This is a genomic window from Mesorhizobium sp. M0217 (genome assembly GCF_040321955.1).
Taxonomy (GTDB): Bacteria; Pseudomonadota; Alphaproteobacteria; order Rhizobiales; family Rhizobiaceae; genus Mesorhizobium.
Map to the genome: position 1 here is coordinate 115344 of NZ_JAMYSN010000011.1, position 56592 is coordinate 171935.

52 protein-coding genes, 1 tRNA gene and 2 pseudogenes (2 of these 55 running past the window's edge) are annotated in these 56592 nt (G+C 63.2%); 41 read left to right on the forward strand and 14 right to left on the reverse strand.

The annotated features are described in order from the left end of the window. The 8 genes from NKJ18_RS18765 to NKJ18_RS18800 form a co-directional block, all read left to right on the forward strand. Positions 1-331: the 3' portion of a TRAP transporter small permease gene (locus tag NKJ18_RS18765; protein WP_023668678.1), read on the forward strand. It extends 233 nt beyond the left edge of the window; the window shows 331 of its 564 coding nt (coding positions 234-564); its start codon lies off the left edge, out of view; the stop codon is at positions 329-331. Further along, the gene (locus NKJ18_RS18770) at positions 332-1612 is read left to right on the forward strand and encodes a TRAP transporter large permease (RefSeq protein WP_023684106.1); all 1281 of its coding nucleotides are present in this window, start codon (positions 332-334) and stop codon (positions 1610-1612) included. It begins immediately after the preceding gene. Between the two features lie 23 nt (positions 1613-1635). Beyond that, on the forward strand, positions 1636-2412 hold the full coding sequence (locus tag NKJ18_RS18775) for a FadR/GntR family transcriptional regulator (RefSeq protein WP_023684107.1): 777 nt from the start codon (positions 1636-1638) through the stop codon (positions 2410-2412). Positions 2413-2432: 20 nt separating this feature from the next. After that, complete coding sequence (gene kduI / locus NKJ18_RS18780) at positions 2433-3290, forward strand: 5-dehydro-4-deoxy-D-glucuronate isomerase (RefSeq protein WP_023704937.1); 858 nt, start codon at positions 2433-2435, stop codon at positions 3288-3290. Then, positions 3287-4054: a 2-dehydro-3-deoxy-D-gluconate 5-dehydrogenase KduD gene (kduD, locus tag NKJ18_RS18785; RefSeq protein WP_352666449.1), complete on the forward strand. Its 768-nt coding sequence runs from the start codon at positions 3287-3289 to the stop codon at positions 4052-4054. The genes kduI and kduD overlap by 4 nt, the downstream gene beginning before the upstream one ends. A gap of 10 nt (positions 4055-4064) precedes the next feature. After that, positions 4065-4403, forward strand: a complete 339-nt coding sequence (locus NKJ18_RS18790; protein WP_023684110.1) for a cupin domain-containing protein — start codon at positions 4065-4067, stop codon at positions 4401-4403. Positions 4404-4667: 264 nt separating this feature from the next. Then, a complete protein-coding gene (gene recQ, locus NKJ18_RS18795) occupies positions 4668-6506 on the forward strand; it encodes a DNA helicase RecQ (protein WP_352759240.1) in 1839 nt (612 codons plus the stop codon). Positions 6507-6902: 396 nt separating this feature from the next. Continuing rightward, positions 6903-7055, forward strand: a complete 153-nt coding sequence (locus NKJ18_RS18800; protein ID WP_023684112.1) for a hypothetical protein — start codon at positions 6903-6905, stop codon at positions 7053-7055. A 769-nt stretch (positions 7056-7824) separates the two neighbouring features. Here NKJ18_RS18800 and NKJ18_RS18805 read toward each other — a convergent pair. Continuing rightward, positions 7825-8763 carry an AraC family transcriptional regulator gene (locus NKJ18_RS18805; protein WP_352759184.1) on the reverse strand — a complete coding sequence of 313 codons (939 nt, stop codon included), beginning with the start codon at positions 8761-8763 and terminating at the stop codon, positions 7825-7827. A gap of 127 nt (positions 8764-8890) precedes the next feature. Between NKJ18_RS18805 and NKJ18_RS18810 the strand changes: the two genes are divergently transcribed. Next, positions 8891-9784 carry an SDR family oxidoreductase gene (locus NKJ18_RS18810; RefSeq protein ID WP_352759187.1) on the forward strand — a complete coding sequence of 298 codons (894 nt, stop codon included), beginning with the start codon at positions 8891-8893 and terminating at the stop codon, positions 9782-9784. Here the strand turns inward: NKJ18_RS18810 and NKJ18_RS18815 are convergent, their stop codons facing one another. Both NKJ18_RS18815 and NKJ18_RS18820 read right to left on the reverse strand, forming a co-directional pair. After that, positions 9785-10003, reverse strand: a complete 219-nt coding sequence (locus NKJ18_RS18815) for a hypothetical protein (RefSeq protein WP_352759188.1) — start codon at positions 10001-10003, stop codon at positions 9785-9787. A gap of 59 nt (positions 10004-10062) precedes the next feature. After that, positions 10063-11109, reverse strand: a complete 1047-nt coding sequence (locus tag NKJ18_RS18820) for a class I SAM-dependent methyltransferase (protein ID WP_023693167.1) — start codon at positions 11107-11109, stop codon at positions 10063-10065. 267 nt (positions 11110-11376) lie between these two features. On the opposite strand from NKJ18_RS18820, the gene NKJ18_RS18825 reads away from it, so the two are divergent. Further along, entirely contained in the window at positions 11377-13356 is a 1980-nt protein-coding gene (locus NKJ18_RS18825) for a putative bifunctional diguanylate cyclase/phosphodiesterase (RefSeq protein ID WP_352759190.1), read from the forward strand. A 141-nt stretch (positions 13357-13497) separates the two neighbouring features. Here NKJ18_RS18825 and NKJ18_RS18830 read toward each other — a convergent pair. Then, positions 13498-13587 (reverse strand) — tRNA-Ser (locus tag NKJ18_RS18830). 369 nt (positions 13588-13956) lie between these two features. Between NKJ18_RS18830 and NKJ18_RS18835 the strand changes: the two genes are divergently transcribed. The 3 genes from NKJ18_RS18835 (at position 13957) to NKJ18_RS18845 (ending at position 15753) form a co-directional block, all read left to right on the forward strand. After that, positions 13957-14664, forward strand: coding sequence for a 50S ribosomal protein L21 (locus tag NKJ18_RS18835; protein ID WP_023693165.1), 708 nt, complete (start codon positions 13957-13959; stop codon positions 14662-14664). Positions 14665-14763: 99 nt separating this feature from the next. After that, positions 14764-15033 carry a 50S ribosomal protein L27 gene (gene rpmA / locus NKJ18_RS18840; protein WP_015315190.1) on the forward strand — a complete coding sequence of 90 codons (270 nt, stop codon included), beginning with the start codon at positions 14764-14766 and terminating at the stop codon, positions 15031-15033. 132 nt (positions 15034-15165) lie between these two features. Continuing rightward, positions 15166-15753, forward strand: coding sequence for a GNAT family N-acetyltransferase (locus tag NKJ18_RS18845; protein ID WP_023688901.1), 588 nt, complete (start codon positions 15166-15168; stop codon positions 15751-15753). A 193-nt stretch (positions 15754-15946) separates the two neighbouring features. Here NKJ18_RS18845 and NKJ18_RS18850 read toward each other — a convergent pair whose 3' ends face one another. Then, a complete protein-coding gene (locus tag NKJ18_RS18850; protein WP_023700238.1) occupies positions 15947-16810 on the reverse strand; it encodes an endonuclease/exonuclease/phosphatase family protein in 864 nt (287 codons plus the stop codon). A gap of 167 nt (positions 16811-16977) precedes the next feature. On the opposite strand from NKJ18_RS18850, the pseudogene obgE reads away from it, so the two are divergent. The 5 genes and pseudogenes from obgE to NKJ18_RS18875 form a co-directional block, all read left to right on the forward strand. Continuing rightward, positions 16978-17997: pseudogene (obgE, locus tag NKJ18_RS18855) on the forward strand (GTPase ObgE); the annotation flags it as partial. Positions 17998-18012: 15 nt separating this feature from the next. Continuing rightward, positions 18013-19191: a glutamate 5-kinase gene (proB, locus tag NKJ18_RS18860; RefSeq protein ID WP_023744952.1), complete on the forward strand. Its 1179-nt coding sequence runs from the start codon at positions 18013-18015 to the stop codon at positions 19189-19191. 3 nt (positions 19192-19194) lie between these two features. Then, a complete protein-coding gene (locus tag NKJ18_RS18865) occupies positions 19195-20481 on the forward strand; it encodes a glutamate-5-semialdehyde dehydrogenase (protein WP_023818238.1) in 1287 nt (428 codons plus the stop codon). Positions 20482-20644: 163 nt separating this feature from the next. Then, entirely contained in the window at positions 20645-21232 is a 588-nt protein-coding gene (locus NKJ18_RS18870; RefSeq protein WP_023693161.1) for a nicotinate-nucleotide adenylyltransferase, read from the forward strand. Positions 21233-21306: 74 nt separating this feature from the next. Continuing rightward, the gene (locus NKJ18_RS18875) at positions 21307-22587 is read left to right on the forward strand and encodes an MFS transporter (RefSeq protein ID WP_023818237.1); all 1281 of its coding nucleotides are present in this window, start codon (positions 21307-21309) and stop codon (positions 22585-22587) included. 15 nt (positions 22588-22602) lie between these two features. Here NKJ18_RS18875 and NKJ18_RS18880 read toward each other — a convergent pair whose 3' ends face one another. After that, the gene (locus NKJ18_RS18880) at positions 22603-23457 is read right to left on the reverse strand and encodes a mechanosensitive ion channel family protein (RefSeq protein WP_023736854.1); all 855 of its coding nucleotides are present in this window, start codon (positions 23455-23457) and stop codon (positions 22603-22605) included. A 241-nt stretch (positions 23458-23698) separates the two neighbouring features. Between NKJ18_RS18880 and rsfS the strand changes: the two genes are divergently transcribed. The 8 genes from rsfS (at position 23699) to NKJ18_RS18920 (ending at position 32043) form a co-directional block, all read left to right on the forward strand. After that, positions 23699-24076: a ribosome silencing factor gene (gene rsfS / locus NKJ18_RS18885; protein ID WP_023668698.1), complete on the forward strand. Its 378-nt coding sequence runs from the start codon at positions 23699-23701 to the stop codon at positions 24074-24076. Positions 24077-24138: 62 nt separating this feature from the next. Then, positions 24139-24621: a 23S rRNA (pseudouridine(1915)-N(3))-methyltransferase RlmH gene (gene rlmH, locus NKJ18_RS18890; RefSeq protein WP_023684125.1), complete on the forward strand. Its 483-nt coding sequence runs from the start codon at positions 24139-24141 to the stop codon at positions 24619-24621. Between the two features lie 122 nt (positions 24622-24743). Continuing rightward, on the forward strand, positions 24744-26102 hold the full coding sequence (locus tag NKJ18_RS18895; protein WP_352759195.1) for a murein hydrolase activator EnvC family protein: 1359 nt from the start codon (positions 24744-24746) through the stop codon (positions 26100-26102). Position 26103: 1 nt separating this feature from the next. Further along, positions 26104-27429 carry a S41 family peptidase gene (locus NKJ18_RS18900; RefSeq protein WP_023668701.1) on the forward strand — a complete coding sequence of 442 codons (1326 nt, stop codon included), beginning with the start codon at positions 26104-26106 and terminating at the stop codon, positions 27427-27429. Positions 27430-27612: 183 nt separating this feature from the next. Then, positions 27613-28794 (forward strand): divergent polysaccharide deacetylase family protein, encoded by a 1182-nt coding sequence (locus tag NKJ18_RS18905; RefSeq protein WP_023755536.1) that lies wholly within the window; start codon positions 27613-27615, stop codon positions 28792-28794. A 2-nt stretch (positions 28795-28796) separates the two neighbouring features. Then, complete coding sequence (locus NKJ18_RS18910; RefSeq protein ID WP_023755537.1) at positions 28797-29312, forward strand: RNA pyrophosphohydrolase; 516 nt, start codon at positions 28797-28799, stop codon at positions 29310-29312. Between the two features lie 271 nt (positions 29313-29583). Then, positions 29584-30693 (forward strand): alanine racemase, encoded by a 1110-nt coding sequence (gene alr / locus NKJ18_RS18915; protein WP_352759198.1) that lies wholly within the window; start codon positions 29584-29586, stop codon positions 30691-30693. Between the two features lie 93 nt (positions 30694-30786). Beyond that, entirely contained in the window at positions 30787-32043 is a 1257-nt protein-coding gene (locus tag NKJ18_RS18920) for a D-amino acid dehydrogenase (protein WP_023668705.1), read from the forward strand. A gap of 101 nt (positions 32044-32144) precedes the next feature. Here the strand turns inward: NKJ18_RS18920 and NKJ18_RS18925 are convergent, their stop codons facing one another. The 3 genes from NKJ18_RS18925 to NKJ18_RS18935 all read right to left on the reverse strand — a co-directional run bounded on the left by NKJ18_RS18925 (position 32145) and on the right by NKJ18_RS18935 (position 35737). Then, on the reverse strand, positions 32145-34295 hold the full coding sequence (locus tag NKJ18_RS18925) for a phospholipase D-like domain-containing protein (RefSeq protein ID WP_352759200.1): 2151 nt from the start codon (positions 34293-34295) through the stop codon (positions 32145-32147). Beyond that, positions 34292-34732 carry a phospholipase A2 family protein gene (locus tag NKJ18_RS18930; protein WP_023737897.1) on the reverse strand — a complete coding sequence of 147 codons (441 nt, stop codon included), beginning with the start codon at positions 34730-34732 and terminating at the stop codon, positions 34292-34294. The genes NKJ18_RS18925 and NKJ18_RS18930 overlap by 4 nt, the downstream gene beginning before the upstream one ends. A gap of 123 nt (positions 34733-34855) precedes the next feature. Then, positions 34856-35737 (reverse strand): LysR family transcriptional regulator, encoded by an 882-nt coding sequence (locus tag NKJ18_RS18935; protein ID WP_023834626.1) that lies wholly within the window; start codon positions 35735-35737, stop codon positions 34856-34858. A gap of 365 nt (positions 35738-36102) precedes the next feature. Between NKJ18_RS18935 and NKJ18_RS18940 the strand changes: the two genes are divergently transcribed. Together NKJ18_RS18940 and NKJ18_RS18945 are read left to right on the forward strand one after the other, a co-directional pair. Further along, the gene (locus NKJ18_RS18940; protein WP_023684131.1) at positions 36103-37599 is read left to right on the forward strand and encodes a CoA-acylating methylmalonate-semialdehyde dehydrogenase; all 1497 of its coding nucleotides are present in this window, start codon (positions 36103-36105) and stop codon (positions 37597-37599) included. Between the two features lie 203 nt (positions 37600-37802). Beyond that, on the forward strand, positions 37803-38102 hold the full coding sequence (locus NKJ18_RS18945; RefSeq protein WP_023728657.1) for a hypothetical protein: 300 nt from the start codon (positions 37803-37805) through the stop codon (positions 38100-38102). A gap of 36 nt (positions 38103-38138) precedes the next feature. On the opposite strand, the gene NKJ18_RS18950 is transcribed toward NKJ18_RS18945, so the two are convergent. Then, positions 38139-38828 (reverse strand): GntR family transcriptional regulator, encoded by a 690-nt coding sequence (locus tag NKJ18_RS18950; RefSeq protein WP_373420159.1) that lies wholly within the window; start codon positions 38826-38828, stop codon positions 38139-38141. Positions 38829-38897: 69 nt separating this feature from the next. On the opposite strand from NKJ18_RS18950, the gene NKJ18_RS18955 reads away from it, so the two are divergent. The 13 genes and pseudogenes from NKJ18_RS18955 (at position 38898) to NKJ18_RS19015 (ending at position 53817) form a co-directional block, all read left to right on the forward strand. Further along, a complete protein-coding gene (locus tag NKJ18_RS18955; RefSeq protein ID WP_023693150.1) occupies positions 38898-39791 on the forward strand; it encodes a dihydrodipicolinate synthase family protein in 894 nt (297 codons plus the stop codon). A 51-nt stretch (positions 39792-39842) separates the two neighbouring features. Then, entirely contained in the window at positions 39843-41261 is a 1419-nt protein-coding gene (locus tag NKJ18_RS18960; RefSeq protein WP_280800232.1) for an NAD(P)/FAD-dependent oxidoreductase, read from the forward strand. Between the two features lie 13 nt (positions 41262-41274). Further along, positions 41275-42276 (forward strand): 4-hydroxyproline epimerase, encoded by a 1002-nt coding sequence (locus NKJ18_RS18965; protein ID WP_023693148.1) that lies wholly within the window; start codon positions 41275-41277, stop codon positions 42274-42276. 461 nt (positions 42277-42737) lie between these two features. Next, complete coding sequence (locus NKJ18_RS18970; RefSeq protein ID WP_023668715.1) at positions 42738-43640, forward strand: branched-chain amino acid ABC transporter permease; 903 nt, start codon at positions 42738-42740, stop codon at positions 43638-43640. 4 nt (positions 43641-43644) lie between these two features. Continuing rightward, on the forward strand, positions 43645-45240 hold the full coding sequence (gene livM, locus NKJ18_RS18975; protein ID WP_023668716.1) for a high-affinity branched-chain amino acid ABC transporter permease LivM: 1596 nt from the start codon (positions 43645-43647) through the stop codon (positions 45238-45240). Then, a pseudogene (locus tag NKJ18_RS18980) lies at positions 45240-46346 on the forward strand (ABC transporter ATP-binding protein); the annotation flags it as partial. The gene livM and the pseudogene NKJ18_RS18980, both read left to right, overlap by 1 nt. A 20-nt stretch (positions 46347-46366) precedes the next feature. Continuing rightward, entirely contained in the window at positions 46367-47095 is a 729-nt protein-coding gene (locus tag NKJ18_RS18985; protein ID WP_023668718.1) for an ABC transporter ATP-binding protein, read from the forward strand. A gap of 112 nt (positions 47096-47207) precedes the next feature. Then, the gene (locus NKJ18_RS18990) at positions 47208-47555 is read left to right on the forward strand and encodes a DUF6867 family protein (RefSeq protein WP_023668719.1); all 348 of its coding nucleotides are present in this window, start codon (positions 47208-47210) and stop codon (positions 47553-47555) included. 137 nt (positions 47556-47692) lie between these two features. Continuing rightward, entirely contained in the window at positions 47693-48814 is a 1122-nt protein-coding gene (locus NKJ18_RS18995) for a branched-chain amino acid ABC transporter substrate-binding protein (RefSeq protein ID WP_023668720.1), read from the forward strand. Positions 48815-49096: 282 nt separating this feature from the next. Next, positions 49097-52555, forward strand: coding sequence for a pyruvate carboxylase (pyc, locus tag NKJ18_RS19000; RefSeq protein WP_352652226.1), 3459 nt, complete (start codon positions 49097-49099; stop codon positions 52553-52555). Between the two features lie 148 nt (positions 52556-52703). Continuing rightward, positions 52704-52964, forward strand: a complete 261-nt coding sequence (locus NKJ18_RS19005; protein WP_023668722.1) for a DUF2312 domain-containing protein — start codon at positions 52704-52706, stop codon at positions 52962-52964. A 93-nt stretch (positions 52965-53057) separates the two neighbouring features. Beyond that, entirely contained in the window at positions 53058-53498 is a 441-nt protein-coding gene (locus NKJ18_RS19010; protein WP_352674335.1) for a hypothetical protein, read from the forward strand. Between the two features lie 7 nt (positions 53499-53505). Beyond that, positions 53506-53817, forward strand: coding sequence for a hypothetical protein (locus NKJ18_RS19015; RefSeq protein WP_031196451.1), 312 nt, complete (start codon positions 53506-53508; stop codon positions 53815-53817). A gap of 62 nt (positions 53818-53879) precedes the next feature. On the opposite strand, the gene msrB is transcribed toward NKJ18_RS19015, so the two are convergent. From msrB to NKJ18_RS19035, 4 genes are all read right to left on the reverse strand, one after another. Beyond that, complete coding sequence (gene msrB / locus NKJ18_RS19020) at positions 53880-54284, reverse strand: peptide-methionine (R)-S-oxide reductase MsrB (RefSeq protein WP_013529102.1); 405 nt, start codon at positions 54282-54284, stop codon at positions 53880-53882. 100 nt (positions 54285-54384) lie between these two features. Next, positions 54385-55182 (reverse strand): MBL fold metallo-hydrolase, encoded by a 798-nt coding sequence (locus tag NKJ18_RS19025; RefSeq protein ID WP_023668726.1) that lies wholly within the window; start codon positions 55180-55182, stop codon positions 54385-54387. 16 nt (positions 55183-55198) lie between these two features. Further along, a complete protein-coding gene (locus NKJ18_RS19030) occupies positions 55199-56389 on the reverse strand; it encodes a vWA domain-containing protein (RefSeq protein WP_352759205.1) in 1191 nt (396 codons plus the stop codon). Positions 56390-56402: 13 nt separating this feature from the next. After that, positions 56403-56592 carry the 3' portion of a type II toxin-antitoxin system HicB family antitoxin gene (locus NKJ18_RS19035; protein ID WP_352759206.1) on the reverse strand. 53 nt of this gene lie beyond the right edge of the window, so 190 of the gene's 243 nt are visible here — the last part of the coding sequence; its start codon lies beyond the right edge, outside the window — the gene reads right to left on this strand; its stop codon occupies positions 56403-56405.

The following is a 56592-nucleotide window of genomic DNA, read 5'->3' on the forward strand; positions in this document are numbered from 1 at the left end:
CGAGAATTACCATATGGGCTTCGACGTGCTGCTCTATATCCTGCCCAAGGGCAGCAAATGGGCGCTGCGCACCCTGTCCGACCTGATCGCGTTCGGCTTCGGCTTCGGCATGGTCTGGTACGGCTGCAAGCTGGTCGGGCTGACCTGGCACACTGTCATCCCGGCGCTCGAACTTCCCGGCGGTTTCGACTATCTGCCGCTGGTTGCCGGCGGCTTTCTGATCTGCCTGTTCTCGGCCGAACGCATCGCGCTGCGCTGGTCCGGCGCCGACATCGACAAGGATATCAATCTCGAAGAAGTGCCGGAAATGCCGGCCGTGCAGGAGGCCTAGATGGAACTCTGGATCCTGTTTGGCGTCTTCACGCTTTTGATGTTTGCCGGCACGCCGATCGCCTTTTGCCTGGGTGCGGCGTCCTTCGCCACCGTGCTTTATCTCGGCCTGCCGCCCCTGGTGGTGTTCCAGCAATTGAAGTCGGGCATGTCGGCGTTCTCGCTGATGGCGATCCCGTTCTTCATCTTTGCCGGCGACCTGATGGTGCGCGGCGGCATCGCGCAGCGCATCGTTTCCTTTGCCGGCTCGCTGGTCGGTCATGTCCGCGGTGGGCTCGGTCAGGTCAACATCATCGCCGCGACGTTGTTCGGCGGCATTTCCGGCTCGGCTGTGGCGGAAGCCGCTGCCGTCGGCGGGCTGATGATCCCGCAGATGAAAGCGCGCGGCTACGGAGCCGACTATGCCGTCAACGTCACCTCGATGGCGGCGCTGATCGCGCTGCTTCTGCCGCCGTCGCAGAACATGATCATCTATTCGATCGCCGGCGGCGGCAAGATTTCGATCGCCGACCTGTTCACCGCCGGTATCCTGCCTGGTCTGCTGTTCGCCGCTTCGCTGATGGTCACCGCCTATTTCGTCGCCCGCAGCCGCGGCTACCCGGTCGAGGCTTTTCCCGGCTTCTCGCGTGTCGGCCAGCTGGCGGTCATCGCCATCCCCGGACTTCTGCTCATCGGGATCATCTTCGGCGGCGTTCGCTCGGGCATTTTCACGGCGACGGAAAGCTCCTGCATCGCCATCATCTACGCCTTGCTGGTCACCGTCTTCGTCTACCGGTCGATGGCCTGGGGCGATTTCGTCCATGCCACAAAGGGCGCGGTGCGCACGACCTCAATGGTGCTGCTGATCATCGGCACGGCGGCCTCGTTCAGCTGGCTGATGGCCTATCTCAAAGTGCCGGTGTTGCTGATCGCAGGCATGAACGCCATCTCCACCGATCCGCTGGTGGTGCTGCTTCTGCTCAACGTCTTGATGCTGCTGCTCGGCACCTTCATGGACATGGGGCCGATGATCATCATCTGCACGCCGATCTTCCTGCCGCTGGTCACCCATTACGGCGTCGACCCCGTGCATTTCGGCGTCATCACCATCCTCAATCTCGGCATTGGCCTCAACACGCCACCGGTCGGCACGGTGCAGTTCGTCGCCTGTGCCGTCGGCAAGATTACGGTCTGGGAAGCGATGCGCTCGATCTGGCCGTTCTATGGCGCGGGCATCGTGGTTCTGGGGCTGGTGACCTATATTCCGGCGATTTCGCTCTGGTTGCCGAGCGTGTTCAAATAGGCGTCTTCAAACAGGGGTGCGATATGGCATCGGATAGCGCTGTTGATCTCAGGGTCGAGAGAAAACCCAAACTGTCGGAGACCGTCGTTGCGGCGATCCGCAAGCAGTTGCAGGCGGGCGAGATCCTGCCCGGCCACAAATTGCCGACCGAGGGCCAGCTGACCGAGACCTTCGGCGTCAGCCGCACCGTCATCCGCGAAGCGCTGGCCAAGCTCGCCGCCGACGGGCTGGTCGAGGCGCGCCAGGGCGCAGGCGTGTTCGTCACCGAGCACATCTCAACGATGTTCGGCGCGCTCGCCGCCGACATGGGCAGCAAGGATTCCATCGCGCTCAATGTGCTCGAAGTGCGCCTGGCCGTCGAAATCGAATCGGCGGGGCTCGCCGCCATTCGCCGCAACGCCGCGCAGGAAGCAGCGATCCAGGAAGCGTTCTTCGAATTCGAACGGCTGCTTCTCAACAGCGAGCCGACCGGTCCGGCCGATCTCGCCTTCCACCGGGCAATCGCCAGCGCCACCAACAACCCGTTCTATGTCGAGATGCTCGATGTGCTCGGACGCCGCGCCATTCCCTGCGACGTGACCTCGCCCTGGTCGACGGAACTTGTGCAATCCGACAGCTATCAGCGCGGGCTGCAGCGCGAGCATCTGGTGATCCTGAATGCGATCACGTCAGGCGACGCCGAAGCCGCGCGCGAGGCGATGCGCACCCATCTCACCGCCAGCCAGCAGCGCTACCGCGAGCGCCTGCACGCCCGCCAGGTCTTTTATGCCGACTCGGTCAGGGCGACGGCATCCGAATAACCATTTCAGCCGGAGCAGTAATGTCTCAAAGTCACCCGCATACCGATTTCACCTCGCGTTTCGCCATCGACCCGGTTGCCGCGGCTTCTATGGGCACCGACGAACTGCGGCACAACTTCCATATTGACGACCTGTTCCAGCCGGGACGCGTCAGCCTGACCTATGCCCATTATGACCGCATGATCGTCGGCGGCGCCGTGCCGGAAGGGACAGCGCTGCCGCTGGAAGCGATCAAGCCAACGGGGACCAGGAATTTTCTCGACCGCCGCGAGCTGATCATCGTCAACATCGGCGGCGCCGGCTCGGTGACGGCAGATGGCGACACCCACCAGTTGCAGGCGCGCGACATGCTCTATCTAGGCATGGGCAGCACCGACGTGGCGTTCGCGTCGGCCGACAAGGCAGCGCCGGCCAAATTCTATCTGCTCAGCGCCCCGGCGCATCACGCCTATCCGAACCGGCTGATCCGCATCGGCGACGCCAAGCGGCTCGACCTCGGCAGCAAGGAAACCTGCAATGAGCGCTCGATCTTCCAGTTCATCCATGCCGATGGCGTCAAGACCTGCCAGCTGGTCGTCGGCATGACGCAGCTGGCGCCGGGCTCGGTGTGGAACACCATGCCTTGCCATGTGCATGACCGGCGCATGGAGGCCTATCTCTATTTCGACCTGCCGGAGACGGCGCGCGTCTTCCATTTCATGGGCGAGCCGGACGAAACCCGCCACATCGTCATGGCCAATGAGGAGGCAGTGCTGTCGCCCGGCTGGTCGATCCATTCAGGGGCAGGCACCTCGAATTATTCCTTCATCTGGGCGATGGCCGGCGACAATGTCGACTACACCGATGTCGACCCGGTGCCGCTGGGCGAACTGCGTTGAGCGGCCCTTCCTCCTTCAGCCTGGCCGGCAAGCGCGTCCTGGTCACCGGCGCAAACACCGGCATCGGCCAGGGCATCGCGGTCTCGATCGCGCGCGCCGGCGGCACCGTCATCGGTGTCGGCCGCTCGGCGATGGACGACACGGAAAGACAAGTCGCGGAAGCCGGCGGCCAGTTCGAGACTGTGCGGTGCGATCTCGCCGATCATGTTGCCGCCAAGGCCATGCTCGACCAGGTGTGGGAGAAGACCGGCCCGATCGACGGGCTGGTCAACAATGCCGGCATCATCCGCCGCGCCGATGCGGTCGATTTCTCGGAAACCGACTGGGACGACGTCGTCGACGTCAATCTGAAGACGCTGTTCTTTCTCAGCCAGGGTTTTGCCAGGCGCGTGCTGACCGACCCGAGGCGGCGCGGCAAGATCGTCAACATCGCCTCGGTGCTGAGTTTCCAGGGCGGCATCCGCGTCGCGTCCTATACCGCGTCGAAACATGGCGCGCTCGGCATAACCCGGCTGCTGGCCTGCGAATGGGCGGCAAAAGGCATCAACGTCAACGCCATTGCGCCCGGCTATATCGAAACCAACAACACCGAGGGGTTGCGCGCCGATCCCGACCGCAGTGCTGCCATCCTGGCGCGCATCCCGGCGGGACGTTGGGGCGGGCCGGAAGACATAGGCGATGCCGCCGTGTTCCTGCTGGCGCCAGCGTCCGACTATATGCATGGCGCGGTGGTTCCCGTGGACGGCGGCTGGCTGGCGCGATGAGGAGATGGTCATGATTGAAGCCAAGATTTTCGCACAGCCCGGCGAGAGCGCCTGGACGCCGACGCCGGACGGCAACAGACGCCGCGTTCTCGTCTCCACCGATGAGCTGATGATGGTCGAGTTCGGCTTCGACAAGGGCGGCGTCGGCGCACTGCATTCGCACCCGCATGTCCAGGCCAGCTATGTCGCCGAAGGTCGCTTCGAGGTGACCATCGACGGCCGCACCGCGACCATCGAGACCGGCGGCAGCTTCATCGTGCCGTCCAATCTGGTGCACGGCGTCAAGGCGCTGGAGGCCGGGCGCCTGGTCGACAGCTTTACCCCGCACCGCGCCGATTTCCTGGCCTGAACCTTTTTCGGCAATTCCAGAAACAGGAAACCCGCGCCTCCTGGGGAGGCGCGGGCTGTTGCCTGTGCGCTCGTGGCGCAGCGGTACTCGAAACATCGCCGCAGGGTTGGACGGTGCCGCAACATGGTGAAGATAGGTTTAACGATGCCAATCAGGTCGATCGCCGGTGGGGTGTTGCTGCTGCTTGTTGTGGTCACGCAGGGGCTGCGCTAATCGTTCTGTCCACGCCGCTGCTTCGGGCGGCCGATCGCAAAAACATCAGTGATGCAGATATCGACGACAAGCGTGCCGACGCACGATCCCAAACGGCGCGTCCTCAAGGACGTGTTCGGCTTCGACGATTTCCGTCCCGGACAGGCCGCGGTGATGGAGGCGCTGCTTGGCGGCCGCCATGTGCTGGCCGTCATGCCAACGGGTGCCGGCAAATCGCTGTGCTACCAGGTTCCGGCGCTGGTCAAGGGTGGGCTGACCATTGTCGTTTCGCCGCTAGTGGCGCTGATGCAGGATCAGGTCGCGGCACTGCGCCTCGCCGGCGTCGCCGCCGATACGATCAATTCCTCGATCGACCGTGATGCCAATGTCGCGGCATGGCGCCGCGTCGCGTCGGGCCAGACGCGGCTGCTCTACCTCGCGCCGGAACGGCTGATGACCGAGCGGATGCTGGATGCGCTTGCCAGGCTCGATGTCAGCCTGATCGCCATCGACGAGGCACATTGCATTTCGCAGTGGGGGCCGGCGTTCCGGCGCGAATATGAAGACCTGTCGCAGCTGCGTGGCATCTTTCCCGACGTACCGATCATTGCGGTGACGGCGACGGCGGACGAGACGACGCGGGCAGACATCGAGAGACGGCTGTTTGGCGGGCGTGTCGAAACGCAGGTGCTTGGCTTCGACCGGCCCAACATCAAGCTTGCCATCGAGCCCAAGCAGGACAGCAAGCGGCAGTTGCTCAACTTCATCGAGCGCCATCAGGGGCGCAGCGGCATCGTCTACTGCCTGTCGCGCAAGAAGACCGAAGAGATGGCGGCATTCCTCGAAAAGAACGGCGTGACCGCGCTCGCCTATCACGCCGGGATGAGCAAGGAGGCGCGTGATGCCAACCAGAACGCCTTCATGACCCTGTCGGGCGTCGTCATGGTGGCGACCATCGCCTTCGGCATGGGGATCGACAAGCCTGATGTCGCCTATGTCTTCCACACCGACCTGCCGGGCAGCCTCGAAGCCTATTACCAGGAAATCGGCCGCGCCGGTCGCGACGGCCGGGCGGCGGAGGCGCATATGCTTTACGGCCTTGGCGACATCCGCATGCGCCGCATGTTCATCGACGACGAGGACGCCGCTGTCGAACACAAGCGCCGCTCGCATGGCCGGCTCGATACGCTGATCGGCTATTGCGAGACGGCCGAGTGCCGCCGCCAGGTGCTGCTCGGTTATTTCGGTGAAGAGGCGGTCCCTTGCGGCAATTGCGACAATTGCCTGGAACAGGCGCCGCGCGCCGACGGCACCGCCGAGGCGCGCCTCATCCTGGCGGCGGTGGCGCAGAGCGGCGAGCGCTTCGGCGCCGGCCATGTCATCGACATCCTGATCGGCCACGAGACTGAAAAGATCGCGGCAAGGGGGCATCACAGGCTGGCAGCCTTCGGCAATGGCGCCGCGCACAAGAAGGATTTTTGGCAATCTATGATTCGCCAGCTGGTCGCGAACGGTTTCCTGATGCCGGACCCGGCCGGCCATGGCGGGTTGGCCATCGCGGACAAGGGCCACGCACTCGGCCGGGGCGAGGTGCCGTTCCAGTATCGGGTCGAGATGCGCACGCGCGCCGCGCGCCGCGCGGCTCGTGCCGGGCAGAGCCCTCAGAGCGAAAATGTCGATGCGTCGCTGCTCGCGACGCTCAAGACGGTGCGGCTGCGGCTGGCCAAGGAACGCCAGGTGCCGGCCTATGTGGTGTTTTCGGATCGTACACTGATCGACATGGCCGAGCGTCGTCCGCAAGACCTCGACGATTTTGCCGGGGTCAACGGCGTAGGTGCGGCCAAGCTCAAGGAGTTCGGCGCGATTTTTGTCAGCGCCATTGCCGCGCACCTTTCCGAGACGCCAGGCTGAAAGGGGTTTTGCTGGACCAAAGCCCGATCCGGCATCAGTACGCCTTCAACTTGCCCGCCCGCTTATCCTTTCATTTTGGCGCTACCCTGCCGTAGGGGAATGGCCTTCCAAATTGTATGGAACCGTGACGACAACACACATTCCTGAATCTATGCGGTCGATTCTTCGGATGTAGCCGTGACTATGGAAACCCGCTGTTGCGCGCGGATGGCGGTTTTCTCGGCCTTGGAGACGCTACGTCGGCAGCCGCTATCCCTGACCCGAATGGTATGATTCAGACCATCTTTGTTGTTGAAAACCCGCTTTCGACGGGAGTATAAAACTCGAGGTTACCATTGCTTTTCGTATAGAGGCTGTGGTGGAAACGTGGGTCCAATCCGCAAAGCATTGCCTTGCGTGGAAGTGGTCGAAGCCGGCGGCGAATGGTCCGTTCCTGTGGCCAAGGAAGACCAGGAAATTACCCGATCATTCGTGATTGAACCGTTTGCGCTGTCCTATGCTGAGGGCCAGCGGATACGCCTGCTTCTCGACAAGTTCGTTCGTCTGTAGAGAGGCTAAGCCCGATGAAAGACCGGTGGGAACCTGACCACCAGTTCATTGAAAGCGCCCGCCGTAGCCAACTCCGAGCGGAGAGCCAACTGGACTCCCTGCAATCGACCATCGCCGAAACGCGACGCGTCCTAGAGGCTTCACGGAAGCTCTTGGAAAAGATTGCCGAGCGGGAACACCATACCCAGCCATAGGGAATGGCCGGTGCAGGTTGGGCATGCTTGTGGGGCTTCACCGCACCGGCCACTGCGGGAAGATATGAGGCCCCCCGCGCCGCCTAAGATATAGGCATATTAGCAATCGCGCAATTAACCCTATTGCGCTACCCAGCCGTAGAGGCAAGGAAATCGGAGAAGTTGGTGCCGGTTAACCGCCAGCACGCGAGCAAGTCATTCTGAAAGCATGAAAAACGCGATTTTGCTCGTGCCAATTGAGCGTCTGAAATCTAGTTCCTGCTGCCGATTATCCCTAAGTTAACAGAAATACTTATACTCCCGAAGGGTTGCGAATCAGTCGATTGTCAAGCGCATGCCATGGAGCAAGCAAGGGATCGATCTGAGCAGAAGGGCCGCAGCGGTCGAAGCGCGCTGGGAAATCCGAGCGGCTTCGGCAATTGTCCGCTCTGGCTCGCCCGCTACAACTCGACTCGCGCAGTGTGGACGGAATCACCGGCCATGTGGACGAGAACCATCTGGCGATGTCGTTCACCGAGTTTCGTTCGCGCTTCAGCCTTTAAGGGCAAGGTGATCAAGGCGATCGGATCGCCGCCTCAGGCGGCTTCGCGTTCGGCCTGCGCAGTCAGGTCCGGCTCCCGGCGGCTGTACTGCCGCGGCGAACAGCCCATGACGCGCTTGAATGCCGTGCTGAAGGCGCTTTCGGATTCGTAGCCGAGCGCCAGCGCGATGACGGAAACCGGATCGCCGGAATGCATCAGCCTGTCGCCGGCCAGCATCATGCGCCAGCGCGTCAGATAATCCAGGGGTGAGGCCCCGACCGTCTGCTTGAATCTGAGCGCAAAAGTCGATCGCGACATGCCCGCGCGCTCCGCCAGTTGCTGCAATGTCCAGCCATGCGCCGGGTCCTCGTGCATGGCGCCGATCGCCGCGCCGATCTGCCTGTCGGTAAGTGCGAACAGCCAGCCGACATTGCCTTGCGCGGTCATATGCAGGCGCAAGGCCTCGATCAGGATCATGTGGGCGAGGTGCTCGACGATGAGAAAGCCGCCGGGACGCCGCTGGCGCAATTCCTGCATCATCCGCTCCACCGGCCAGCGAAGCGCCGAATGGTCGCTCTCGCCGCGGATGTGGACGATGGGCGGCAGCATCCGCAAGAGGATGCCGGCATGGTCGCCGGACAGCGTGAAGCGACTGCTGACCAGGAGGAAATCGCCGCCGCCATTATGGACGGTGATGCCGCCGGTCCGCGCCGGTGAAAAGATCGTTCGCGCATCGACCGTCGGCAGGCCGAGATCGCTGGCAAGGCGGAAAGGCCGGCCGCGCGGCAACAGGAAGCAGTCGCCCACGTCCAGCCGCACCGCGTCAGGGACGCCCTCGACCGACAGCCAGCATCGGCCGGACACCACGGCGCCGCATTTGATGGCGGCCTGCTGGTCAGGGAACTGGATCGCCCAGTGGCCACCGGTTTCCAGCCCAGCCGACAGGTAATTGCGCGGCTTCAGTAGCGACAGCACGTCTGACAGCGGATCCATGAGCGTTCTCGGACGATTGCGAAGATATCTCGGATTTTACAGTATAGATCGTATGATCGCAACCTTCTATCTCCTTCGGCAACGGGCTGCCTGTACGGCCTTCGCCGAAAACCAAGGAGAAATGATCATGCGTGTGTTCGTTACCGGGGCTACCGGTTTTGTCGGTTCGGCTGTTGTGCGGGAATTGCTCGGGGCGGGCCATCAGGTGCTTGGCCTCGCGCGGTCGGAAGCAGGTGCGGAGTCGATCGTGGCCGCGGGCGCCGAGGCGCATCGCGGCGATATCGAGGATTTCGAGAGCCTGCGCAGCGGCGCTGCCCAATCGGATGGCGTCATCCACACGGCCTTCAACCACGACTTTTCGAGATTCGCCGCCAGTTGCGCAGTTGACCAGCGCGCCATCGAAACGCTCGGCGCGGCGCTCGAGGGTTCCGAGCGGCCGCTGCTTGTCACCTCCGGACTCGCCGGTTTTGCTCAGGGAAGGCCGGCAACCGAAGACGACAAACCTGCGCCTCCATCGGTCTCCATGCCGCGCGCTTCGGAAGCAACGGCCGTGGCGCTCGCAGCGCGCGGGGTGCGCGCATCGACGGTGCGGCTGGCGCCGACCGTCCATGGCGAGGGCGATCACGGTTTCGTGCCGATGCTGATTGCCATTGCGCGTGAAAAGGGCGTCTCGGCCTATGTCGGCGACGGGATGAATCGCTGGGCTGCGGTGCACCGGTTCGACGCCGCCACGCTGTACAGGCTGGCGTTGGAGAAGGGGTCAGGTGGGACCAGCTATCACGCGGTTGGCGAGCAGGGCGTACCGATCAGGGAGATTGCCGAGACCATCGGCCACCGGCTTGGCCTGCCGGTCGTTTCCATGAGCACTGAGGACGCGGCTGCGCATTTCGGCTTTCTCGGGCATTTCATCGGCAGGGACTTGTCGGCGTCAAGTGAGCAGACCCGCACTGCGCTGGGATGGAAGCCGACCGGGCCAGGGCTCATCGCCGATCTCGATCGTGCCCGCTATTTCGAGGCCTGATCAGCCCGGCCAGTCGCGTTGCATTGCATCGACCGACAGCCTGGCGATCAGCGGCAGTGCCAGCAGCACGGCCAGACGCAGCCCTGCCGAGCGGGCAGCACCGTCGTGCTGCTGGACCGCCGCCACATCTGTATGGCGGCAGCAGAACGAACACGGCGTAGAGGCCGACCGCAGCCCGAACGAGCTGCTCGCCCGTGGCCGGAAAGCCAGCGAAGACATGGCCTCGTCATGGCAGACCTACCTTGCTACGGGGATGCGCGCGCGATTCCCGCGCCTAGTTAGAGATCGCCCTTCCTCACCTTGCCGTAAACGATATTCCGGTTCGAGCCATAGTAGACTTTCGCGTCGAAAGGACTCCCGCCGAGGGCGGCATTGATGATGTCCCACATATCGTCGGCCGAACGTAGGATGAGCGGCCAATCCATGAAAGTCTCCATGTAACCATCCGTCGTTATCTCGTCGCTGAAATTGGCAAACAGGAATTCGCCACCGGGCTTGACGAGTTCCATGGCTCTTTGAAGCAGGCGGATGCCGATGGCACGCGGCAGGTAATCGTAAAGCCCCGATGCGTAGACGAGATCGAATGTGCCAAGGGCGTAGGCGCGGCGCAGGATGCCGCGTACGGAACCCTGGACTGCCTCGACTGCCGTGCCGGCAAAGTCGTGGTTCACCGTGGCTACGCTGACGGGGTCCTGATCCAGGCCGATCCAACGTTGCAGTTTATGCCTGGCCAACGCATCGGAGCGTTCGGCTTCCCTGAGGTGGCCGCAGGCAATCGCCAGCACCTCAGCCTTTTCCACACTGCTGGCCGTCTCGTCCACGGTCCTGGCCAGAATATCCCGCCGCTCGCGCCCCGCCACCGAACTGGCAGCTTCACTGGTGTACGCATAAATTTGCCGACCAAGTAAGGTCGACGAGGCCACGATCTCGTCGGCGATCGGATGCTTGTAGTAAATATCCAGCAGGCCTGCATCGCCTGAATACCCGCGCGGTTTTTCGACCGACCACCGCGTGAACGGGTCCTGGAGCAAATATTCCGCGACCCGATGCTGCTGAGCCAAAGGAACGAGTTTCTGCCAGACCGCGGGAGCAACCTGCCGGCGGAGCTTGTGGAGTCGCCCCGCCAAACGATGGACGACGGGGGCGGCCGGTTTGTTTCGCGCAAAGGCTTGATGAGCAAGGTCCAGTATCAGGGCGAGCTGGGCCGTGCTGTCCCTCAACTCGTCGGAGTCAGCCGCCTCTTCGGAGGTCGCAACATGTTTCGTCATCAGCCTGGTGGTGACCAGGCTGTATTGGTCGAGCTGCAGTTTTGGCTTGATAGGCATGCCGTTTACTCTCCGGTTTACCGCCCCGGTCCCCGGCCAGCAGCATAGGTGCGCCGCTAACCAACGCTAACAATTTTAATAAAATTTTAGTAAAATTTTAATCAACGGAACGGCCATCAATCCTGCAAACTGGCTAAATCCGAACCGCCCGTTTACCCTCGGTTAGCGACATCTGACTTTTCTTGCGGACAGGGACGTCTTCATTCCCCAACCGCAGGCGACGTCGGCTGTTGCATTCGCTACTGCAGATCGCGGAGGAGCGTTGCGATGCAACTGAGCGAGGACGTTGCCCAGAAGGTGGCGGCAGCGATTGGACGTCCGCGGTGGCATTCCGCCGATCCGGAACTCCTGACACTGTTCCTGCAGAAGGATGCCGATGAGAATCGCAGCCTTGTGCGATGGGGTATTGCGGCTGCTGTATTCAGCTATGTGGCCTATGGCCTTTTCGATTGGTTTCTCTTTCCGGATGTCGCCGGCCGGCTTGTTTTGACGCGCGTTACGCTAGGGATCACTTCCCTGGCGCTTGTCGAATTTGTCGCCCGACGGGGCTTTGGCCTTGCCACCTTGCACCTTGTAGCAGCGCTGGCGATTGTCTCCGGTGCCCTTGGGTGGCTCGTCTCCGCTGTTGGAACAGAGCATCAGGATGCCCTCTCCCATTTCATGGTTTTTGGCACCGTGTTCATCCTGGGTGCGAATCTGTTCTTCAACTTCCGTTTTTGGCTTTCAGCCCTTGCCTCCGCGACGGTCGCCGCAAGCTTTGTGTACGCCGCGATGTTCTCCCTTCAGGCCGACATCGCCGGTCGGGTCGTGTTGTCGGCCTATTTCGTGAACTGCCTCGTCTTGTCGCTTTATCTTTCGTGGCGGCTGAGCCTGGAGCGTTACCAGACCTTCCTGCACGCGCTTCGGGCACAATTCCAGGAGCAGGCTGCTATCAAGAAGGGGCAAAAGCTAACCGAAATCGCCGACACCGATCCGCTCACGGGAATGAAGAACCGCAGGGCGATCATTCGAGAATTCTCGGAGCTGCGCGAAGACTGGGCCGCGGACGACGACGAGATAGGGCTCATTCTGATCGACGTCGACTACTTCAAAAGGTTCAATGACGGACTTGGTCATCAGGCCGGCGACGATTGCCTGATCAAACTCGCCCATGTCCTCTCCGAGATGGCGGCTGCCAACAACGCCATCGCGGCCCGCTATGGCGGAGAAGAATTCGTCATTCTCTGCAAGGTCACCGGGCGGGCTCACCTTCATGAGATAACGAAGAAATTCTGTCGCGCTGTAGAGGATTTGGATATCTACCACCCTGATCGGGGCGACAAGCTCAACATCGTAACGATCAGTGCCGGGGCGTCGTTGACGCGCGCCGATCAGAGCATAGAGCTTAGAATCCTGCTGCAGGAAGCTGACCGCGCGCTCTACGCGTCCAAGTTTGCCGGTCGGGCTACGTTCACGATTTACGACCCGCATGCCACCAGCCAGGATCGCTCCGGCGAAAATCTTTCAGAACTGCTGAAGGTGGCAGTTTCCAACCAGCTCGTTTCTGTCGCCTACCAGCCAATTCGCGAGCTGGCGTCGGGACGCGTGCTGGGCCACGAGAGTCTGATGCGGGTATGCGACTTCGACGGCACCATGATCAGTCCGTCCGTATTCATACCCGTTGCCGAGCAGACCGGAGCGATCGTGGAACTGGGTACGTGGCTGATCGATCGAGCCTGCGGTGACATGGCGGAATACGGATTGGGCTCGGTCGTGACGGTGAACGTCTCCGTTCTTCAGCTCAAGGCTCCTAACTTTTCACTCCGGATCACCGAGATTCTTGGCAGGCACGGCCTTGCGCCCCAGAAACTGGCCATCGAAATCACCGAAGGCAGTGACATCTTTCTGGAGGCGCAAGCGGTAAGAAACGTGGAGCGGTTGCGAAAACTCGGCGTTCAGATCTGGCTGGACGACTTCGGAACGGGATTTGCCGGCTTGACATGGCTCCGCCGCTTCAAATTCGACGTGGTCAAGATTGATCGCAGCTTCCTCCACGATTGCCAGACGTCTCGTGGCTTGAGCCTGTTGCGGGACATGGTCGGGCTGCTTCGCAATCTCGGCCATGTCGTGCTCGCCGAGGGCGTCGAAACGGAGGAGCAGTACATATTGCTGCAGCGCCTGGGGGTAAATTTGATGCAGGGCTTCCTCACCGGGCATCCAGTCCCGATCGAAGAGGTTAACCAAATAAGGCAAGGCCTTGTTGCCTAGCGGCAGCCTCTACGCTGAAGCTTCGGAGGGCATCCTGCTTCGTTCCGGTCCCCCCTACGCTACTTCGTAGCTTCGGGCGACACTCCTACGCCCAGATGCGGTTCCGGGTGGCCTGCCACCCGAAGCCCGCAGGGCGTAGGGTGGCGGAGAGGGAGGGATTCGAACCCCCGATGGGCTTGCACCCATGCCGCATTTCGAGTGCGGTGCATTCGACCACTCTGCCACCTCTCCGCGGTCATGGTCGGCCGTTGCCGGCGCGGCGCACTAGATAACGGCTGGGCGGGCAGGTTACAAGGCCAAATCCGCGGGGGAATTCAGCTTCCTGTGCGGGCTCTGTCTGGAGGGCTGCGTTGCGGCCACGTCGGCAGATGGGGCCAACCGGTCCTCGACCGGAGAGATCGGGGGCGGCAAGGAGGCGGCGTGGCCAAGGATTCCGCCCGTTTGCCTTGACTCGTACCGAACCTTCGGTTAGGGGAAGCGCGCAATCGGCGTGGAGGGTTCTTCCACGCCGCTTGTTTTTCGAACCCGCAGACTGACAAAAAGACGGCCGAACCGCGTGACGCGGCTCATCGAGGCCGACCGAACAGCGAAAGGCAAAAAATGTTCGCAGTCATTAAAACGGGCGGTAAGCAGTATCGCGTTGCCGCCAACGATCTCCTCAAGATCGAGAAGCTCGAAGCCAATGTCGGCGATATCGTCGAAATCGGCAGCGTCCTCGCCCATGGCGAAGGCGAAAATGTCACCTTCGGCGCCCCGTTCGTCGATGGCGCTCTGGTCACGGCGGAAGTCGTCGAGCAGGGCAAGAACCGCACCGTCATCGCTTTCAAGAAGCGTCGCCGGCAGAATTCGCGCCGCAAGATCGGCCACCGCCAGCTTCTGACCACCGTGCGGATCGCCGAGATCCTGCTGGGTGGCGCCAAGCCTTCCAAGAAGGCCTCAGCCAAGGTGGAAGCCAAGGAAGTCAAGGCTGACGTAGCGCCCGAGGCGAAGGCCGAGGCCGCGCCGAAGGAAGCCAAGGCGAAGAAGGAAGCCAAAGCCGAGGCTGCTCCGAAGGATGAAGCCAAGACGGAGACCGCCGTCGCCGCGCCGCTGTTCAAGGCGCCGAAGGGCGAGCCGGACGATTTGGCCGTGATCAAGGGCATCGGCCCGGTTGCCGCCGGCCAGCTGCACGAGCAGGGCATCACCACCTTCGCCCAGCTTGCCAAGCTGTCGGACAAGGACGTGGCCAAGATCGACGCGCACATGCCCTTCAGCACCGACCAGATCAACGACTGGCGCGAGCAGGCCAAGGAACTGGCGAAGAAGTAAAACGAACCGGCGACAAGGTCGCCGGATCGGACTTGAAACGGAACGCGAACGCGTTCATAAGACCATTCAAGCGCCCCAGGGCGCATCGGAGTTAGTTAGATGGCACACAAGAAAGCTGGCGGCTCGTCGCGCAACGGTCGCGACTCGCATTCCAAGCGTCTGGGCGTGAAGAAGTTCGGCGGCGAAGCCGTCATCCCGGGCAACATCATCATCCGTCAACGCGGCACCACCTGGCATCCCGGCGTCAATGTCGGCATGGGCACGGACCACACCCTTTTTGCGCTCGAGACCGGCGCAGTCACCTTCAACAAAAAAGCCAACGGCCGAACCTACGTATCGGTCAACCCGATTACCAAAGCCGCGGAGTAGCCGGTTCCGCACTATAAAACCGGCGCCCATCTCGGGAACCGGTGTCTGGCCAAACCAGTGAATGGAGCCAGGAAAAGGATCAGGGGAGATGGGTTTTCCATCTCCCCTTTTTTCTTGCCTGGAGGACGTCGAATGGTTGCCGAAGCGGAAGACACCGAAGACGAAAGTTACGCGATAGATTGCCCGGTGCTGGCCACGGAGCGGCTGGTGATGCGCGCTCCCTGCGAAGCCGATATCGCGCAACTGGTCGAGCTTGCCGACAACCGTCACGTCGCCGAGATGCTGGCCCGCATGCCGCACCCCTATGGTGAGGCCGAGGCACGCGCCTTCCTGGCTATGACGAGATCGCGCCGGGCCGGCATCGCCTATGCCCTGACGCTCGCCGGCACCGACATTTTCGTCGGCTGCGCCGGCCTCAACATGACCGATCGCGGGCTGGAGCTCGGCTACTGGATCGGCGAGCCCTACTGGAAGCGCGGCTATGCGACGGAGGCCGCGCACGCGTTGGTCGACCTCGCCTTCCAACGGACGTCGATCCAGGTGCTGCAGGCTTCGACGCGGGTGATCAATCCGGCTTCGCGCCGGGTCATCCACAAATGCGGCTTCCAGTATGCCGGCCAGGGCATGCTGAACTCGATCGTCGCCGGCCAGGTGCCGGTCGAGCGGTACCGGCTGGACAGAAAGACCTGGATCAGTCTTCGAAACTGGGTGCATTTCTAGGTGTTTTGATATTCAGGTGAGGCCGGCCTGCAAACGCGGGTTTTATGCGCTTCCGGTGCACGTACTTAAGTACACTCCGCTCCGGTTCTCGAAAACCAGTGTTTTCGGCTCGGCCTGACCTGAATCTCAACACACCTAGGCGCGTGCCTCCAAACGACAGGTTTGGCAACGTTGGTTGTGGATCGGGCTCAACTCAGCCCATCTCGACCCAAATCGGGAGATGGTCCGAGCCGACCGCTTCACGGTCGACCCACAGGCGCTTCAGCGATCCGGCGAGCGAGGCCGAGGTGAAGATGTAGTCTATGCGCTTGTGGCGGCTTGTGTCTTCGGGTCGCGTGGGATCGACCCAGGTGACGACGTCTGGTGTGTTCAGGCGCTGGGCGACGTCGACGGCGAGATCGGCGGTCAGCGGCATACCGAATTCATGGTCCGGGCGGCCGACGAGTTCGACATATTCGGGCGAGCCGGGCAGCATGTTGAAGTCGCCCATCACGATGAAGGCTTCGGGATAGGGCAGGTCCGGCAGGCCGATCTCGGGAATGCCGGAGAGACCGCCGCCCTCGAAGGCATAGTTCAACAGGCGCTGGCGCAGGAACCGGATCTGGCTGGCGCGCTCAACCGGACTGCGATGGTCAAGATGCGTGGAATAGAAGCGGATGAAGCCGAGCGGGGTCTCGACCAGCGCCTCGAGTGCGCCGCGCTGGAAGTTCATCGCCTCAAGGCTGCGGCTGCGCGGCAAAAGCAGATTGCGCGACAGATGGATCGGCGTCTTCGACAGCACCATGTTGCCGAGCTGGAAAGTGGTGGTGATGGCGCGGCCGGCCTCCAGGCGCGAGCCGACATTGACCTCGAAATTGCTGCCGTAGGCGGCAAAATATTCGGGCAGCGCCTCACCGATCTCGGCGACCATGTCGCGGTTGCCGTTCCTCGGATTGTTGCGGGTCACTTCCTGCAGCGCGATCACGTCGGCGCCGCGAACCGCCTCGGTGATGCGGCCGAGATCGTAGCGGCCATCCAGACCGATACCGTACTGGATGTTGTAGCTCACAACCTTCATTCCCGCGCCCCTCAAGCTCCGTCCGCGAACACTGCTACCGCGTCCCCGACAAAAGGGCATCCGGCGCTTTAGTCGCAAAACGGCCTCGCCCTTGGCCGCGCCTTGGTTTAGAGCAAGGCGCAAGATCTAGAGCAAAGCCGCAAGGCCAACAGAAACTGCGTAGTCCAATGAAATTTCTCGATCAAGCCAAGGTTTATATCCGCTCCGGCGACGGTGGCGCCGGCTCTGTGTCGTTCCGGCGCGAAAAATTCATCGAGTTCGGCGGCCCGGATGGCGGCGACGGCGGCCGCGGCGGCGATGTCTGGCTGGAAGCGGTCAACGGTCTCAACACGCTGATCGACTATCGCTATCAGCAGCATTTCAAGGCCAAGACTGGTGTCCACGGCATGGGCCGCAACATGACCGGCGCCAAGGGCGCCGATGTGACGCTCAAGGTGCCGGCCGGAACCCAGGTGTTTGCCGAGGACAATGAGACGCTGATCTGCGACCTGACCGTGGTCGGCCAGCGCTTCCTGCTGGCCAAGGGCGGCAATGGCGGTTTCGGCAACCAGCATTTCAAGACCTCGACCAACCAGGCGCCTCGCCGCGCCAATCCCGGCCAGCCCGGCGAAGAGATGAATGTCTGGCTGCGGCTGAAGCTGATTGCCGACGCCGGCCTGGTCGGGCTGCCAAATGCCGGCAAGTCGACTTTTCTGGCAACCGTCACCGCGGCCAAGCCAAAGATCGCCGACTACCCCTTCACCACGCTGCATCCAGGTCTCGGCGTTGCCCGCATCGATGCGCGCGAATTCGTCATCGCCGACATTCCGGGCCTCATCGAGGGCGCGCATGAGGGTGTCGGCATCGGCGACCGGTTCCTCGGCCATGTCGAGCGCACGCGTGTGCTTTTGCACCTGGTCTCGGCGCAGGAGGAAAATCCTGGAAAGGCCTACAAGACCGTGCGCGCCGAGCTGGATGCCTATGGCAATGGGCTGATCGAGAAGGTCGAGATCGTGGCGCTGAGCCAGGTCGATATCCTCGACGCCGATGAGCGCAAGAAGAAGGTTGCGTCGCTCAAACGCGCTGCCGGCCGCGCGCCGATGCTGCTGTCGGCGGCCACCGGCGAGGGCGTCGAAGCGGTGCTGCGGGCGCTGATGGCGGTTGTCGGCGAAGCGCGCGACAGGGCTGCCGCTCCCGTCGAGACCCGGCTGGGACCAATAGCGATGACGGCTCAATCGCTGACAAAATACCGGCGCATCACAGTCAAGATCGGTTCGGCCTTGCTGGTCGACCGCACCAGCGGCCTGAAGCGCGACTGGCTTGCCTCGCTTGCCGAGGATATTGCGGTGCTCGCCAATGGCGGCGCCGAGATCCTGGTCGTATCGTCCGGCGCCATTGCGCTCGGCCGCACCATTCTCGGTCTCGGCAAACGGGCGCTGAAGCTGGAAGAAAGCCAGGCGGCTGCGGCCGTCGGCCAGATCGCGCTGGCCGGCGCGTGGTCGGATGCGCTGGGCAAGGGTTCGCTGAAATCGGGCCAGATCCTGCTGACGCTGGGCGACACCGAAGAGCGCCGCCGCTATCTGAATGCCCGCGCGACGATCTCGACGCTGCTCAAGATGAAGGCGGTGCCGGTCATCAATGAGAACGACACGGTGGCGACCTCCGAAATCCGCTATGGCGACAATGACCGGCTGGCGGCCCGGGTGGCGACGATGATGGGCGCCGACCTGCTTGTGCTGCTCTCCGACATTGACGGGCTCTATACGGCGCCGCCGGCGCGCGATCCCGATGCAAAATTCATTCCGGTGGTCGACCGCATCACGCCCGATATCGAGGCTATGGCCGGGGCGGCCGCATCCGAACTGTCGCGCGGCGGCATGCGCACCAAGCTCGATGCCGGCAAGATCGCCACCGCCGCCGGCACCGCCATGATCATCACCTCGGGCACCAGGCTGTCGCCACTGATGGCGATCGAACGTGGCGAGCGCGCCACCTTCTTCAGGCCGAGCGCCAATCCGGTGAAAGGCTACAAGACCTGGATCGCCGGCCAGCTCGAACCGGCCGGGCGGCTCACCGTCGACGCCGGCGCCATCGGTGCGCTGCTGTCCGGCAAATCTTTGCTGCCGGCCGGCGTCAGGCTGGTCAGCGGCAATTTCTCGCGCGGCGACACGGTGGCCATCCTGTCGCCGGAAGGGCGCGAGATCGCGCGCGGGCTTGTTGCCTACGATGCCGCCGATGCCGTAAGGATCGCAGGCCTGAAGACCGCCGAGATCGAAACCGTGCTCGGCTACGAGGCGCGCTCGGCGATGATCCACAGGGACGATCTGGTGGTGAGCGATCCGGGTGACCAGATACGGCCTGCCGGCCAGCTATGGGCCGGGGGCGAGGTAAGCGGAGGATGAGACATGCTGAAGTTGCATGAACAATCCGGGGATGACACCGTCGCGCTGATGGCTGATATCGGCCGCCGCGCCCGCGCGGCCGCCCGACCGTTGGCGATTGCGACCGCCGCCGCCAAGGATGCCGCACTTCTCGCCATGGCCGACGCGATCATCGCGCGCCAGCAGCAGATTCTCGATGCCAACGCCATCGATGTCTCTAACGGACACGAATCGGGCTTGTCCGGCTCCTTCATGGACCGGTTGAAGCTCGATCCGGCGGGCACCCGTGCCATGGCGGATGGCATCCGTGAAATCGCCGAGCTCAGGGACCCGGTCGGCGATGTGATTGCCGCCTGGGATCGCCCCAACGGCCTGCAGATCGAGCGCGTGCGCACGCCGCTCGGCGTTGTCGGCGTCATTTATGAAAGCCGGCCGAATGTGACGGCGGATGCCGGCGCGCTCTGCCTCAAGGCCGGCAATCCGGTGATCCTGCGCGGCGGCTCGGATTCGCTCAATTCGTCCGCCGCCATTCATGCCTGCCTGGTCGAGGGGCTGAAGGCCGCCGGCCTGCCGGAAGACGCCATTCAGCTGGTGCCGACCACCGACCGCGCCGCCGTCGGCGAGATGCTGAAAGGGCTTGGCGGCAATCTCGACGTCATCATTCCGCGGGGCGGCAAGAGCCTGGTCGGGCGCGTCCAGAGCGAGGCGCGGGTGCCGGTCTTTGCCCATCTTGAAGGCATCTGCCATCTCTACATCGACCGCTCGGCCGATCTCGACATGGCGGTCAGGATCGCCGTCAACGCCAAGATGCGGCGCACCGGTGTCTGTGGCGCTGCAGAGACTTTGCTGGTCGACCGCGCGGTGGCCTCCACACATCTGGTGCCGATCCTCGACGCGCTACGCGCCGCCGGCTGCGAGATCCATGCCGATCAGGAAGTGATGAAGCTGTTCTTCGACGCCAAGCCGGCGACCGATGCCGACTGGATGACCGAATATCTCGACGCCATCATCGCGGTAAAGCTGGTCGACGGGATTGCCGGCGCCATCGACCATATCGAGACGTTCTCCTCACACCACACAGAGGCGATCATCGCCGAGGATGCAAAGGCTGTGCAGCGCTTCTTCAGCGAGATCGACTCGGCGATTCTCCTGCACAATGCCTCCACCCAGTTCGCCGATGGCGGCGAGTTCGGCATGGGCGCCGAGATCGGCATCGCCACCGGCAAGATGCACGCGCGCGGACCGGTTGGTGTCGAGCAGCTGACCTCGTTCAAATACCGCGTGCGCGGGTCGGGACAGGTGAGGCCTTGAGCGCTGGCCTTACCCTCCCCCTTGTGGGGAGGGTGGCGAGCGCAGCGAGCCGGGTGGGGGTACGACGCTGAATTCTGCAATCCCCCCACCCCGCTCCGCTTCGCGGATCGACCCTCCCCACAAGGGGGAGGGTGGGGCGCCTCTTTCCTCGCACTACCTCCGCATGCCGCATGCCGAAAAGGGCCTTGCCGTCGGCCTGTTCGGCGGCTCGTTCAACCCGCCGCATGCCGGTCATGCGCTGGTGGCGGAAATCGCGCTCAGGCGGCTGGCGCTCGACCAGCTATGGTGGATAGTGACGCCTGGCAATCCGCTGAAGAGCACCAGGGAATTGGCGCCGCTGAGCGACCGGCTGCTCCAGTCGGAGCAGGTCGCCAAGAACCCGAAGATCAAGGTCACCGCCTTCGAGGCGGCGCATCATATTCGCTTCACCGCCGACACGCTGGCGCTGGTCAAGGCACGCAATCCCGGCGTCGACTTCGTCTGGATCATGGGCGCCGACTCACTTCGCGATTTCCACCGTTGGCAGCGCTGGCGCCAGATCGTCATGACCTTCCCCATCGCGGTCATCGACCGCCCGGGCGCGACGCTGTCCTTCCTGTCCTCGGTCGTGGCCAAGACGTTCGACTATGCCCGCGTCGACGAGGGTGATGCGCCCCGGCTCGCGCGCATGAAGGCGCCGGCCTGGACCTTCATCCACGGCCCACGCTCGTCGCTGTCATCGAGTGCTATTCGCCAGCAAGCCAAGGGGTAACTCCGTAAGACCAGATCGCCGATGTCGCTTTTACGGCGGCCTTTCGCGATTGGCTGGGCGATGCTGCGCTGGATATGGCCACTTCAGTGAACCAGACCGACATCGACCCCAATCATGGCGCCCCGCCGGCGCCCGTGATCGCCATTGCCAGCGTAATCGTGTCGATGGCGCTGATCGCGGTCGGCAACGGGTTGATGTTCGCCTATATCCCGGTCCGGCTTGGCGTCGAGCGCTTCGATCCGACCTGGGCCGGGCTGATCATCACCGGCCTGTCGGCCGGCGGGCTTGCCGGCTGTATCCTGACCGGGCCGCTGGTGCGCCGCGTCGGGCACGCCCGCGCCTTCATGGTGCTGTCGGCGCTGATAGCGCTGTCGAATGCTGCCATTGGCGCCGGCACCTACCCGCTGCTGTGGATCGCGGCACGCGCGCTTTACGGTTTTGCAATATGCGGCCTGTTCATCGTCGCCCAGAGCTGGCTCAACGATGCCGTCGCAAACGCCATTCGCGGCCGGGTGATGGCGGTGTTTTACGTCGCCTATGTCGCCGGACTTGGCGTCGGCTATGCCCTGCTGGCGGCGGTCGACATCGCGACGGCGCAGGCGCCGCTGATCGGCATTGCCTTCACCGCAGTGTCGATCCTGCCGGTCGGCATGACGCGGTTGGCTCAACCGCCGCCACCTCGCGCAGCCTCCGTGGCGCTTGGCCGCGCCTGGCGGATCTCGCCGGTCGGCGTGGCCGGCATGCTGGCCGTCGGCGGTCTGTCGATGGCGATCGCCGGGTTCGCACCGATCCATGCCACGGCCAAAGGCTATAGCCAGGCCGATGTGGCGCTGCTTTTGTCGGCGATGCCCGTCGGCACGCTGATCCTGCAGATACCGCTCGGCTGGATTTCCGACCGTACCGATCGCCGTTACGTGCTGGCCGGCGCTGCGGCACTGGCCATCGTCGCCGGTATTCTGGCCATCGGCTTCGACGGCGGCGCGCTGATGGTGCTCGTGGTGATCTACATCGTCTGGGACGGCGCCTCGGAATCGATCTATTCGCTGGCCAGCGCGCATGCCGCCGACCGCGCCGGCAAGGACGACATGGTGGCGCTGTCGAGTTCGTTGCTGTTTGCCTGGTCGCTGTCGGGGTTCATCGTGCCGGGTATCGTGACGGCCCTGTCGGCTGTCTATGGCACGCAGGCCTTCATTTATGTGGCCATCGTCATCGCCACTGTCTTCTGCCTGTTCGTGCTGTGGCGAGTGGCCACCACGCGCGCCGTCCCCGCTACGGAGACCAGCAGTTTCGCGCCGATGTCGGCGCAGGCGCCGCTGCCGGTGGAGCTCGCCTACGCCCCGGAAGATAAGCGCTGAACGGTTTCACAGCTCCTACTGCCTGGTAGCGGCAGTTTCCTGTCGAGCCTCCGGCGGAGGTGCGGGAACCGAAATGGCTTCGGCGTCGAACGCCTGCTTGACGCGTTTGGTGAGATCGATCTGGGTGGCGAAGAAATCCGCCGCCGTGGTCCAGTAGCGCAAGGTGATGGCGACGCTGGCATCGCCCACCGTGGCGACGAAGGCGATCGGCGCCGGCTCTCGCTTGACGCGGCGCTCGCCGCCGGCAACGCCCAGCATGGTTTTCTGCGCCAGGTCGATGTCGTTCCAGGAGCCGATGCTCAGCGTGATGTCTCCGCGGCGCACACCGTTGCGAGTAAAATTGCGCACCGGCTGGTTCCACAGCGTCGAATTGGGCGCCAGCACATAGACGCCGTCTGTCGTGCGGAGCTTGGTGGCGAACAGGCCGATTTCCTCGACGGTGCCGGAAATGGCGCCGACCTCGACATATTCGCCGATGCGGAATGGCCTGAGCGCCAGAAGCATGATGCCTGCGGCGATGTTCTGCAGCGTGCCTTGCAGCGCCAGGCCGATTGCCAGCCCGATGGCGCCGATGGCGGCGATGATCGAGGCCGTCTGAACGCCGAACTGGCCGAGCACCATGATGACCACCAGGATCAGGATGGCGTAGCGCACGATCTTCGAGAAGAAATGGCGCAGCGTCGCGTCGAAACCATGGATATGGCCGAGGCCGGCTGAGATCGATCGTTCTGCGAGCCCGGCGACGAGATAGCCGACGACCAGCAGGATGATGGCGCCGATGGCGGAGAAGGAATAGGAAACGATCAGTGTGCTGAGTTGCGCAAGGCCAGCCTGCACGGTGAGCAGCGTGTTCTGGGGGTCGATTGGCATCAGGAAAATCCGTTTGGGGGGTGTGTCGATAACCCCTGCCGCGGCCATGGGTTCCGATTTTTCTCAAGGCTCCGGAACCGGAAGTCGTGCACTGCGTTCGCGGTGGCAGGGCCTCCCGTCTTGAAACTGCAAGGGAACTCTGCCTATCTATAGGGTGTCACCTGATTTCGTGGGTGATTTGGTTGTTCTTGCTGCGAAAGGAAATACACTGAGAACAGCATTGCGGAAGAAGGCTGACGTCATGCCTTCGCCGGCCAGGATCAGCGTAGATGACGCCGTGTCCCGTGCCATCAAGACAGTCCTTGCCAGTCTGGAAGACTCCAAGGCCGAAAATATTGTCTCAATCGACATTCAGCGGAAATCGAGCCTCGGCGACTATATGGTCATCGCGTCGGGCCGGTCGCACCGTCATGTCTCGGCTGTCGCCGACCACCTGCTCAAGGCGCTCAAGGATGCCGGTCTCGGCACGGCGCGCGTCGAGGGGCTGTCCGGCGCCGACTGGGTCCTGATCGATTCAGGCGACATCATCGTCCATGTCTTCCGCCCAGAAGTCCGCGAATTCTACAATCTTGAAAAGATGTGGCAGGCGCCGGACCTTGAGGAAGAGACCTTGCACTGAGCTCCGTCTCATGTCGTAACCATCCGGGGTGCGACATGGATTGAAAGCTCGCCGAGGCAGGGATGAAGATAGCAGTTCATGCCGTGGGCCGGATGAAGGCCGGCCCCGAGAGAGAACTCGCCGACCGCTATTTCGAGCGTTTCGCCAAGAGCGGCCCGGCGATCGGGTTCGAATTCTCTGGTGTCGCCGAGATCGCCGAGGGACGAGCCCAGAACGCCAATGAGCGCCGCCGCGAGGAAGGCCAGAAGCTGCAGGCACAGCTGCAGCCGGGCACGGCGCTGTTCCTGCTCGACGAACGCGGCAAAAACCTGTCCTCAGACGATTTCGCCAGCCGTATCGGCCAGCTGCGCGATGGCGGACGCAAGGCGTTGGTCATCGCCATTGGCGGCGCCGACGGGCACGACCAGTCGATTCGCGATCAGGCTGAGCTGATAGTCTCGTTCGGCGCGGCGACCTGGCCGCACCAACTGGTGCGCGTCATGCTGGGCGAGCAGCTCTATCGGGCGGCAACGATTCTTTCGGGACATCCCTACCACCGTTCGTAAATCAGTGGGTCGAGGATCAATCGTCCGGATTTCCGCCCCAATGCGCGGCTGTTTTGTGCTAGGCTTCGGTTCGATCATGGTTGATGGTTCGTTAACGAAGCCACGCATAGAGTCGGGCTTCAATGGCTGACAACGGGAAATCACGAACGGGCTTCCGGCACGCGCGCTGCGGCATCGCTGCAGCAGTGGTTTTGCTGTCGCTCGGGCTTGCGCGGGCCGAAAATACGCTGGACGTGGCGCCCGACCCCGATCTGAGCCGTGCCGAATATGAGAAGGTGTCGGCCGAGATCACGCTGTCGTCCGAACGGCTGGCCAAGCTCGCCGCCGACATTGCTTCGGTCAAGAAGGACCATGCCTCGATCACCGCGGCGCTTATCCAGTCGGCGATGACCGAGCAGAAGCTCGGCCAGGACATCGAGGATATCGGCGCCAGGCTCGAAGGACTGAAGGGCGAGGAACAGAAGATCCGTGTCTCGCTGGCGGCGCGGCGCGACGTGCTGGCCGAGGTGCTGGGGGCGCTGCAGCGCATGGGGCTCAATCCGCCGCCGGCGATCCTGGTCAAGCCGGAAGACGCACTGTCGTCGGTGCGCAGCGCCATCCTGCTCGGCGCAGTGGTGCCGGAACTGCGCCAGCAGACCGACAAATTGCTGGCCGACCTCAGGGAACAGACCCGGGTGACGGCCGCGATCGCGGCCGAGCGGACGCGGCTGACAGCGGCGGTCGGCGAGCAGACGGCGGAAAAGAAACGCCTCTCCATGCTGCTCGAAGCCAAGCAGAAGCTCGAGGCGGACACCTGGACGGCGATGGCCGCTGAAAAGCAGCGGTCCCAGGCGCTTGCGGCCAAGGCCGGCAGCCTGAAAGAGCTGATCGCTTCGCTTGAAGCCGACAAGAGCCGCAAGGCGGCGGATGCCGTCAAGGCAGGCGAACAGAAAGCGGCCGACAGCGATAAGCCGGACGCCGATAACGCCGATGCAGGCACAACCGCGTCGACGGAGCTGGCTTCGCTGCCCGTGCCGGAAGGCAACCGCCTCACCGCCGCCGCGCCGTTTTCGGCACTTCAGGGACAAGTCTCGCTGCCGGTCACCGGCAAGATCAAGCTGCGTTTCGGGGCCGATGACGGTAACGGCGCGGTGATGCTTGGCGACATGGTTGCGACACAATCGGGAGCCATCGTCACGGCACCGGCGGACGGAAATGTGCTTTATGCGGGGCCTTTTCGCTCCTATGGTCAACTCTTGATCCTCAATGCGGGAGACGGCTATCATGTCGTCCTGGCGGGGATGAGCAGAATCAGCGTCGCGTCTGGCCAGTCGGTGCTCGCAGGAGAGCCGGTCGGCGCGATGGGAGAGGCCCGGGTGGCAAGCACCTCGGCCTCGAAGAATGGAAATGCCACGCCGGAACTCTATGTCGAGTTCCGCAAGGATGGAAAACCCGTCGATCCGACCCCATGGTGGGCGGACCGCTTCTCTGGAAGGACGTGAAATGATGCGGAAACTGTCGCTTCTTATTGCCGGTGCGCTGATGGGCGCGTCAGCGATGAGCCTGGTCTATGGCGCCCCCGGCTCGACGGCGAACGCTGCAGGCTCCGAGACCTACAAGCAACTGGCGATCTTCGGCGACATCTTCGAGCGCGTGCGGGCGCAGTATGTGACGCCGCCGGACGACAAGTCGCTGGTCGAAAACGCCATCAACGGCATGCTCACCTCGCTCGACCCGCACTCCTCCTACATGAATGCCGAGCAGGCGCAGGACATGCGCGTGCAGACCAAGGGTGAGTTCGGCGGCCTCGGCATCGAGGTCACCATGGAGAACGACCTGGTCAAGGTGATCACGCCGATCGACGACACCCCGGCTGCCAAGGCAGGCGTGCTGGCCGGCGACTATATCGCCAAGATCGACGGCCAAGAGGTTCGCGGCCTGACGCTCAACGATGCAGTCGAAAAGATGCGCGGCCTGGTCAACACGCCGATCAAGCTGACCATCCTGCGCCAAGGCGCCGACAAGCCGATCGAGCTGACGGTGGTGCGCGATATCATCAAGGTCAAGGCGGTCAAGTTCCGGGTCGAGAACGACATCGGCTACATGAAGATCACCTCCTTCACCGAAAAGACCTATGACGACCTCGAGAATGCCATCGACACCATCAAGAAGCAGGTGCCGAACGACAAGCTCAAGGGCTATGTGCTCGATCTCAGGCTCAACCCGGGCGGCCTGCTCGACCAGGCGGTGAGCGTGTCCGACGCCTTCCTCGACCGTGGCGAGATCGTCTCGACCCGCGGCCGCGACCCGAAGGACGTCACACGCTTCGACGCCAAGGCAGGCGACGACATCGGCGCCAAGCCGCTGATCGTGCTCGTCAATGGCGGTTCGGCCAGCGCCTCCGAGATCGTCGCCGGCGCGCTGCAGGACCTGCGCCGCGCCACAGTGGTCGGCACGCAGTCATTCGGCAAGGGCTCGGTGCAGACCATCATCCCGCTTGGCGAGAACGGCGCGCTGCGCCTGACGACGGCGCTCTATTACACGCCGTCCGGCAAGTCGATCCAGGGCAAGGGCATCACGCCCGACATCAAGGTCGACCAGCCGCTGCCGCCCGAACTGCAGGGCAGGGACCTGACGCGCGGTGAATCTGACCTCAAGGGCCATATCAAGGGGGCCGACGAGAGCGATACCGGCTCGGGCTCGGCTGCCTATGTGCCGCCGGATCCAAAGGACGATCTGCAGCTGATCTATGCCGAACAGCTGCTGCGCGGCCAGAAGACCGATCCGGCATTCCCGCCGAATCCTGAGAAGGCAGTGCTTAACCAGTAAAATCGACTGGTAGCTCTGGCTGCCCAATCGAAGCGATGCAATGCTGCCGGGACCGTGAGGTTCCGGCAGTTTGATTCGGGGGCAGCTGGGCGCTGCGCCTCAAAAGGCGCAGGGGACGCGCCGTCAGTTTTGGATCTGCGCATGGCGAAAAGATTTCGCTGATCACGCGCCCGGGGATGCGGCTTGGCTGACGTCGGCAAGGACATCGAACGCCCGCTCGGACAGACCGTCCGAAAGCGTGCTGCGTCGCGCGGGATCAGCGCTGGCGCCGTCGCGGCGACGCTGGTCGTGCTGGCCGCGGTCGGCATCTCCGGCGCGATCGCGCTGCGCGAGAAGCCGTTCCGCAAAACGGAAGCAATCGCGGTCTCGACGCCAAAGGTGACGGCGGCGGCCGAGCCCGCGGCCGCAGCACCCACTGCTCAAGCGACGGCGGCAGCGCCGAAGGCGGAAACGCCCAAGGCCAGCGGTCCGCAGATCATCCATGTGCAAACCCAGGAGGGTGACGGCCCGCCCAATGCAGCCATTGTCATCCATGACCCGTCGACGATCGGCCAGAACCTGAAGATCGCGCATATCCCCGACAGGGCGCTGATCGAGGCCAGCGACACCGGCCCACTCCCGGTTCGCGCCGCTGACGGCCGGCGGCCGTTCGATGTCTATGCGCGGCCGTGGTCGGGTTCGCGCGGCGCTCGCGTGGCAATCGTCATCGGCGGGCTTGCGGTGTCGCAGACCGGCACGCAGGCGGCGATCGCCAAGCTGCCGGCCGAAGTGACGCTGGCTTTTGCGCCGCAAGGCAACAGCATTAGCCGGTGGATGCAGGCGGCACGGCAGAGCGGGCATGAAGTGGTCATGCAGGTGCCGCTCGAACCGTTCGACTATCCCAATGTCAATCCTGGCCGCAACACGCTGACAGTGGCGGCAAGCCCGGACGAGAATCTGAAGAATCTGCGCTGGGCGCTGTCGCGGACCACCAACTATACCGGCGTCATGAACTATATGGGGGCTCGCTTTTCGGCCGACGCGACGGCGATGGGGCCGTTCATGGCCGAACTCGGCAAGCGCGGCCTTGCCTATGTCGATGACGGCTCGTCCGCACGGAGCCTGGCGTCCGATCTCGCCTTGAAGGACGGTGTGCCGTTCGTCGCCGGCGATACGGCAATCGACGCCGTGCAGGACCGCGGCGCCATCCTGAAAAAGCTCGACGCGCTGGAAGCGACCGCGCGCGCCAAAGGCTCCGCCGTCGGCATCGGCTCGGCCTTCGACCTCACCGTCGATACCGTGGCGTCCTGGGCGGTCGAAGCGAAAAAGCGCGGCATCGAGATCGTGCCGATCTCGGCGGTGGCCATCGACCCGGAAAAAGGCTGATCATGACGAAGAAACCTGTGGACCCCGAGACGCTGCCATACCGCCCCTGTGTCGGGCTGATGATCCTCAATGGCGACGGGCTGGTCTGGGTCGGGCACCGCATCGCCGAGCCGGACAGCGAATTCGCCGGCACCACGCAGCTCTGGCAGATGCCGCAAGGCGGCATCGACGAGGGCGAGGAGCCGCTGCAGGCGGCCGGGCGCGAACTCTATGAAGAGACCGGCATGCGCTCGGTCACGCTGCTCGCCGAGGCGCCGCACTGGATCAATTACGACCTGCCGCCCGATCTGGTCGGCATAGCCCTCAAGGGGCGTTATCGCGGCCAGACGCAGAAATGGTTCGCCTACAGCTTTCACGGCGGGACCAGCGAGATCCAGATCAATCCGCCGCCGGGCGGCCACACCGCCGAATTCGATGAATGGGCATGGCGGCCAATGCAGGACCTGCCCGATCTGATCGTGCCGTTCAAACGCAAGGTCTATGAGGATGTGGTGGCGGCGTTCCGTCATCTTGCCTAGCTGGATGTGACGGTTCGCACGGCAGCTGATTCGTGCTTTATTGATCGCGACACCCGCAGCCACGAGACCCATATGAACGACGCCGGGCAATGGCCTCTTAGCGCAGCGTCTGGGCTGCCCCTCACCTGCCTGCCGACTTTCGTCACTCGAAAAGCCAAGCAGTTGGCTTTTCGTCCGCTTTACGCGGACCGCTCCTCAACTCCCCGTATAGGGCCGGGGAGAAATATCCGGCAGGACAATGAGGGGCAGCGCCGACTTCAGCGGGTCTGCAATGCATAAAGCCAAAGATACGATCAGCGAAGCGGCGGCCGGCGCCATTCTCACCATCGATCTCGGCGCGGTCAGGGAGAATTACCGGCGGCTCAAGGCAAAGCTCGGCGGCGTACGCTGCGCCGGCGTCGTCAAGGCCGACGGTTACGGGCTCGGCGCGCGGCAAGTGGCGGCGGCACTGGTTGCCGAAGGCTGCGACAGCTTCTTTGTCGCTCATCTCACCGAGGGTGTCGCGCTGCGCGACGCACTCGGACCGAAGCTGGAAATCCATGTGCTGAACGGCCTGCCGCCGGGCTCGGAACCCGAAGCGGTGGCCGCCGACCTTGTTCCCGTCATCAACAGCACCGGGCAACTGAAGGCGTGGAGCGAGGCAGGCCAAAAGGCCGGCCGCAAGCTCAAGGCCGCCATCCAGGTCGACAGCGGCATGTCGCGGCTGGGCATGGCGCCGGCAGAGGTCGAGGCGCTTTCGGCCGATGCTTTCGCCGGCGTCGATGTCGTCCTCGCCATGAGCCATCTGGCCCGCGCCGACGAACCGACCAATGCGGCCAATGATGCGCAACTCAGGGAGTTCGAACGGCTGCGCAAAATGCTGCCCAAGGCGCCGGCGTCGCTCGACAATTCCTCCGGCATCTTTCTTGGGCCGCGCTATCAGTACGACCTCGCGCGTCCGGGCGCTGCGCTCTACGGCATCAATCCGACGCCTGATGAGGCGAACCCGATGCTGCCGGTGGTGCGGCTCGAGGCAAAGATCATCCAGACACGCGGCATCGATAAGGGCGCGGGCGTCGGCTACGGACATGCGTTTCTGGCCAGCGGTCCCTTGCGCGCGGCCACGATCTCGCTCGGCTATGCCGATGGCTGGCACCGGCGCGCGGCTTCGGCTGCCTGGCTCGACGGCGTGCGACTGCCCTTTGTCGGGCGGGTGTCGATGGATTCGATCATACTCGACATCTCGGCCCTGCCGGACGGCCGGCCGCGCGAGGGCGACCTTGTCGAACTCCTGGGCCCCTCGCAGAGCGTCGATGACGCCGCCGGTCATGCCGGCACGATCGGTTATGAAATCCTGACCAGTCTCGGCCCCCGCTTCCACCGCCGCTATATCAACGAATAGAGCCGCGACACGCCGCCCCTTGGCGGACGCCGCAGAATCCGGCAGACAGGAGGCGGCGGCCCTCTGACGGAAGTCGTCGTGGAGAGTGATGCGATGAAGATCTTCGTGTTGGGCGGCGGCGTTATCGGGGTCACCACTGCCTATTATCTCGCTGAGGCCGGCCACGAGGTGACGGTGTTCGACCGCCAGAAAGGGCCGGCGCTGGAAACCAGCTTCGCCAATGCCGGCGAGATCTCGCCGGGGTATGCTTCGCCCTGGGCCGGCCCCGGCATTCCGCTGAAGGCAATCAAGTGGCTGTTGATGAAGCACGGCCCGCTGGTGGTGCGGCCGGCCTTCGATCCGTATATGTGGACATGGCTCATCAAGATGCTGCGCAATTGCACCGCGGATCGCTACGCCATCAACAAGGCGCGCATGGTGCCGCTCGCCGAATACAGCCGCGACACGCTGAAGGCGCTGCGCGAGGCGACCGGCATCGCTTATGATGAGCGGACCAAGGGCACGCTGCAGCTGTTTCGCACGCAAAAGCAGCTCGACGGCACCGGCGGCGATGTCGAGGTGCTGAAGAAATATGGCGTTCCCTACGAGTTGCTCGATCCCGAAGGCTGCATTGGGGCCGAGCCGGCGCTGGCCGGCGTGCGGGAAAAGTTTGTCGGCGGGCTGAGATTGCCCGGCGACGAAACTGGCGACTGCAAGATGTTCACCGATCGGCTGGCCGAGCTCTGCGTGGCGCGCGGCGTCACGTTCGAGTACGGCACGCAGATCCGGCGCTTCTCCAAGAACCGCAATCGCATCGTCAGCGTCGGCACCGACCAGCGCTCGCGCGCGGCCGACGCTTATGTGCTGGCGCTGGGCAGCTATTCGGCGCGCTTCATGCGCCTGCTCAGGCGCCCGATCCCGGTCTATCCGGTCAAGGGCTATTCGATCACCGTTCCTATCAAGGACGCGGTCGCCGCCCCGGTGTCGACGGTGATGGACGAAACCTACAAGGTGGCGATCACCAGGCTCGGCGACCGCATCCGCGTCGGCGGCACGGCGGAGATTTCCGGCTTCGATCTCAGGCTGCATGAATCGCGCCGGCGCACCCTCGAACATTCGGTCGGCGATCTGTTCCCGGATGGCGGCGACCTCAAGGCGGCGTCCTTCTGGTGCGGGCTGCGGCCGATGACGCCGGACGGGCCGCCGCTGGTCGGCCGCACCGAGTTCTCCAACCTCTATCTCAACACCGGGCACGGCACGCTTGGCTGGACCATGGCCTGCGGCTCGGCCAAGGTGCTGTCCGACATCATCTCCAGCAAGGTGCCTGATATCGATGTGCGGGAGCTGGGGCCGGAGCGGTATTTGAGGTAGGGGTGCTTTTTAAAGCTGGCGGCCAGCACCCCTCTGTCCTACCGGACAGAGGGGTGTAAAGGATCGCTACAGAACGGCATTCCTTCAGCCTCGCCAGCCCCTCAAAACGCCTCCTTCACCCAACCCTTCGAGAACAGCCATCGGTAGGCCCACGGTATCGTCACCTTGGTCGATACCGGGTTCGAATGGGCGACATAGTCGTCATAGACCGGCTGCATCCTGGCGTAGAAGGCAGGGTCGAGCACCGTCATGCCGTTCTCCAGATCGTGGAAGAAACTGCGGTTGTTGAGATTGACCGACGAGATCGTCACCAGCCTTTCGTCGATCATCATTATCTTGGAGTGCAGCACGACATCGGGCGCCTTGAATTCGCGGATGTTGATGCGGTCGCCATATTTCTCGACGAACAGCTTGTTGAGCGCGGTCAGCAGCTTGCCGCCAATATCGCCCTTGAGGTCGATGCGGCCGACAATGTCGATCCTGACGCCGCGCGCCAGCGCCCGCTCGATGGCTAGGCTGAGCTTCGGCGTCAGATTAAGGTAGGGATTGACGATCTCGATATGGTGCCGGGCAGTGTCGATCAGCTCGACGAAATAGGTCTCGAGCGCATGGTTGTCCTCGTAGGGCACGGAAATGAAATGGCGCACCGTGCCCGGCGGGCGCCGGCTGTCGGAGCGCACCGGAATGGAGAAGGGTCTTGCGATGTTGGTGTCGGCGTCGCGCAGCCACAATGTCGAGAGATGCGCGGCCAGCGTCTCGACCGTGGCCGGGTCGGCAAACTCGATGTCGAAATCGCTCCAGTTCGAATAGTAGTTGAGCGAGAGGCCGTCGGTCTTGCCGTATTGCTCGAGGTTCGGATAGCGCGACAGGTCGATCGGCTTGTGGAACAGGAAGCCGTCATGAATGTTGCGGCCGCCGATGATGACGCGCGAGCGGGCGGGATCCTCGGCAAGTGTCGCCAGCATCTTGACGTGATGGGTCTTGTGCAGCTGTGACAGTTGCTCGTCGACCGGCGCGCCGTGGTCGGCCCGCCAGCGATATTCCTGCAACTCGACATTGGGATAATCGGCCGCCAGCCGGTGCAGCAGCGCGTCGTCCTTGTCGCGCTCCAGCACGTCTGTGACCATGATGCGCACTTTGGTGCCGAGGCCTGCGTGATGGCGGATCAGCCGCTCGATGACGCGGCCGGAAAAATCGGCCTTGAACTCCAGCGACGACAGATAGACCAGCTTGAGTTTCGGCGCGCGCGAGAAATCGAGCGGCAGTTCGGGGTCGGCCTTGTCGAAGGCGCTGTCGGGTAAAGGCGCGCCGAGCAGCGCTTCGACCTTGGCGTTAAAGCCGTCGCGCGACTTGCGTAACAGGCGCGGTGACCCGAGCGGCAGCGAACAGCTCTGCGACAGCCAGCGGCCGGCGTAAAAGACGCTGGCAAGCTTATCCAGGCGGGATGGATCGGGCACGGGACAACGCTCGTAGCGGCTGTCGAGCGCGGCTATCGCCGGATAGGCAACCTCTTCGCGCAGGATGGTGAGCGGGGCGCCTGCCGGCGCCAGACTGGAGCTGAGCTTGAGGCTGCAACGGTTCAAACCATCGCTGGGGAACAGGCTGGCGGTTTGCCCGGCCGACAGGCGGAGGCGGAAGGCGGCACCGCTCGCCACGCTGCGCGAGCCACCGCCGGCGCGAATCGCCAGCGCCCCGTCGCAGGCGCCCGATATCTCAACCGGCCGCTTTCCCGCCTGGCGCATCACGATCTCGATCGAGCGCGCCTGCAGGCCGGAAAAGCTGAACGTCTTTGGCGCGGAGGGCCGCGCGGCGGCGTTGACATAGAGCGTCTGCCGCGACACGCGCCAACGGCCGTTGAAATGGCCTTCGCCGGTGCCCCTACCTGCCGGCATCTGTTCGGCGCTAACCGGCTTCGCCAGCTGTTCCAGCGTCCGGTAGGTGGCCTGGAAATCGCGGTTGGCGATGGCGTGGCGGTCATGGCCGAACGGACCGGTGCCGTTCGCCCTGTCGATGGCGCCGATCTGGTTGTGGGCGAGCAGCGCCAGAAACTGCCTTTCATAGTCGCTGGCACCGGCATCGCCGAAAAACGCTGCTGCTGCAGTCTGCGGTCCGGGCGTGCCGGCCGATACCGACGGCCGGCCGCAATCCTTCGCATCGGGGAAGAAATCGCAGCTGTGCCGGATCGGGGCGGCGCAAGCGGCAAGGGCCGCCAGCCCCAGCCCGGCCAGAGCCAGGCAGATGGCGCGGTTCATCCCGTGGCCCCGTTCATCGTCTTCAGCTCAGCCGGGTCGCGCGGCGGCATAAAGCCTTGCGGAAAGACCTTGCAGACGGGAAGTGCGAAAGTGGCGATCAAAAGCTCGGCCTCGCCGCGCTCCTTTTTCGGCGCTGTCTTGTCATCACGGATCGCCTTTGCCGAGGCGACGAGCGCGCCGTCGCAGTCGCAATGATTATGGCGCGCGATGTAGCAGGCGTCATGGATTTGGCAGGCGCTGTCGAGGCGATTGACAGGGCGAGCCGAGAGGTCGCCGGTGCGGGTGCCGGGACCGCAATAATTGCCGAAGACGAAAGGCGACGGGCGGGCCATTGCGATGCGGACCGGCTTGGGCAGTTCGGCTTCCGGAACTTCGGTCCATGGATTGGCGCAGGCGGAAAGCGCGACAAGCGGCAAGATGGCGAGCACCGCTCGCATTTTGATCCGCACCAGCTTTGCAAAAAAGTGTCCCACCCCGCGCAGCCAATCCTTAATGATAGGCGACATCGCGCTTGTTGCCACACTGGCCGATTTTGTGGCGAGGGCAAGGCGGCGCGGCCATCAGACAAACAGCCCGCGCTCTCTCTCGACTGCCTTGGTGATGAAGTTGGCGACGATCTGCACGCGGCGCAGTGGCCGGACCGATTCATGATAGACCAGCCAGTAGGCGCGGCGGATCGGCGTCACGATGTCGACGGGGATCAGCTCCGGCATCGAGCGGGCGACAAAGGTGTGCAAGATGCCGATGCCGGCGCCCGACCGCACCGCTTCGGCCTGGCCCAGCGCTGAGGAGATGGCGAAGCTGGTGCGCCAGTCCGGGCTGAACTCCGCCGCATAGTCGAGCGAAGGGCTGACGATCAGGTCCGGGACGTAGCCGATCAGCGTATGGTGGCCGAGTTCGGCAGCGGTCTCGGGTAAGCCGTGCGCCTGCGCATAGTCCCGCGAGGCAAACAGGCCGAGCGTGTAGTCGACCAGCTTTCCCGCCACCAGCCTGCCTTCGCTCGGCCGCTCGACGGTGATGGCGATGTCGGCCTCGCGCCGCGACAGCGAGAAGGAACGCGGCACCGGCACCAGCTGGATGGTGAGTTCGCGGTGCAGCGCGGTCAGCGCGCCAAGACGCGTGGCGAGGAATGCAACGCCAAACCCGTCGGGCGCGCCGATGCGCACCGTGCCTGAGATATCGTCGCCTTCGCCCGACACGGCGGAGCGCGCGGCGATCATGTCGCTCTCCATGCGCTCGGCAATGTCGAGAAAGCGCTGGCCGGCCGGCGTCAGCTCGCTGCCGGTGGTAAGCCGGCGAAACAGTTTTGTCCGTAACGCATCCTCAAGCGCTGCGATGCGGCGCGAGACGGTGGCGTGATTGAGTTCCAGCCGCTTGGCGGCGCCAAGGATCTGCCCGGCGCGGGCCACGGCGAGGAAGATGCGGACATCATCCCAGTTCATGGGGGTGGTCCGGGCTAGCGGCGAACGCGGCGTTCCCGCCCACCCCCCTCTGGCCTGCCGGCCATCTCCCCCGCAAGGAGGGAGATTGGCAGCTCCGCCACCTGCGTCTCTTTTGGTGCGTTGAAGATTTGCGAAGGCGGCAGCCACATCTGATCTCCCCCCTTGCGGGGGAGATGTCCGGCAGGACAGAGGGGGGTGTGACGGAGCGCAACCTTCGGGCCTTTCAGCAATCTGTAATTTGCGGCAATTAATGCACACTCGTCCTTGGTTGTCTATTTCCCGCACAACGGTTGCGTTTCCCCTCGCGTTGCCTTCGCGCCTGCAAAGGGGTTGAATGCGCCATCACAAACTCAGGGAGAGAAACCATGATCGAATACGGTCATTTCATCGGCGGCAAGCATGTCGCCGGGACCAGCGGGCGCAAGCAGGACGTCATGCAGCCGATGGACGGCTCGGTGCGCGGCACGGTGGCGCTGGCTTCGCCGGCGGAACTCCGTGCGGCTGTCCTGAACGCCAAGGAAGCACAGATCAAATGGGCTGCGACCAACCCGCAGCGGCGTGTGCGCGTGCTGATGAAGTTTCTTGAACTCGTTGCCCGCGACTATGACGAACTGGCCGATCTCCTGGCGCGCGAGCACGGCAAGACCATTGCCGACGCCAAGGGCGACATCCAGCGCGGCCTCGAAGTGGTCGAAGTCTGCATCGGTGCGCCTCACATGATGAAGGGCGAGTTCACCGACGGCGCCGGCCCCGGCATCGATGTCTATTCGATGCGCCAGCCGCTTGGCGTCGTTGCCGGCATCACCCCGTTCAATTTCCCGGCGATGATCCCGTTGTGGAAGATTGCCCCGGCGCTGGCCTGCGGCAACGCCTTTATCCTGAAGCCTTCCGAGCGTGACCCTGGCGTGCCGATGCGCATCGCCGAACTGTTCCTCGAGGCTGGCCTGCCGGCTGGCGTTCTCAACGTCGTCAATGGCGACAAGGATGTCGTCGACGCCATCCTCGACGATCCTGATATCAAGGCTATCGGCTTTGTCGGCTCGACGCCGATCGCGCATTACATCTACTCGCGCGGCACGGCCGCGGGAAAACGCGTGCAGTGCTTCGGCGGCGCCAAGAACCACATGATCATCATGCCCGATGCCGACATGGACCAGACCGTCGACGCGCTGATCGGCGCGGGCTACGGCTCGGCCGGCGAGCGCTGCATGGCGATCTCGGTTGCCGTTCCCGTCGGCAACGACACCGCCAACCGGCTGATGGAAAAGCTGATCCCGCGTGTCGAAAGCCTCAAGGTCGGCCCGTCGACGGATTCGTCCGCCGATTTCGGCCCGCTGGTGACGGCGCAGGCATTGGAACGCGTCAAGGGTTATGTCGACACCGGCGTCAAGGAAGGCGCCAAGCTGGTCGTCGATGGCCGCGGCTTCTCCATGCAGGGCTACGAGGATGGCTACTATATGGGCGGCTGCCTGTTCGACAATGTGACCGCCGACATGCGCATCTACAAGGAAGAGATTTTTGGCCCGGTGCTGTCGGTGGTGCGTGCGCCGACCTATGAGAGCGCCATCAAGCTAGCCAACGATCATGAGATGGGCAATGGCGTCGCCATCTTCACCCGTGACGGTGATGCTGCTCGTGATTTTGCTTCGCGCGTCCAGGTCGGCATGGTCGGCATCAACGTGCCGATCCCGGTTCCGATCGCTTACTACACGTTCGGCGGCTGGAAGGCGTCGTCCTTCGGCGACCTCAACCAGCACGGCCCGGACGCGTTCCGCTTCTACACCAAGACCAAGACGGTGACCTCGCGCTGGCCCTCCGGCGTCAAGGACGGTGCCGAGTTCGTCATCCCGACGATGAACTGACCGGACGATTTCGAAGATCGGCAAGAAGGCCTGGGTTCAACGTCCTGGGCCTTTCTTTGTACGAAACCGACATTGGCCATCACGTTAAAGCGATGGAACCAAGAGCCTGTCATCTGCCTTAAATTGCATTCCTGCCGTGGTGCAGGCCATCAAAATAGCGCCGGTTGCAGCCGGGGTTCTCGTCTGGCGCAAGGAGGTGTCAGATGACACGACGTCTTGTGGCGGCGATGTTCTTTGCGGTGTTCGCGATGTCCGGCATCGCCCAGGCCAAAGCCGATCAATGCGCGGCGCGGACCGACCTGGTCAAGGCGCTCGGCGAGAAGTTCCACGAAAGCCAAGCCGCACGTGGCCTGGTGAACCCGAATGTGGTGCTTGAGATCTTCGTCTCCGACCAGGGCACCTGGACCATCCTGGCCACCGACACACGCGGCCAAAGCTGCATCATCACGGCTGGCGAAGGCTGGGACGGGGCGGCTATGGCAGCAGTCTTGCCGGGCACCTGATAAAGACCGGTCGGAAGTCTGGAGCAGAGACGGAGTTCAGCGTGTGGCGGCCACTTCGGCATGGCCGCGCAGCAGTGCCATAAGGCGTTTGGCGTCCTTGGCGGCAGCCTCTTCGTCACCGGCCAGGATCGAGCGGATTAGCGCGACGTGGTGTTCGGCCGATTCGGCCAGTCCTGTGTCGGCCTTGTAGCGGAACCAGAAGCGGCGGCTGTGGGTCTGCAGGGGCGCGGCCAGACGGGCCGCAAACGGGTTGTCGGCGGCCATCGCCAAGGCCTCGTCGAGCGCCTTGTCGGCCTGGATGAAGGCCAGCACATTGCCCGAGATGACGGCCTTCTGCATGGCAAGGGCTGCCTCATGAAACAGGTCGGCGGCCTCACGGGTGACGAAGCGGGCGGCCGAGCGCGCCAGCACCACCTCGACACCGCGCCTGGCATCCAGCACGCGCAGCCAGTCGCCGGGATGAAGCGGGGCAATGGCGATGCCGGCGCGTGGCCTGACATCGAGCAGTCCTTCCCAGGCGAGGCGCTGGATCGCTTCGCGCACCGGCGTGCGTCCTAGCGCCAGCTTCTCGATGAGGGCGCCTTCGGTGACAAAGCTCGCCGGCGCCAGTTCCAACGTCACGATCATATGCTCGAGTACATGGTAGGCCTTGGCGGCAGCCGGCTCGGGGTATGCTGTCTCACTGGATATCAAAGGTGGGCTCCTGATATATCTTCCATATATCACAACGGAGTCCGCGTTGACAGCCGGTCTTCCAACAGATATACGGCTGATATATCAGATGGAGAGACGATCATGTGGACCGGAGTTTTCCCCGCCGTCACGACCAAGTTTACTGATGACGACCGCCTCGACCATGCCGAGATGGAGCGCTGCTTTGCTTTGCAGATGGAGGCCGGTTGCGACGGCATCATCGTCTGCGGTTCGCTCGGCGAAGGCCCGATGCTGTCGCATGACGAAAAAATCGAGGTGCTGAAGACTGCCCAGAAAGTTGCCGGCAGCAAGCCGGTTCTGCTGACGGTCAACGAGGCAGGCACCCGCGAGGCGGCGAGCATCGCAAAGCGCGCGAGCCGGGAAGGCGCCAACGGGCTGATGGTGGTGCCGAGCCCGATCTATCACACCAACCCGGAAGAGACGGTCGCCGCCTTGCGCGCCGTCGCTCAGGCCGGCGACCTGCCGGTGATGATCTACTCCAACCGCCTCGCCTACCGCGTCGACGTCACCGTCGACCAGATGGAGGAACTGGCCGCCGACAAGCGCTTCGTCGCCATCAAGGAGTCCTCCGACGACATCCGCCGCTCGACAGAGATCATCAACCGCTTCGGCGACCGCTACGATCTGTTCACCGGCGTCGACAATCTCGCCTTCGAGGCGCTGTCGGTGGGCGCCATCGGCTGGGTGGCGGGTCTGGTCGTCGCCTTCCCGCGCGAGACCGTCGCCATCTACCAGCTGATGAAGCAGGGCCGCCGCGAGGAGGCGCTTTCGATCTACCGCTGGTTCCGGCCGCTGCTCGATCTCGATGTCTCGACCTATCTGGTCCAAAACATCAAGCTTGCCGAAGTGCTCGCGATCGACACAAATGACCGCGTGCGCATGCCGCGCCAGCCGCTGTCGGGCGAGCGCCGCAAAGCGGTCGAGAAGATCGTCAAGGACGCGCTGGCGGTACGGCCGAAGCTGCCGCAGTTCTGAAGGCTTTCTTCTCCCCGTGCACGTGCACGGGGAGAAGATGGCGGCAGCCAGATGAGGGGCAGCGCCGACGTGCAAGGAAATTCCAGGGACACAGAGGAGGGCCGCCGCCCCTCATCCGCCCTTCGGGCCCCGCAGCCCTTCGCTGGCGCTCCGGGCGTTCGTCGTTCGGAAAGCCAAGCAGTCGGCTTTTCCACCGCTTCGCGGACCACTCCTCACCCCCGTGAACGGGGAGAAGGGGTAGATATCGCCATTGTCGGTGGCGGCATTGTCGGCATCTGCGCGGCGGCCATGCTGGCCGAGGCCGGGCGCAGCGTCACGGTCTTCGACCGCACCGGCATCTGCGAGGAGACGAGCTCCGGCAATGCCGCCGCCTTCGCCTTCTCCGACGTGCTGCCGCTGGCGCATAAGGGCATGATGAGGCACTTGCCGAAATGGCTTGCCGATCCGCTCGGGCCACTCAGCATCCCGCCGGCCTACTTGCCGAAGCTGTTGCCTTGGCTGTTGCGCTTCTGGCGCGCTGGCGCACCAGAAAAATATGAGGCGAGCCTTGCTGCTCAGGCAGGCATGATGAAGCTCGCCGAGGCTGAATGGATGGGCCTGCTCGACCGTTCCGGCACGCGGCTGATGCTGCGCGAGGACGGCTCGCTGGAGCTTTATGAAAGCGAGGCCGAATTTCAGGCCGGGCTGCCGGGCTGGGCGGCGCGCGAGCGCTTCGGCATCGGCTTTCGCCATGTCGAAGGCGACGAACTGGCGCGGCTGCAGCCGGGACTGTCGCCGCGCTTCATCAAGGGCACCTTCGTGCCGGGCTGGAAGACCGTCGCCGATCCGAAACTGCTCGGCAAGGGGGTGTGGGCCTATGCCGAAGGGTTGGGCGCGCGTTTCGAAAAGGCGCGCATAGAGCGCGTCGCCGCCAATCCTGATGGCGCGACGCTGGCGCTGACCGACGGCACGACCAGGCAGGCAAGACATCTTGTCGTGGCCGCCGGGGCATGGTCGCATCGGCTGGCGAAGGCGCTTGGCGACACCATCCCGCTCGAAACCGAGCGCGGCTACAACACCACACTGCCGAAGACCGCTTTCGACGTGCAGCGGATGCTGATCTTTTCCGGCCATGGCTTCGTCATCACGCCACTCGACACGGGCTTGCGCGTCGGCGGCGCCGTCGAGTTGGGCGGTCTCGACCGGCCGCCGAATTTTGCGCGCTCGAAGGCCATGCTGGAAAAAGCCAGACAGTTCCTTCCGGGGCTGGACGCGTCAGGTGGCCGCGAATGGATGGGCTATCGCCCGTCGCTGCCGGATTCGCTGCCGGTGATCGGCACGGCGCGAACCGCGCCCAACGTTGTCTACGCCTTCGGCCATGGCCATCTCGGCCTGACCCAGGCGGCGGCCACCGGCCGCTTGATCCGCGATCTTGTTCTCGGGCAGACTTCGCCGATCGATCTTGCTCCCTTCAGCCCGCAACGGTTTTGAGTTCGAGGAAATCATGGCCAAAAAATCCTTCTTTTGCATCGACGGCCATACCTGCGGCAATCCGGTGCGGCTGGTCGCCGGCGGCGGTCCCTTGCTCGAGGGGTCGACGATGATGGAGCGGCGGGCGCATTTCCTGGCGGAGTATGACTGGATCCGCACCGGGCTGATGTTCGAGCCGCGCGGCCACGATGTCATGTCGGGCTCGATCCTCTATCCGCCGACGCGCGAGGATTGCGACATAGCCATCCTGTTCATCGAGACGTCGGGCTGCCTGCCGATGTGCGGCCACGGCACGATCGGCACGGTGACGATGGCCATTGAACATGGGCTGATCAAGCCGAAGACACCCGGCGTGCTCCGGCTCGACACACCGGCCGGGCTGGTTATCGCCGAATACAAGCAAGTCGGCGACTATGTCGAGGAGGTGCGCATCACCAATGTACCGTCCTTCCTTTATGCCGAGGGACTGACGGTCGACTGCCCGCAGCTTGGCGAGATCACCGTCGATGTCGCCTATGGCGGCAATTTTTACGCAATCGTCGAGCCGCAGGCGAATTTTCGCGACATGGCTGATTATTCCGCCGGCGATTTCGTCGCCTGGAGCCCTGTGGTGCGGCAGCGGCTCAACGAGAAGTACTCGTTCGTGCATCCGGAAAACCCCGGCATCAACCGGCTGTCCCACATGCTGTGGACCGGCGAGCCGACAGTGGCGGGCGCGGATGCGCGCAACGCGGTCTTCTATGGCGACAAGGCGATCGACCGCTCACCTTGCGGCACCGGCACCTCGGCGCGCATGGCGCAGCTCCATGCCAAGGGCAAGCTCAAGGCCGGCGACAGTTTTGTCCACGAATCGATCATCGGCTCGCTGTTCAAGGGCAAGGTCGAGAGGGACGTCACTGTTGCCGGCAAGCCGGCCATCATTCCCTCGATCGGCGGCTGGGCGCGGATGACCGGCCTGAACACCATCTTCATCGACGACCGCGATCCGTTCGCGCACGGTTTTGTGGTTAAGTGATACGGTAGGCTGCCGATCATCCACCGAGACCAAGACTTGGACCCAGAGCGGGACCTCTTGGCGAAACCAGTCAGCGAAAGGTTAGCGCGTTGGGCGAGGCATCCACCGCCATAAGTCGGGAAGGAACCCATGTTGCAGCTGGTCAGTACGGAATGTGGCTAAAAAACGAAGCCCGCCAACAACGCAAGGATTCGTCTCATCGCCGAATTTTGACCGGGATTTCTTCGAAATGAGGTCGCTGGCCCGGCTGAATCGTCAAAGACATTGCGTTATGCCAATGATAGGGTCCGCGATAGTCCAGGGGTCGGGAGCAAAAAAACGGGCAATCGGAAGGCGTGCCGGCAAAACACGCTCGACGTTTGAAAAATCACGTTGCAATCCGGGCTCGAAACTTTACGACTAGGGGAAATACGAAAAGGAATGCGTCTGCATGGGCGACATTCCAGGGGAGCCATGTACACATGCAGTACTTTGTCCAGCAGCTTATCAATGGGCTGACGCTGGGATCGATCTATGGGCTGATCGCAATCGGCTACACGATGGTCTACGGCATCATCGGCATGATCAACTTCGCCCACGGCGACATTTTCATGGTCGGGGCATTCGCCGCCCTCGTTGTCTTCCTCATCCTCGGCTCCTTGTTCTATTCGGTCCCGGTCGTCCTGGCGCTGCTGATCATGATGATCGTGGCGATGCTGCTCACCAGCCTCTACAACTGGACGATCGAGAAGGTGGCCTACCGGCCGCTGCGCGGTTCGTTCCGGCTGGCGCCGCTGATCACCGCCATCGGCATGTCGATCGCGCTGTCGAACTTCATCCAGGTGACGCAAGGTCCGCGCAACAAGCCGATCCCGCCGATGGTCAGCCAAGTCTACAACATCAACGGCATCAGCGTGTCGCTGAAGCAGATCATCATCGTCGTCGTCACCGCCCTGCTGCTGGCGCTGTTCTGGTACCTGGTCAACAGGACTTCCCTCGGCCGGGCGCAAAGGGCGTGCGAGCAGGACCGCAAGATGGCGGCGCTGCTCGGTGTCGATGTCGACCGTACGATCTCGATCACCTTTATCATGGGTGCAGCGCTTGCGGCCGTCGCGGGCACGTTGTTCCTGATGTATTACGGCGTCATCGCCTTTTCCGACGGCTTTGTGCCGGGGGTCAAGGCCTTCACCGCGGCCGTTCTCGGCGGCATCGGGTCTCTGCCGGGCGCGGTGCTTGGCGGGCTTTTGATCGGCTTCATCGAGAGCATGTGGTCGGCGTATTTCTCGATCGACTACAAGGACGTCGCGGCGTTCTCGATCCTGGCGATCGTGCTGATCTTCCTGCCTTCCGGCATTTTGGGCCGGCCAGAAGTCGAAAAGGTCTGAGACAATGGCGGTTTCCGTATCCTCGGAGCGCGACACCGTCGCCTCCCCCGTGCAGCGTGCATTGCGCGAAGCGTTCTATGCCGGCGCCATCTCGCTGGGGTTGTTCATTCTCTTCATCGGCCTGAAGACCGACCAGAACATAAGCAACCAGCTGATCCTGGTGCAGCGCTGGTTGCTGCTCATCACCGTGGTCGTGCTGACCATGCTTGGCCGCTTCTTCTACATTGCATATGGCCAGCCGTTCATGGCCAATCAGAAGATCACCAATGTCGCCACCGGCCTGTTGCCGGCGAGCGTCGCGTCGCGCTTCTTCCTGCTTCCGGCCTTCATCGTCGCCGTTGTGCTGGCGGTTGTCCTGGTTGCGTTCGGCAGCGCCCTGCCGGTGTTGGTGGGACCCGATCTGGCCGGCTACCTTCAGTTCCTGCGCGCATTGGCCGTCATTTACGCGCTCGCTTGCGTGATCTTCTATTTCCGCTCCTTCATCCACGCCAATTTCACCAAGCTCGGGATTGCGGCGCTGGTGCTATACCCGATCCTCGTCGTCGTGGTGCTGTCGATCTACGCGTGGTCGATAACCGGCGGCCTGCAGGGCTCGTTGAAGTGGGTCGACAATTTCGGCATCCAGATCCTGATCTATGTGATGCTGGCCTGGGGGCTGAACATCGTCGTCGGCCTCGCCGGCCTGCTCGATCTCGGCTACGTCGCCTTTTACGCGGTCGGTGCCTATGCCTATGCGTTGCTCGGTTCGCAATACGGCCTGTCGTTCTGGATCCTGCTGCCCGCCGCCGGCGCCATGGCCGCCTTCTGGGGCGTTATGCTCGGCTTTCCGGTGCTCAGGCTTCGTGGCGATTACCTGGCGATCGTGACGCTGGCCTTCGGCGAGATCATCCGCCTGGTGCTGATCAACTGGCGTGAAGTCACCAACGGCTCGGCCGGCATCTCCGGCATCCCGAAGGTCACCTTCTTCGGCCTGATGACGTTTAATTCGACCGACCCGAACTATATCGGCAAGGTGCTGCACATCGCCCAGTCAAGCGCCTACTACAAGATCTTCCTCTACTATCTGATTCTCGGGCTGGCGCTGCTGACCGCCTTCGTCACCATCAGGCTCAGGCGCATGCCTGTCGGCCGCGCCTGGGAGGCGCTGCGCGAGGACGAGATTGCCTGCCGCTCGCTTGGCATCAACACCACCACCACCAAGCTCACCGCCTTTGCCACCGGCGCCATGTTCGGCGGTTTTGCCGGCGCCTTCTTCGCCGCACGGCAAGGCTTCGTCAGCCCTGAATCCTTCGTCTTCCTGGAATCGGCGATCATCCTGGCCATCGTGGTGCTCGGCGGCATGGGCTCGCTGGTCGGCATCGCGGTCGCCGCGCTGGTGATGATCGGCGGCACCGAGGCACTGCGCGAACTCGATTTCCTGAAAAGTGTCTTCGGAAAAGATTTCACGCCGGAGCTTTACCGCATGCTTTTGTTCGGCATGGCGATGGTCATCGTAATGCTGTGGAAGCCGCGCGGCTTTGTCGGCAGCCGTGAACCGACGGCCTTCCTCAGTGAACGAAAAGCGGTCTCCTCCTCCTTCACCAAGGAAGGGCACGGCTGATGAGCGCGACCTCCATTCAGAAGACCAATCCGGGTATGAAAGACGCCATCCTCCAGGTCGAGCATCTTTCGATGAAGTTCGGCGGCCTGATCGCCATCGGCGATCTGTCGTTCCAGGCCAAGCGCGGCGAGATCACCGCTCTGATCGGACCCAATGGCGCCGGCAAGACCACCGTCTTCAATTGCATCACCGGCTTCTACAAGCCGTCGGAAGGCATGATTACGCTCAACCGGGCCGACGGCTCGAGCTTCCTGCTCGAACGGCTGCCCAATCATGAGATCCCGGCGCGCGCCAAGGTGGCGCGCACCTTCCAGAACATCCGCCTGTTCTCGGGCATGACGCTGCTGGAGAATCTGCTGGTTGCCCAGCACAACAAGCTGATGAAGGCATCCGGCTATACGATCCTGGGCCTGTTCGGGATCGGCGGCTACCGCAGAGCCTCGGCTGAATCGGTGGAGCTTGCCAAGCACTGGCTGGAGAAGGCCGATCTTGTCGATCGCGCCGACGATCCGGCCGGCGACCTGCCCTATGGCGCGCAGCGGCGCCTCGAGATTGCGCGCGCCATGTGCACAGGGCCCGAACTTCTGTGCCTCGACGAGCCTGCGGCCGGTCTCAATCCGAAGGAGTCGGCTGCGCTGAATTCGCTGCTGATGGACATCAAGAGCAGTACCTCGATCCTGCTGATCGAACATGACATGTCGGTGGTCATGCAGATTTCCGACCATGTCGTGGTGCTTGAATATGGCCGCAAGATTTCCGACGGCAGCCCGCAATCGGTGCGTACCGACCCGCGCGTCATCGCCGCCTATCTCGGCGTCGACGACGAGGAGGTCGAGACGGTGCTGACCGAGGTTGGCGATGAAGACGTCATCGAGCAGCTGGACATCGGGCCGGATTCGGCTCACGGACCAGGCACATCGTCTTCCTATCTCGCCGGCCCGGTAAGCGACACGATCGGCCACAGCCAGGGCGAGCGGGTCACAGTGTCGAAGGGAGCTTCAAAAGCCACCCAATACGATACAAGAGCCAACTCCGCGCCAAGAGCACCGTCCGAGCGTCTGACAGCCAAGTCCAAGCCGGCGGCCACCAAATCCCCGACAGGCAAGCCGCGCGGAGGGCGTAAGTGATGGCCGAGACAACGCTGCTCGACATCAAGGGCGTCGAGACCTACTACGGCAACATCAAGGCGCTGAACGGCGTCGATGTCCACGTCAACCAGGGCGAGATCGTCGCGCTGATCGGTGCGAACGGTGCCGGCAAGTCGACGCTGATGATGACCATCTTCGGTGCGCCGCGCGCTCGTGCCGGCTCAATCACTTTCGCCGGCACCGACATCACCCAGATGCCGACGCACGAGATCGCCCGCATGCGCATTGCGCAGTCGCCGGAAGGCAGGCGCATTTTCCCGCGCATGACGGTGATGGAAAACCTGCAGATGGGCGCCGGTCTCGACAATCTCAAGCACTATGACGAAGATGCCGAGAAGGTGTTCGCGCTGTTCCCGCGCCTCAAGGAGCGCATTGCCCAGCGCGGCGGCACGCTGTCGGGCGGCGAGCAGCAGATGCTGTCGATCGGACGTGCGCTGATGGCGCGGCCTAAGCTGCTGTTGCTCGACGAGCCGTCGCTGGGTCTGGCGCCGCTGATCGTCAAGCAGATTTTCGATGCCATCCGCGAGCTGAACCGCACGCAAGGGCTGACCGTGTTCCTGGTCGAGCAGAACGCCTTCGGCGCGCTCAAACTCGCCACGCGCGGCTATGTCATGGTCAACGGCAACGTGACCATGAGCGGCACAGGCAAGGAATTGCTCGCCAATCCGGAAGTGCGGGCGGCCTATCTCGAAGGCGGCCATCACTGATTTTGGAGCGGAATGTATGCATACGGTATTCCGCTCCAACTTGTTTGTTTGTCGCATGACCTTTGTCCGAAAAGTCTGCAACTTTTCGGGATCATGCTAGGGAGTCTTCATCATGCAAGGCATTCTTCACGAGGAACCTTCCATCTGGCAGTTCTTCTTCGTCACCTGTCTGCTCGGCGGCTGGGCGGCATGGATGACCGGCAAGGCCAGCGCCCAGACATGGCGCAGCCTGCCGGCGCTGTTCGCCTATCTGCTGGGTCTCGGCATAGGCATCAGGTTCATCCATCATGCCTTGTTCGGCGGCACGATGTTTTCGCTGCAATACTATGTCGTGGACACAATCGTGCTCATGATATTGGGATTTGTCGGCTATCAATACACGCGTACGAACCAGATGGTGACGCAGTATAATTGGCTTTACGAACGGGCTTCGATCTTAAGCTGGAAACCGAAAGGTTGACGTTCATCATTAACGCCGTTCCGGGGATGAATCGGCGTGACAAGGGCCTGAAAATCGGCAAAGTACGCTTTCTGCGATAAGGGTGGGCATCGCATGAAAGTTTCATCCACGCCCACCTCGTAAATGGGAGCGTTTAAATGAAGAAATCACTTTTGTCCGCCGTTGCCCTGACCGCGCTTGTCGCGTTCGGTGGCAATGCATGGGCTGACGTTATCGTCGGCGTCGCAGGTCCGATCACCGGTCCGAATGCGGCCTTCGGTGCGCAGCTGCAGAAGGGTGCGGAAGCGGCCGTTGCCGACATCAACGCAGCAGGCGGCATGAACGGCGAGCAGATCAAGCTCGAAGTCGGCGACGACGTCTCGGATCCGAAGCAGGGCATTTCGGTCGGCAACAAGTTCGTCGGCGACGGCGTGAAATTCGTGATCGGCCACTTCAACTCGGGCGTCTCGATCCCGGTTTCGCAGGAAGTCTACGTCGACAACAACATCGTCGAAGTGACGCCTGCGGCGACCAACCCGAAATTCACCGAGCGCGGCCTGTGGAACGTGTTCCGCACCTGCGGACGCGATGACCAGCAGGGCGGCATCGCCGGCGGCTATATCGCGACCAACTTCAAGGACGCCAAGGTTGCCGTCATCCACGACAAGACCCCCTATGGTCAGGGCCTTGCCGACGAGACCAAGAAGGCGATGAACGCAGCCGGCCTGACCGAAGTCATGTACGAAGGCGTCAATGTCGGCGACAAGGACTTCTCGGCGCTGATTGCCAAGATGAAGGATGCCGGTGTTACCCTGATCTATTGGGGCGGCCTGCATACCGAAGCCGGCCTGATCATCCGCCAGTCGGCGGACCAGGGCCTCAAGGCTACCCTGATGTCGGGCGACGGCATCGTCACCGACGAGCTGGCTGCGATCGCCGGCGATGCGGTTATCGGCACGCTCAACACCTTCGGTCCCGATCCGCGCCTGATCCCCGAGAACAAGGCACTGGTCGAGAAGTTCCGCGCTCAGGGCTTCGAGCCGGAAGCCTACACTCTCTACTCCTACGCCGCCATGCAGGTGATCGCCGAGGCTGCTGCCGTGGCCAAGTCGAACGACCCCGTGGAAGTGGCCAAGGCGCTGCACGAGAAGGGCCCGTTCAAGACCGTTCTGGGCGATCTCGCCTATGACGCGAAGGGCGATCCGAAGCTCCCGGGCTACATCATGTACGAATGGAAGAAGGGTCCGGACGGCAAGATCTCCTGGTTCCCGAAGTCGTAATTCGAAACGCAGCTCTATGGAATGCCCGGCGCTCGCGCCGGGCATTTTTGTTGGTGACAGGGCGGCAGCGAGGGTGGCTGGACAAGCCGTTAGCCGGGGTCGAATTTGTGCGGGCACGACAATTACCGTCACCTCGCGGCGCCAATCGCACGCAGCTTTTCGAGCCGTGGTGCTAGAATCGCATTTAAATCGGTTTAATCTCTCCTCGATTTTGGTTGCACTGCAGCATTTTCGCGTTAATCATGCCTCCGCCCCATCCCTCCCTGTCCGGAGCCTCCTTCCTTGGCCATCACGAAGATCCTCGTCGCCAACAGGTCCGAAATTGCCATCCGCGTCTTTCGCGCGGCAAACGAGCTCGGCCTCAAAACCGTGGCGATCTGGGCCGAGGAGGACAAATATTCACTTCATCGGTTCAAGGCCGATGAAAGCTACCAAGTCGGGCGCGGGCCGCATCTGGCCAGGGACATGGGGCCGATCGAAAGCTATCTGTCGATCGAGGAAGTGATCCGGGTCGCCAGGCTGTCCGGCGCCGACGCCATCCACCCGGGCTATGGCCTCCTGTCGGAAAGCCCTGAATTCGCAGATGCCTGCGCCGAGGCCGGCATCACCTTCATCGGACCGAAGCCCGACACGATGCGCCGGCTCGGCAACAAGGTCGCCGCGCGCAATCTGGCCATCGAGGTTGGCGTGCCGGTGGTGCCGGCAACCGAACCGCTGCCGGACGACATGGAAGCAGTCAAGCAGCTCGCCAAGACAGTCGGCTATCCGGTGATGCTCAAGGCATCATGGGGCGGCGGCGGGCGCGGCATGCGCGCCATCCGCGCGGAAGCCGACCTCGCCCGCGAGGTGATGGAAGGCAAGCGCGAGGCCAAGGCCGCCTTCGGCAAGGACGAGGTCTATCTCGAAAAGCTGATCGAGCGCGCTCGCCATGTCGAGGTCCAGGTGCTCGGCGACACGCATGGCAACGCTGTACATCTGTTCGAGCGCGACTGCTCGATCCAGCGCCGCAACCAGAAGGTCGTCGAACGGGCGCCGGCGCCCTATCTCAGCGAGGCATTGCGCCAGGAGCTTTGCGGCTATGCGCTCAAGATCGCGCGCGAGACCAGCTATATCGGCGCCGGTACGGTGGAATTCCTGCAGGACGCCGACACCGGCAAATTCTACTTCATCGAGGTCAATCCGCGCATCCAGGTCGAGCACACCGTCACCGAGCAGGTGACCGGCATCGACATCGTCAAGGCGCAGATCCACATACTGGACGGCTTTGCCATCGGCACGAAAGAGTCGGGCGTGCCGGCGCAGGCCGATATCAGGCTGAACGGTCACGCGCTGCAGTGCCGCATAACGACCGAGGATCCGGAGCATAGTTTCATTCCGGACTACGGCCGCATCACCGCTTATCGCGAAGCCGCCGGTTTCGGCATCCGCCTCGACGGCGGCACCGCCTATTCGGGCGCGGTCATCACCCGCTTTTACGATCCGCTGCTGGAGAAGGTGACTGCCTGGGCCCCGACACCGGCCGAGGCGATCGCCCGCATGAACCGGGCCTTGCGCGAGTTCCGCATCCGCGGCGTGGCGACCAACCTCACCTTCCTCGAGGCAATCATCAACCACCCGCGCTTCGCCGACAATTCCTACACGACCAGGTTCATCGACACGACGCCGGAGCTGTTCGCGCAGGTGAAGCGGCAGGATCGAGCCACCAAGCTGCTCAACTATCTGGCCGACGTCAGCGTCAACGGCCATCCCGAAACCCGCGGCCGTCCGATGCCCAAGGCCGATGCGGCAGCGCCCGTCGTGCCCTATCTCAACGGCAATGTGCCTGATGGCAGCAAGCAGAAGCTCGACACGCTGGGGCCGGAGAAATTCGCTGCCTGGATGCGTGAGCAAAAAGAGGTGCTGGTCACCGACACGACGATGCGCGACGGCCACCAGTCGCTGCTCGCCACCCGCATGCGTACGCATGACATTGCCGGCATTGCCGGCACCTATGCGCGGGCGCTGCCGCGGCTGCTGTCGCTGGAATGCTGGGGCGGCGCCACTTTCGACGTCGCCATGCGCTTCCTGACCGAGGATCCGTGGGAGCGGCTGAGCAAAGTGCGCGAAGCGGCCCCCAACCTTTTGCTGCAGATGCTTCTGCGCGGCGCCAACGGCGTCGGCTACACCAACTATCCCGACAATGTGGTGCAACATTTCGTCAGCCAGGCGGCGGCCGGCGGCGTCGACCTGTTCCGCGTATTCGACTGCCTGAACTGGGTCGAGAACATGCGCGTCGCCATGGACGCGGTGGGCGCCGAGGGCAAGCTGGTCGAAGCGGCGATCTGCTACACCGGCGACATCCTCGATCCGGCGCGCGCCAAATACGACCTTAAATACTATGTCGGGCTGGCGAAGGAATTGCAGGCCGCCGGCGCCCATATCATCGCCGTCAAGGACATGGCCGGGCTTTTGAAGCCGGCTGCCGCCCGCGTGCTGTTCAAAGCGCTGCGCGAGGCGACCGACCTGCCGATCCATTTCCACACCCACGACACGTCAGGCCTGTCGGCGGCGACGGTGCTGGCCGGCGTGGAAAGCGGCGTCGACGCCATCGACGCGGCGATGGATTCCTTCTCCGGCAACACCTCGCAGCCTTGCCTGGGCTCGATCGTCGAGGCGCTGAAGGGAACCGAGCGCGATCCCGGCCTCGATCCGCAATGGATCCGCAAAATCTCCTTCTACTGGGAAGCGGTGCGCAACCAGTATGCCGCCTTCGAAAGCGACCTCAAGGGGCCAGCCTCGGAAGTCTATCTGCACGAAATGCCGGGCGGCCAGTTCACCAACCTCAAGGAACAGGCGCGTTCGCTGGGGCTGGAAACGCGTTGGCACGAGGTGGCACAAGCCTATCACGACGTCAATTTGATGTTCGGTGACATCGTCAAGGTGACGCCGTCGTCCAAGGTGGTCGGCGACATGGCGCTGATGATGGTGAGCCAGGATCTGACCGTTGCCGACGTCGAAAACCCAGCCAAGGACATCGCCTTCCCGGACTCGGTCGTCTCGATGCTGCGCGGGGATCTCGGCCAGTCGCCCGGCGGCTGGCCTGCGAAGCTGCAGAAGAAGGCATTGAAGGAAACCAAGCCGATCACCGTACGGCCGGGCTCGCTGCTCAAGCCAGCCGACCTCAAGGCCAGCCGCAGGGAGATCGAGCAGAAGCTGGAGCGCAAGCTCTCGGAGTACGAATTCGCCTCCTGGCTGATGTATCCGAAGGTGTTCACCGACTTCGCCGCCGCGCAGGAAACCTACGGGCCGGTCAGTGTGCTGCCGACGCCGACCTATTTCTACGGCATGAAGTCCGAGGATGAGATCTTCCTGGACATCGAAAAAGGCAAGACGCTTGTAGTGCGCTGCCTTGCGATCGGCGACGTCGATGAGAAGGGCATGGTCACCGTGTTCTTCGAGCTCAACGGCCAGCCGCGCCGTGTCCGGGTGCCGGACAGGGCGCATGGCGCCTCGGCGGCCAAGGCTCGGCGCAAGGCCGAGCCCGGCAACGAGGCGCATGTCGGCGCGCCGATGCCGGGCGTGGTCTCCGCCCTTTCGGTTGCCGCCGGCCAAGCTGTCAAGGCCGGCGACGTGCTGTTGTCGATCGAAGCCATGAAGATGGAGACGGCCCTGCATGCCGAGCGCGACGGCACAGTGGCCGAAGTGCTGGTCAAGGCCGGCGATCAGATCGATGCGAAGGATCTGTTGATCGCGTTTGGCTGACGCGCGGATCCATCACACTGGGGACGGCTGGCAGCAGCCGTTCACGAAGCGCCGATAATGGCTTGACCCGCCGCGCCTGCTCGGGCATCGAACCCGCTCCAATTTACCGCGCCAGAATCGCGGTGCGAAAAAGTAGTGGAGAAAAAACATGGCCGACGACATCACAGATACCAGCCAGACTGTTGCCGCCGGCCAGTTGCGCGCCTTCATCGAGCGCATCGAGCGGCTCGAGGAAGAAAAGAAGACCATCGCCGACGACATCAAGGAAGTGTTCGCCGAGGCCAAGGGCACCGGCTTCGACACCAAGGCGATGCGGTCGATCATCCGGCTGCGCAAGAAGGACCAGGCCGAGCGCCAGGAAGAGGAAACCATCCTCGATCTCTACAAGGCCGCGCTCGGCATGGTGTAAGGCTGTCTGGAAATTCTACTCCGGCTGATATCGCCAGAGCGAATTTCGAAACAGTCTCGGGCCAAGGAATGATGCTGGAACGGGCATCGAACCATGAGCGAATTCGACTTCGGCGCCCGCCGCGCCTCTGAATTCCGCCAACGCAGCTTCTGGGCGCTGTTCGCCGAACGGCATCCGGAGGAACGCGCTTCCATGGCGCGGCGCGGACCCTGGTTCTGGCAGCGCGGGCTGCCCGACTTCGCTCTGGTCCTGTCCATGTATGTCGCGCCGGCGCAAAGCCAAGTTGGCGTCTTTTTCGGCCGTAACGAGAAGTTCGGCGCGACCGGGGTCTGGTCGCGGCTGAAGCCGTTCCAACCGGCAATCGAAGACAGGCTGAAGCTCAGGCCGGAGCAGAGCTGCGAGGCCCTCGGCATCAATTCGATGTGGCGGGTGAACTGCTATGCCGAGGACAACTGGCCGGCCATGGCCGACTGGCTGGTGACGGAATGCTCGCGCTTCGAGCGCGCCGTCACCGACGTGCTGGGAGAGGGATAGCTATCAGGTGTTGGTGCAAAGCATCGGATCCTTCTTCGGCTCGCGCTGGCAAGGCGCGGTTCCGGTCGAGCGGTTGTTCTGGCGCGATCTGGTCCTTGTCGGCACGGCGATCAACATCACCTCGTCGGTGGCCGCGCTCATTCTGCTCGGCTTGAAGCTGCCGCTCGCCGTCGTCCTGGCGGTGCATTTCGCGCCCGTGCCCTACAACATCTTTTTGACCTTTGCCGTCTGGCGAACCACGGAAAAATCCAGTGGCGCCAAGGCTTCGTTGATGACGCTCGGGGCTACGCTTTGGCTGATCCTGGTGGTGGTTGTCTGAGAAGATTGACACGAAAAAGGGCGGCCGAAGCCGCCCTTTGAAGATGGTGGTCAAGCCGCGGCTTAAGCCGCCGGCTCGAATTTCAGCGCCACGCCGTTGATGCAATAGCGCAGGCCGGTCGGCGGCGGGCCGTCCTCGAAGACATGGCCGAGATGGCTGCCGCAGCGGGCGCAGTGGCATTCGGTGCGGACCATGCCGTAGCTGCGGTCGACGGTGTTTTCGACCGAACCGGGCACCGGATCATTGAAGCTCGGCCAGCCGGTGCCGCTCTCGAACTTGAGCTTGGATTCGAACAGCGGCTGGTCGCAGCCGACGCAGGAAAAGGTGCCGGCGCGCTTTTCGTAGAGCAGGGCGCAGCTTCCGGGCCGTTCGGTGCCATGGCCGCGCATGACCGCATATTGCTCGGGCGTCAGGCGGGCGCGCCATTCGGCGTCGGTGCGGGTGACAGGGTAGGTGTGGGTGTCCATTTGATCTCCTCAGCCTTGGCGGCTTTTTTTGATTGCAACCTCATATTCGCACAGAGATAGGCGTTTGTTACGTGTTGTGCTCGCATTTTCAGCCGAGCTCCTACCCAATCGCCTGAAGATAGCGGGCGATCGACGCATGAAATGCCGTTCTTGCGCCGCCGATGATGTTCTGCTGCCACCACGCGCCGTAGATGTCGTCGAATTCGAAAGGCTCAAGTGCCGCCGCGATGCGTCGCACGGCCGGCGCATTGAGCGGAATGTAGTTCGGATAGCTGTACATGAAGCTGACATGGCGACGCGTCGGCGTCACCTGCAATATGTCGCCGGACAGCAGGGCGTTACCGCCATCGCGTTTCCAATGCAGCACCTGGCCGCCGGCAAAATGGCCACCGCAACGCACGAGTGTCAGCGACGGGTTTATGGCCAGCGTCTCGCCCGCCCAGCTGACGATGGCGTTGTGCGGCCGCATAATCCACTGGCGGTCGTCGGCATGGAGATAGATCGGCACGCCGCCAAACGCCTCGCTCCACTCGACCATCACCGAATAATAGTGGCAGTGCGAAATGGCGATCGCGGCCAAGCCGCCGCGACGGTTGATTTCGGCTACCGCCTCGTCGCTCACCATCGAGATGCAATCCCACAGCACATTGCCGTGCGGCGTCTGCGCCAGCAGCGCCCGCTGGCCGATGGCAAAGCGCGGCTCGATGCCGAAAGCGAGAACGCCGGCATCGTCCTTCATCACAAGCCTGTGCCCGGCAGAGAGTTCTTCCCCAGTGATCCAGGCCTGGCCTTCCCAGCGCACATATTGCCGCTCGTCCTCGCAGATCGGGCAATTTTCTGGAGGGGTCTGCGTTGCCGCGAACTGGACGCCGCATTGCGGGCAAAGAAAGCAGGTCATCGGTTTTCCTCTCATATCAACGCTTGCGTGAGAGCTGCTTCGTCGCGGCTTCCAACCCGGCCAGCGTCAGTGGGAACATGCGGCCGCCGAAGAGATCGCGGATCATCGCGATCGAATGGGTGAAGCCCCAGTTTTTCTGGTTTTCGGGGTTCAGCCAGACCGCATTCGGCCATTGCTGGATGAGGCGGCCAAGCCAGACACTGCCGGCTTCCGGGTTCCAATGCTCGACCGAACCGCCGGGATGCGCGATCTCGTAAGGGCTCATCGAGGCATCGCCGACGACGATCACCTGGTAGTCGGGGCCGTATTTGTGAAGTAGGTCGAAGGTCGGGATGGTCTCGGCATGCCTGCGCCGGTTGTCCTTCCAGACGCTCTCGTAAAGGCAGTTGTGGAAGTAAAAATATTCGAGCTGGCGGAATTCGGCGCGGGCGGCCGAAAACAGCTCCTCGACGCTTTTGATGTGGTCGTCCATCGAGCCGCCGACATCGAAGAACATCAAGAGCTTCACGGCGTTGCGCCGTTCGGGGCGCGTCTGCACATCGAGATAGCCGTGCTCGGCGGTGGCATGGATGGTGCCGGGCAGGTCGAACTCTTCCTCCGCACCCTCGCGCACCCAGCGACGCAGGCGCTTCAGCGCCACCTTGATATTGCGGGTGCCGAGCTCGACGGCGTCGTCGAAATTTTTGAACTCGCGCTTGTCCCAGACTTTCACCGCACGGCGATTGCGGCTTTCATGCTGGCCGATGCGCACGCCTTCGGGATTGTAGCCATAGGCGCCGAAAGGCGAAGTGCCGCCGGTGCCGATCCATTTCGAGCCGCCCTGGTGGCGGCCTTTCTGTTCCTCCAGCCGCTGCTTCAGTGTCTCCATCAGCTTGTCGAAACCGCCGAGCGCCTCGATCAATTTCTTCTCTTCCTCGGTCAGGTGCTTTTCGGCGAGCCGGCGCAGCCATTCCTCAGGGATGTTGGCGACACCGACGGCATCGGGGCCGGTGAGCGCCTCGATCCCCTTGAAGACATGCGCAAACACCTGGTCGAAGCGGTCGATATGGCGTTCGTCCTTCACAAGCGCGGCGCGGGCGAGGTAGTAAAAACCCTGGACGTCATAGTCGACCAGCCCGGCCTCCAGCCCTTCCAGCAGCGACAGATATTCCCTGAGCGAAACGGGAACCCGCGCGGCCTTTAGTTCGAGAAAGAAGGGGAGGAACATGGTTGGCCGTTATCTATGCCGAACGGTCACGGCGGAGTCGCCACGGGCACTGTCGATTTCGCCGGATTGCAGAAGGTGGGTTGGGTATGGGCAAGTGCTTTGCGATGCGGGCTTCCGCCCATTCGCGCATAGCCGACGCGGCATCGGCTATCGCTTCAGCCGGGTTTGCGCCGGCCCCGTGGCAGCCGGCGAGATCGGGCATC

Excerpts from the sequence above, each read along its gene's own strand:
- NKJ18_RS18770 (WP_023684106.1), top strand. The coding sequence starts at position 332 with ATGGAACTCTGGATCCTGTTTGGCGTCTTCACGCTTTTGATGTTTGCC.
- NKJ18_RS18775 (WP_023684107.1), top strand. The coding sequence starts at position 1,636 with ATGGCATCGGATAGCGCTGTTGATCTCAGGGTCGAGAGAAAACCCAAA.
- kduI (WP_023704937.1), top strand. The coding sequence starts at position 2,433 with ATGTCTCAAAGTCACCCGCATACCGATTTCACCTCGCGTTTCGCCATC.
- NKJ18_RS18790 (WP_023684110.1), top strand. The coding sequence starts at position 4,065 with ATGATTGAAGCCAAGATTTTCGCACAGCCCGGCGAGAGCGCCTGGACG.
- recQ (WP_352759240.1), top strand. The coding sequence starts at position 4,668 with ATGCAGATATCGACGACAAGCGTGCCGACGCACGATCCCAAACGGCGC.
- NKJ18_RS18805 (WP_352759184.1), bottom strand. The coding sequence starts at position 8,763 with ATGGATCCGCTGTCAGACGTGCTGTCGCTACTGAAGCCGCGCAATTAC.
- NKJ18_RS18810 (WP_352759187.1), top strand. The coding sequence starts at position 8,891 with ATGCGTGTGTTCGTTACCGGGGCTACCGGTTTTGTCGGTTCGGCTGTT.
- NKJ18_RS18815 (WP_352759188.1), bottom strand. The coding sequence starts at position 10,003 with ATGTCTTCGCTGGCTTTCCGGCCACGGGCGAGCAGCTCGTTCGGGCTG.
- NKJ18_RS18820 (WP_023693167.1), bottom strand. The coding sequence starts at position 11,109 with ATGCCTATCAAGCCAAAACTGCAGCTCGACCAATACAGCCTGGTCACC.
- NKJ18_RS18825 (WP_352759190.1), top strand. The coding sequence starts at position 11,377 with ATGCAACTGAGCGAGGACGTTGCCCAGAAGGTGGCGGCAGCGATTGGA.
- NKJ18_RS18835 (WP_023693165.1), top strand. The coding sequence starts at position 13,957 with ATGTTCGCAGTCATTAAAACGGGCGGTAAGCAGTATCGCGTTGCCGCC.
- rpmA (WP_015315190.1), top strand. The coding sequence starts at position 14,764 with ATGGCACACAAGAAAGCTGGCGGCTCGTCGCGCAACGGTCGCGACTCG.
- NKJ18_RS18845 (WP_023688901.1), top strand. The coding sequence starts at position 15,166 with ATGGTTGCCGAAGCGGAAGACACCGAAGACGAAAGTTACGCGATAGAT.
- NKJ18_RS18850 (WP_023700238.1), bottom strand. The coding sequence starts at position 16,810 with ATGAAGGTTGTGAGCTACAACATCCAGTACGGTATCGGTCTGGATGGC.
- proB (WP_023744952.1), top strand. The coding sequence starts at position 18,013 with ATGACGGCTCAATCGCTGACAAAATACCGGCGCATCACAGTCAAGATC.
- NKJ18_RS18865 (WP_023818238.1), top strand. The coding sequence starts at position 19,195 with ATGCTGAAGTTGCATGAACAATCCGGGGATGACACCGTCGCGCTGATG.
- NKJ18_RS18870 (WP_023693161.1), top strand. The coding sequence starts at position 20,645 with ATGCCGCATGCCGAAAAGGGCCTTGCCGTCGGCCTGTTCGGCGGCTCG.
- NKJ18_RS18875 (WP_023818237.1), top strand. The coding sequence starts at position 21,307 with ATGGCCACTTCAGTGAACCAGACCGACATCGACCCCAATCATGGCGCC.
- NKJ18_RS18880 (WP_023736854.1), bottom strand. The coding sequence starts at position 23,457 with ATGCCAATCGACCCCCAGAACACGCTGCTCACCGTGCAGGCTGGCCTT.
- rsfS (WP_023668698.1), top strand. The coding sequence starts at position 23,699 with ATGCCTTCGCCGGCCAGGATCAGCGTAGATGACGCCGTGTCCCGTGCC.
- rlmH (WP_023684125.1), top strand. The coding sequence starts at position 24,139 with ATGAAGATAGCAGTTCATGCCGTGGGCCGGATGAAGGCCGGCCCCGAG.
- NKJ18_RS18895 (WP_352759195.1), top strand. The coding sequence starts at position 24,744 with ATGGCTGACAACGGGAAATCACGAACGGGCTTCCGGCACGCGCGCTGC.
- NKJ18_RS18900 (WP_023668701.1), top strand. The coding sequence starts at position 26,104 with ATGATGCGGAAACTGTCGCTTCTTATTGCCGGTGCGCTGATGGGCGCG.
- NKJ18_RS18910 (WP_023755537.1), top strand. The coding sequence starts at position 28,797 with ATGACGAAGAAACCTGTGGACCCCGAGACGCTGCCATACCGCCCCTGT.
- alr (WP_352759198.1), top strand. The coding sequence starts at position 29,584 with ATGCATAAAGCCAAAGATACGATCAGCGAAGCGGCGGCCGGCGCCATT.
- NKJ18_RS18920 (WP_023668705.1), top strand. The coding sequence starts at position 30,787 with ATGAAGATCTTCGTGTTGGGCGGCGGCGTTATCGGGGTCACCACTGCC.
- NKJ18_RS18925 (WP_352759200.1), bottom strand. The coding sequence starts at position 34,295 with ATGAACCGCGCCATCTGCCTGGCTCTGGCCGGGCTGGGGCTGGCGGCC.
- NKJ18_RS18930 (WP_023737897.1), bottom strand. The coding sequence starts at position 34,732 with ATGCGAGCGGTGCTCGCCATCTTGCCGCTTGTCGCGCTTTCCGCCTGC.
- NKJ18_RS18935 (WP_023834626.1), bottom strand. The coding sequence starts at position 35,737 with ATGAACTGGGATGATGTCCGCATCTTCCTCGCCGTGGCCCGCGCCGGG.
- NKJ18_RS18940 (WP_023684131.1), top strand. The coding sequence starts at position 36,103 with ATGATCGAATACGGTCATTTCATCGGCGGCAAGCATGTCGCCGGGACC.
- NKJ18_RS18945 (WP_023728657.1), top strand. The coding sequence starts at position 37,803 with ATGACACGACGTCTTGTGGCGGCGATGTTCTTTGCGGTGTTCGCGATG.
- NKJ18_RS18955 (WP_023693150.1), top strand. The coding sequence starts at position 38,898 with ATGTGGACCGGAGTTTTCCCCGCCGTCACGACCAAGTTTACTGATGAC.
- NKJ18_RS18960 (WP_280800232.1), top strand. The coding sequence starts at position 39,843 with ATGAGGGGCAGCGCCGACGTGCAAGGAAATTCCAGGGACACAGAGGAG.
- NKJ18_RS18965 (WP_023693148.1), top strand. The coding sequence starts at position 41,275 with ATGGCCAAAAAATCCTTCTTTTGCATCGACGGCCATACCTGCGGCAAT.
- NKJ18_RS18970 (WP_023668715.1), top strand. The coding sequence starts at position 42,738 with ATGCAGTACTTTGTCCAGCAGCTTATCAATGGGCTGACGCTGGGATCG.
- livM (WP_023668716.1), top strand. The coding sequence starts at position 43,645 with ATGGCGGTTTCCGTATCCTCGGAGCGCGACACCGTCGCCTCCCCCGTG.
- NKJ18_RS18985 (WP_023668718.1), top strand. The coding sequence starts at position 46,367 with ATGGCCGAGACAACGCTGCTCGACATCAAGGGCGTCGAGACCTACTAC.
- NKJ18_RS18990 (WP_023668719.1), top strand. The coding sequence starts at position 47,208 with ATGCAAGGCATTCTTCACGAGGAACCTTCCATCTGGCAGTTCTTCTTC.
- NKJ18_RS18995 (WP_023668720.1), top strand. The coding sequence starts at position 47,693 with ATGAAGAAATCACTTTTGTCCGCCGTTGCCCTGACCGCGCTTGTCGCG.
- NKJ18_RS19005 (WP_023668722.1), top strand. The coding sequence starts at position 52,704 with ATGGCCGACGACATCACAGATACCAGCCAGACTGTTGCCGCCGGCCAG.
- NKJ18_RS19010 (WP_352674335.1), top strand. The coding sequence starts at position 53,058 with ATGAGCGAATTCGACTTCGGCGCCCGCCGCGCCTCTGAATTCCGCCAA.
- msrB (WP_013529102.1), bottom strand. The coding sequence starts at position 54,284 with ATGGACACCCACACCTACCCTGTCACCCGCACCGACGCCGAATGGCGC.
- NKJ18_RS19025 (WP_023668726.1), bottom strand. The coding sequence starts at position 55,182 with ATGACCTGCTTTCTTTGCCCGCAATGCGGCGTCCAGTTCGCGGCAACG.
- NKJ18_RS19030 (WP_352759205.1), bottom strand. The coding sequence starts at position 56,389 with ATGTTCCTCCCCTTCTTTCTCGAACTAAAGGCCGCGCGGGTTCCCGTT.